53 protein-coding genes, 1 tRNA gene, 1 rRNA gene and 1 riboswitch (1 of these 56 running past the window's edge) are annotated in these 57,671 nt (G+C 71.3%); of the genes, 35 read left to right on the plus strand and 20 right to left on the minus strand.

From position 1 onward, the window contains the following. The first annotated feature begins 158 nt into the window (after window positions 1-158). The 13 genes from rrf to ACFWPA_RS00065 all read left to right on the plus strand — a co-directional run bounded on the left by rrf (window position 159) and on the right by ACFWPA_RS00065 (window position 12,473). Window positions 159-275, plus strand: a 5S ribosomal RNA gene (gene rrf / locus ACFWPA_RS00005). 84 nt (window positions 276-359) lie between these two features. Beyond that, window positions 360-1,484 carry a tetratricopeptide repeat protein gene (locus ACFWPA_RS00010; protein ID WP_378569313.1) on the plus strand — a complete coding sequence of 375 codons (1,125 nt, stop codon included), beginning with the start codon at window positions 360-362 and terminating at the stop codon, window positions 1,482-1,484. Next, window positions 1,481-2,446, plus strand: a complete 966-nt coding sequence (locus ACFWPA_RS00015; protein WP_378569315.1) for an HAD-IIA family hydrolase — start codon at window positions 1,481-1,483, stop codon at window positions 2,444-2,446. Before ACFWPA_RS00010 ends, ACFWPA_RS00015 begins: the two co-directional genes overlap by 4 nt. Before the next feature lie 91 nt (window positions 2,447-2,537). After that, window positions 2,538-2,759, plus strand: a complete 222-nt coding sequence (locus ACFWPA_RS00020) for a hypothetical protein (protein ID WP_378569317.1) — start codon at window positions 2,538-2,540, stop codon at window positions 2,757-2,759. Window position 2,760: 1 nt separating this feature from the next. Further along, the gene (locus ACFWPA_RS00025; protein ID WP_378569319.1) at window positions 2,761-3,576 is read left to right on the plus strand and encodes a TlyA family RNA methyltransferase; all 816 of its coding nucleotides are present in this window, start codon (window positions 2,761-2,763) and stop codon (window positions 3,574-3,576) included. Beyond that, window positions 3,573-4,544: an NAD kinase gene (locus tag ACFWPA_RS00030; RefSeq protein WP_378507266.1), complete on the plus strand. Its 972-nt coding sequence runs from the start codon at window positions 3,573-3,575 to the stop codon at window positions 4,542-4,544. Before ACFWPA_RS00025 ends, ACFWPA_RS00030 begins: the two co-directional genes overlap by 4 nt. Continuing rightward, entirely contained in the window at window positions 4,534-6,309 is a 1,776-nt protein-coding gene (gene recN, locus ACFWPA_RS00035; protein ID WP_378569321.1) for a DNA repair protein RecN, read from the plus strand. Before ACFWPA_RS00030 ends, recN begins: the two co-directional genes overlap by 11 nt. 126 nt (window positions 6,310-6,435) lie before the next feature. After that, the gene (steA, locus tag ACFWPA_RS00040; protein WP_378507264.1) at window positions 6,436-7,620 is read left to right on the plus strand and encodes a putative cytokinetic ring protein SteA; all 1,185 of its coding nucleotides are present in this window, start codon (window positions 6,436-6,438) and stop codon (window positions 7,618-7,620) included. Beyond that, window positions 7,617-8,561, plus strand: a complete 945-nt coding sequence (locus tag ACFWPA_RS00045) for a copper transporter (protein WP_378507263.1) — start codon at window positions 7,617-7,619, stop codon at window positions 8,559-8,561. The genes steA and ACFWPA_RS00045 overlap by 4 nt, the downstream gene beginning before the upstream one ends. A gap of 140 nt (window positions 8,562-8,701) precedes the next feature. Continuing rightward, entirely contained in the window at window positions 8,702-10,441 is a 1,740-nt protein-coding gene (locus tag ACFWPA_RS00050; protein ID WP_378507262.1) for a CTP synthase, read from the plus strand. A 7-nt stretch (window positions 10,442-10,448) separates the two neighbouring features. Further along, window positions 10,449-11,084, plus strand: a complete 636-nt coding sequence (locus ACFWPA_RS00055) for an NUDIX domain-containing protein (protein ID WP_378569323.1) — start codon at window positions 10,449-10,451, stop codon at window positions 11,082-11,084. A 1-nt stretch (window position 11,085) separates the two neighbouring features. Beyond that, window positions 11,086-12,006, plus strand: coding sequence for a site-specific tyrosine recombinase XerD (gene xerD / locus ACFWPA_RS00060; RefSeq protein WP_378569326.1), 921 nt, complete (start codon window positions 11,086-11,088; stop codon window positions 12,004-12,006). A gap of 89 nt (window positions 12,007-12,095) precedes the next feature. Continuing rightward, a complete protein-coding gene (locus tag ACFWPA_RS00065) occupies window positions 12,096-12,473 on the plus strand; it encodes a hypothetical protein (RefSeq protein WP_378569328.1) in 378 nt (125 codons plus the stop codon). A 10-nt stretch (window positions 12,474-12,483) separates the two neighbouring features. Here the strand turns inward: ACFWPA_RS00065 and ACFWPA_RS00070 are convergent, their stop codons facing one another. After that, window positions 12,484-13,446 (minus strand): helix-turn-helix transcriptional regulator, encoded by a 963-nt coding sequence (locus ACFWPA_RS00070; protein ID WP_378507258.1) that lies wholly within the window; start codon window positions 13,444-13,446, stop codon window positions 12,484-12,486. A 170-nt stretch (window positions 13,447-13,616) separates the two neighbouring features. On the opposite strand from ACFWPA_RS00070, the gene ACFWPA_RS00075 reads away from it, so the two are divergent. Further along, window positions 13,617-15,857, plus strand: coding sequence for an ATP-binding cassette domain-containing protein (locus ACFWPA_RS00075; RefSeq protein ID WP_378569330.1), 2,241 nt, complete (start codon window positions 13,617-13,619; stop codon window positions 15,855-15,857). 96 nt (window positions 15,858-15,953) lie between these two features. Here the strand turns inward: ACFWPA_RS00075 and ACFWPA_RS00080 are convergent, their stop codons facing one another. The 4 genes from ACFWPA_RS00080 to ACFWPA_RS00095 are packed head-to-tail and all read right to left on the minus strand — an operon-like array spanning window position 15,954 to window position 19,511. Then, complete coding sequence (locus ACFWPA_RS00080) at window positions 15,954-16,583, minus strand: response regulator (protein WP_378569332.1); 630 nt, start codon at window positions 16,581-16,583, stop codon at window positions 15,954-15,956. Further along, window positions 16,580-17,848, minus strand: a complete 1,269-nt coding sequence (locus ACFWPA_RS00085; RefSeq protein WP_378569334.1) for a sensor histidine kinase — start codon at window positions 17,846-17,848, stop codon at window positions 16,580-16,582. Before ACFWPA_RS00085 ends, ACFWPA_RS00080 begins: the two co-directional genes overlap by 4 nt. 3 nt (window positions 17,849-17,851) lie before the next feature. Next, window positions 17,852-18,592 (minus strand): ABC transporter permease, encoded by a 741-nt coding sequence (locus ACFWPA_RS00090; RefSeq protein WP_378507254.1) that lies wholly within the window; start codon window positions 18,590-18,592, stop codon window positions 17,852-17,854. Window positions 18,593-18,602: 10 nt separating this feature from the next. Then, window positions 18,603-19,511 (minus strand): ABC transporter ATP-binding protein, encoded by a 909-nt coding sequence (locus tag ACFWPA_RS00095; protein WP_378507253.1) that lies wholly within the window; start codon window positions 19,509-19,511, stop codon window positions 18,603-18,605. A gap of 265 nt (window positions 19,512-19,776) precedes the next feature. On the opposite strand from ACFWPA_RS00095, the gene ACFWPA_RS00100 reads away from it, so the two are divergent. The 9 genes from ACFWPA_RS00100 to thiD all read left to right on the plus strand — a co-directional run bounded on the left by ACFWPA_RS00100 (window position 19,777) and on the right by thiD (window position 27,521). After that, window positions 19,777-20,535: an SDR family NAD(P)-dependent oxidoreductase gene (locus tag ACFWPA_RS00100; protein ID WP_378507252.1), complete on the plus strand. Its 759-nt coding sequence runs from the start codon at window positions 19,777-19,779 to the stop codon at window positions 20,533-20,535. A 183-nt stretch (window positions 20,536-20,718) separates the two neighbouring features. Then, a complete protein-coding gene (locus ACFWPA_RS00105) occupies window positions 20,719-21,603 on the plus strand; it encodes a ParA family protein (RefSeq protein WP_378507288.1) in 885 nt (294 codons plus the stop codon). Further along, a complete protein-coding gene (locus ACFWPA_RS00110) occupies window positions 21,604-22,440 on the plus strand; it encodes a segregation and condensation protein A (protein ID WP_378569337.1) in 837 nt (278 codons plus the stop codon). Next, window positions 22,437-23,174 (plus strand): SMC-Scp complex subunit ScpB, encoded by a 738-nt coding sequence (gene scpB, locus ACFWPA_RS00115; RefSeq protein WP_378569339.1) that lies wholly within the window; start codon window positions 22,437-22,439, stop codon window positions 23,172-23,174. The genes ACFWPA_RS00110 and scpB overlap by 4 nt, the downstream gene beginning before the upstream one ends. Before the next feature lie 88 nt (window positions 23,175-23,262). Then, a complete protein-coding gene (locus ACFWPA_RS00120) occupies window positions 23,263-24,315 on the plus strand; it encodes a pseudouridine synthase (protein WP_378569341.1) in 1,053 nt (350 codons plus the stop codon). Window positions 24,316-24,347: 32 nt separating this feature from the next. After that, a complete protein-coding gene (gene cmk / locus ACFWPA_RS00125; RefSeq protein ID WP_378507287.1) occupies window positions 24,348-25,010 on the plus strand; it encodes a (d)CMP kinase in 663 nt (220 codons plus the stop codon). Next, a complete protein-coding gene (gene der, locus ACFWPA_RS00130) occupies window positions 25,007-26,443 on the plus strand; it encodes a ribosome biogenesis GTPase Der (protein WP_378507248.1) in 1,437 nt (478 codons plus the stop codon). Before cmk ends, der begins: the two co-directional genes overlap by 4 nt. Before the next feature lie 87 nt (window positions 26,444-26,530). After that, window positions 26,531-26,604, plus strand: a tRNA-Pro gene (locus ACFWPA_RS00135). Between the two features lie 107 nt (window positions 26,605-26,711). After that, window positions 26,712-27,521 carry a bifunctional hydroxymethylpyrimidine kinase/phosphomethylpyrimidine kinase gene (gene thiD, locus ACFWPA_RS00140; RefSeq protein ID WP_378569343.1) on the plus strand — a complete coding sequence of 270 codons (810 nt, stop codon included), beginning with the start codon at window positions 26,712-26,714 and terminating at the stop codon, window positions 27,519-27,521. A gap of 10 nt (window positions 27,522-27,531) precedes the next feature. On the opposite strand, the gene ACFWPA_RS00145 is transcribed toward thiD, so the two are convergent. Beyond that, window positions 27,532-28,383: an SGNH/GDSL hydrolase family protein gene (locus ACFWPA_RS00145; protein WP_378507246.1), complete on the minus strand. Its 852-nt coding sequence runs from the start codon at window positions 28,381-28,383 to the stop codon at window positions 27,532-27,534. A 105-nt stretch (window positions 28,384-28,488) separates the two neighbouring features. Here ACFWPA_RS00145 and ACFWPA_RS00150 point away from each other — a divergent pair, with 105 nt between their 5' ends. The 11 genes from ACFWPA_RS00150 (at window position 28,489) to gcvP (ending at window position 38,421) form a co-directional block, all read left to right on the plus strand. Then, a complete protein-coding gene (locus ACFWPA_RS00150; protein ID WP_378507245.1) occupies window positions 28,489-29,133 on the plus strand; it encodes an NUDIX hydrolase in 645 nt (214 codons plus the stop codon). A 102-nt stretch (window positions 29,134-29,235) separates the two neighbouring features. Then, complete coding sequence (locus tag ACFWPA_RS00155) at window positions 29,236-29,883, plus strand: CDP-alcohol phosphatidyltransferase family protein (RefSeq protein ID WP_378569345.1); 648 nt, start codon at window positions 29,236-29,238, stop codon at window positions 29,881-29,883. Continuing rightward, the gene (locus ACFWPA_RS00160) at window positions 29,880-30,764 is read left to right on the plus strand and encodes a DUF881 domain-containing protein (protein ID WP_378569347.1); all 885 of its coding nucleotides are present in this window, start codon (window positions 29,880-29,882) and stop codon (window positions 30,762-30,764) included. The genes ACFWPA_RS00155 and ACFWPA_RS00160 overlap by 4 nt, the downstream gene beginning before the upstream one ends. Then, window positions 30,761-31,138 carry a small basic family protein gene (locus ACFWPA_RS00165; protein ID WP_378507242.1) on the plus strand — a complete coding sequence of 126 codons (378 nt, stop codon included), beginning with the start codon at window positions 30,761-30,763 and terminating at the stop codon, window positions 31,136-31,138. Before ACFWPA_RS00160 ends, ACFWPA_RS00165 begins: the two co-directional genes overlap by 4 nt. 3 nt (window positions 31,139-31,141) lie before the next feature. Next, window positions 31,142-31,888, plus strand: a complete 747-nt coding sequence (locus ACFWPA_RS00170) for a DUF881 domain-containing protein (RefSeq protein WP_378507241.1) — start codon at window positions 31,142-31,144, stop codon at window positions 31,886-31,888. Between the two features lie 62 nt (window positions 31,889-31,950). Next, window positions 31,951-32,355, plus strand: coding sequence for a glycine cleavage system protein GcvH (gcvH, locus tag ACFWPA_RS00175; RefSeq protein ID WP_378569349.1), 405 nt, complete (start codon window positions 31,951-31,953; stop codon window positions 32,353-32,355). A gap of 166 nt (window positions 32,356-32,521) precedes the next feature. Next, window positions 32,522-33,001, plus strand: coding sequence for a glycogen accumulation regulator GarA (garA, locus tag ACFWPA_RS00180; protein ID WP_378507239.1), 480 nt, complete (start codon window positions 32,522-32,524; stop codon window positions 32,999-33,001). After that, on the plus strand, window positions 33,001-33,744 hold the full coding sequence (locus tag ACFWPA_RS00185; RefSeq protein ID WP_378507238.1) for a MerR family transcriptional regulator: 744 nt from the start codon (window positions 33,001-33,003) through the stop codon (window positions 33,742-33,744). Before garA ends, ACFWPA_RS00185 begins: the two co-directional genes overlap by 1 nt. An 84-nt stretch (window positions 33,745-33,828) precedes the next feature. Continuing rightward, on the plus strand, window positions 33,829-34,302 hold the full coding sequence (locus ACFWPA_RS00190) for a bifunctional nuclease family protein (protein WP_378507237.1): 474 nt from the start codon (window positions 33,829-33,831) through the stop codon (window positions 34,300-34,302). 236 nt (window positions 34,303-34,538) lie between these two features. Further along, entirely contained in the window at window positions 34,539-35,162 is a 624-nt protein-coding gene (locus tag ACFWPA_RS00195; RefSeq protein WP_378507236.1) for a MerR family transcriptional regulator, read from the plus strand. A gap of 93 nt (window positions 35,163-35,255) precedes the next feature. Then, window positions 35,256-35,362: riboswitch (glycine riboswitch) on the plus strand. Window positions 35,363-35,547: 185 nt separating this feature from the next. Then, window positions 35,548-38,421, plus strand: coding sequence for an aminomethyl-transferring glycine dehydrogenase (gene gcvP / locus ACFWPA_RS00200; RefSeq protein WP_378569351.1), 2,874 nt, complete (start codon window positions 35,548-35,550; stop codon window positions 38,419-38,421). 68 nt (window positions 38,422-38,489) lie between these two features. On the opposite strand, the gene ACFWPA_RS00205 is transcribed toward gcvP, so the two are convergent. The 11 genes from ACFWPA_RS00205 to ACFWPA_RS00255 form a co-directional block, all read right to left on the minus strand. Further along, on the minus strand, window positions 38,490-39,677 hold the full coding sequence (locus tag ACFWPA_RS00205; RefSeq protein WP_378507234.1) for a metallophosphoesterase: 1,188 nt from the start codon (window positions 39,675-39,677) through the stop codon (window positions 38,490-38,492). 3 nt (window positions 39,678-39,680) lie between these two features. Further along, on the minus strand, window positions 39,681-41,468 hold the full coding sequence (locus ACFWPA_RS00210; protein WP_378507233.1) for a substrate-binding domain-containing protein: 1,788 nt from the start codon (window positions 41,466-41,468) through the stop codon (window positions 39,681-39,683). A gap of 96 nt (window positions 41,469-41,564) precedes the next feature. Continuing rightward, window positions 41,565-43,760, minus strand: a complete 2,196-nt coding sequence (locus ACFWPA_RS00215) for a malate synthase G (protein WP_378507232.1) — start codon at window positions 43,758-43,760, stop codon at window positions 41,565-41,567. 66 nt (window positions 43,761-43,826) lie between these two features. After that, the gene (locus ACFWPA_RS00220; RefSeq protein WP_378507231.1) at window positions 43,827-44,471 is read right to left on the minus strand and encodes a PaaI family thioesterase; all 645 of its coding nucleotides are present in this window, start codon (window positions 44,469-44,471) and stop codon (window positions 43,827-43,829) included. 43 nt (window positions 44,472-44,514) lie between these two features. Next, window positions 44,515-45,147: an FMN-binding negative transcriptional regulator gene (locus ACFWPA_RS00225; protein WP_378507230.1), complete on the minus strand. Its 633-nt coding sequence runs from the start codon at window positions 45,145-45,147 to the stop codon at window positions 44,515-44,517. A gap of 10 nt (window positions 45,148-45,157) precedes the next feature. Next, the gene (locus ACFWPA_RS00230) at window positions 45,158-46,051 is read right to left on the minus strand and encodes a 3-methyladenine DNA glycosylase (RefSeq protein ID WP_378507229.1); all 894 of its coding nucleotides are present in this window, start codon (window positions 46,049-46,051) and stop codon (window positions 45,158-45,160) included. After that, the gene (locus ACFWPA_RS00235; RefSeq protein ID WP_378507228.1) at window positions 46,048-47,136 is read right to left on the minus strand and encodes a hemolysin family protein; all 1,089 of its coding nucleotides are present in this window, start codon (window positions 47,134-47,136) and stop codon (window positions 46,048-46,050) included. Before ACFWPA_RS00235 ends, ACFWPA_RS00230 begins: the two co-directional genes overlap by 4 nt. After that, a complete protein-coding gene (locus ACFWPA_RS00240; protein WP_378507227.1) occupies window positions 47,129-48,535 on the minus strand; it encodes a hemolysin family protein in 1,407 nt (468 codons plus the stop codon). The genes ACFWPA_RS00235 and ACFWPA_RS00240 overlap by 8 nt, the downstream gene beginning before the upstream one ends. Before the next feature lie 241 nt (window positions 48,536-48,776). After that, a complete protein-coding gene (locus tag ACFWPA_RS00245) occupies window positions 48,777-50,216 on the minus strand; it encodes a GuaB1 family IMP dehydrogenase-related protein (protein ID WP_378507226.1) in 1,440 nt (479 codons plus the stop codon). Window positions 50,217-50,226: 10 nt separating this feature from the next. Next, complete coding sequence (locus ACFWPA_RS00250; protein WP_378507225.1) at window positions 50,227-51,129, minus strand: DMT family transporter; 903 nt, start codon at window positions 51,127-51,129, stop codon at window positions 50,227-50,229. Window positions 51,130-51,134: 5 nt separating this feature from the next. Next, complete coding sequence (locus ACFWPA_RS00255) at window positions 51,135-52,481, minus strand: DEAD/DEAH box helicase (RefSeq protein WP_378507224.1); 1,347 nt, start codon at window positions 52,479-52,481, stop codon at window positions 51,135-51,137. A 155-nt stretch (window positions 52,482-52,636) separates the two neighbouring features. Here ACFWPA_RS00255 and ACFWPA_RS00260 point away from each other — a divergent pair, with 155 nt between their 5' ends. After that, on the plus strand, window positions 52,637-53,140 hold the full coding sequence (locus tag ACFWPA_RS00260) for a DUF4262 domain-containing protein (RefSeq protein ID WP_378507223.1): 504 nt from the start codon (window positions 52,637-52,639) through the stop codon (window positions 53,138-53,140). A 29-nt stretch (window positions 53,141-53,169) separates the two neighbouring features. Here the strand turns inward: ACFWPA_RS00260 and ACFWPA_RS00265 are convergent, their stop codons facing one another. The 3 genes from ACFWPA_RS00265 to ACFWPA_RS00275 form a co-directional block, all read right to left on the minus strand. Continuing rightward, window positions 53,170-54,663 carry an FAD-dependent oxidoreductase gene (locus tag ACFWPA_RS00265; protein WP_378569353.1) on the minus strand — a complete coding sequence of 498 codons (1,494 nt, stop codon included), beginning with the start codon at window positions 54,661-54,663 and terminating at the stop codon, window positions 53,170-53,172. 159 nt (window positions 54,664-54,822) lie between these two features. Then, complete coding sequence (gndA, locus tag ACFWPA_RS00270) at window positions 54,823-56,274, minus strand: NADP-dependent phosphogluconate dehydrogenase (protein WP_378507221.1); 1,452 nt, start codon at window positions 56,272-56,274, stop codon at window positions 54,823-54,825. Between the two features lie 132 nt (window positions 56,275-56,406). Beyond that, window positions 56,407-57,671, minus strand: the 3' portion of a protein-coding gene (locus tag ACFWPA_RS00275) for a DEAD/DEAH box helicase (RefSeq protein WP_378569355.1). Its footprint extends 895 nt past the window's final position; only the last 1,265 of its 2,160 coding nucleotides appear in the window; its start codon lies off the right edge, out of view; the stop codon is at window positions 56,407-56,409.

The raw sequence follows: 57,671 nt of genomic DNA on the forward strand, positions 1-57,671 counted from the left end.
GGTAACTGATGTAGGTGACTGGTACTAATAGGCCGAGGACTTACCACAAAGAAGCTACGCGTCCACTGTGCGGTATCTGAAACAACACACATGTTGTATCGGATCGAAGGGGTTTGTTCCCTTGGGTGATCGATTCGTGTGTGACAGTTTCACAGTGTTACGGCGGCCATAGCGGAGGGGAAACGCCCGGTCCCATTCCGAACCCGGAAGCTAAGCCCTCCAGCGCCGATGGTACTGCACTCGACAGGGTGTGGGAGAGTAGGACACCGCCGTACATAACATCCGAAAGGGGACCCAGTCACTGGGTCCCCTTTCGTGTTTTCATGGACAGTGCCAGTGTTGTCTTCGAAGGAGAAGTCGTGGCGGACAACAACGAAGACCGTCGTTCGTATGGAAGCGACGATCGGGATCGGCGTCGCGGTGGCGGCTCGCAGGGCGGGAACGCTCGCGGCGGCCACGCTCAGGACGGGCACCGGCGAGACAGGAACACCGGCGAGAGCCGGGACGGCGGCGGCGGCCACCGCGGCCAGGAACGCCGATCCGAGGGCGGGTTCCGCGGCGGCGACCGCAGGCCGGACCGGCGCGCAGGTGACGACCGCCGTTCCGGCGGTGACCGATCGACCGGGCGCGGTGACACCCGCGGTGAGCGCCGGTCCGACGGCGGCTACCGCGCTGCAGGCGGCGACAACCGATCGGATCGCCGATCCGGTGGTGACCGGCGCGGTGGCGGGCCCCAGCGGCGCGGCGGCGAAGGCGCCTTCGCGCCCCGGCCCCGCGACGGCGGCGTCTACCCCGAGCGGCGGGCGGCGCGTCCGGACGAGCCGGAACTACCCGAGGACATTCAGGCGGGCGAGCTCGACCCCGCGGTCCGTCGTGACCTGCTCAGCCTCGACAAGTCGAATGCGAATACCGTCGCCCGTCATCTGGTGATGGCGAGCAAGCTGCTCGAGGACGACCCGCAGCAGGCTCTCGCCCATGTTCGCGCCGCCCGGCAGCGCGCAGGCCGGGTCGCGGTGGTCCGGGAGACCGCGGGCATCGTGGCCTACCACGCCGGCGAATGGGCGGAGGCGTTGTCGGAGTTGCGGGCGGCGCGGCGCATGGCCGGTGGGCCCGGCCTGCTCGCCGTCATGGCCGACTGCGAGCGCGGTCTCGGCCGCCCGGAACGCGCGATCGAACTCGGCCGCAGCGAGGAGGCCCGCGCACTCACGGGTGACGAGGCCACCGAGCTGCGGATCGTCGTTGCCGGGGCGCGGATGGACCTGGGACAGGCCGACCAGGCCGTGGTGACCCTCCAGACCCCGGAACTCGACGCGTCGAAGACCGGCCCGACCGCGGCCCGGCTCTTCTACGCGTACGCGGATGCGCTCGTCGCGGCTGGTCGGGTCGAGGACGGGTTGAAGTGGTTCCTCAACTCGGCCGCGGCGGACCTCGACGGCGACACCGATGCCGAGGAGCGGGTGGCCGACCTATCCGGCGACCAGTGAGCCGATCGGCACTCCGGGAGCACCATGACGTGCTGCTCCTCGATCTGGACGGAACCGTGTACGCGGGGCCCCATGCGATTCCTGGCGCCAGGGAGGCGCTGGTGGTCGACGGCGGGCCGAGGCTGTATTACGTCACCAACAACGCCAGTCGCAGTCCCGGCGAGGTCTCCGGACACCTGAACGAACTCGGTTTTCCCGCAACGGAATCCGAGGTCGTCACCAGCTCCCAGTCGGCAGCCCGGTTGTTGGCGCTGCGGGTTCCGCCCGGCTCCCCGGTGCTCGTCGTCGGGACCGAGGCGTTGGCCGAGGAGGTCCGCGTCGTCGGGCTGCGCCCGGTGCGCAGCTTCGACGACCACCCGGTCGCGGTGGTGCAGGGGCACTCACCCGACACGGCGTGGCGGATCCTCGCGGAGGCAACCCTCGCCATCAGGGCCGGGGCGTACTGGGTGGCGACCAACATCGACACCACGCTGCCGACCGAGCGCGGACTGTGCCTGGGCAACGGCTCGATGGTGGCGGCACTGCGGACCGCGTCGGGTCGTGACCCGGAAGTCGCGGGGAAGCCTGCGCGTCCACTGATGGACGACGCCGTGCGACGCAGCGGCGCACAACGGCCACTGGTGGTCGGGGACCGCATTGACACCGACATCGCGGGGGCGAACGAGGCGGGCCTCGAGTCGCTGCTCGTGCTGACCGGCGTCAGCACCCCGGCCGACCTGCTGGCCGCGCCCCCCGCGCAGCGCCCGACCTACCTCGCGACGGCCCTCGCGGCGCTGGCCGAGGCTCCGGATGCGCTGCGCATCGCGCCGCACCCGCAGGTGAGCACCGCCGTCGCAGGCACGGTGCTCACCGTGGACGCCGCTCGCACCGTCGATGCGGTATCCGTGCTGCGCGCCGCCCTCGCCGCCGCCTGGGCCGCCCCCGAGGTGACCGAGGTGCGCGGCGTCGATCAGCTCCGCTGACCGTGCGTGATTTTCACCCCGACCCGGGTGAAAATCACGCACGGGCGCCGCAGGCGCGCGGGGCCGGGGCGATCGGCTAGCGTTGACCGCGATGAGTACGCCGACACCGAAGCCAGGACAGCACCTGCCGGGCCCGCCGCGGACGGTCGACCCCGCGGAGATCCACGCGGAGGTCGACGGCCTTCTCGCGGAGCTGACCACGGCCTCCCTCGACAGCCCCGACGGACACCGAGCCATACCGCCGCACGCCCACGTGCTTGAGCGTGCCCACGACGTCCTGGTGCAGGCCCTCGAGACAGTGGACAAGGTCTGAGGTGGCCAGGCGCGCACGAGTCGACGCCGAACTCGTTCGGCGAGGTCTGGCTCGCTCCAGGGAACACGCCGCACAGCTGATCGCGGACGGCCGGGTACTGATCAACGGGGCGGTCGCCGTCAAACCCGCGACCGGTGTGGAAACGGGAACCCCGCTGCTCGTCACCGAGGAAACCGACGAGGTGTCGTGGGCGTCGCGTGGCGCCCACAAACTCCTCGGCGCGCTCGAGGCATTCGAGCCGCACGGGCTGTCCGTCGCGGGCAAGCGCTGCCTCGACGCGGGCGCGTCCACCGGCGGATTCACCGACGTGCTGCTGAGCCGGGGCGCATCCCGCGTGGTGGCCGTCGACGTCGGATACGGGCAGTTGGTCTGGCGGCTGCAGTCCGACGACCGGGTCACCGTCGTCGACCGGACCAACGTGCGGTCCCTCGAACCGGACCAGATCGGTGGTCAGGTCGACGTGGTCGTCGCGGACCTGTCGTTCATTTCGCTGAAGCTGGTGCTCGGTGCGTTCGTCGCCTGCGCGGCCGACGGCGCCGACCTGGTCCCTATGGTCAAGCCGCAGTTCGAGGTCGGCAAGGAGCGTGTCGGATCCGGTGGCGTGGTGCGGGATCCGGCGCTGCGCGCCGAGGCCGTGCTCGATGTTGCCCAGGCCGCCGACGCCCTGGGACTGCGCACACTCGGCGTCGTGGCCAGTCCGTTGCCGGGGCCCTCCGGCAACGTCGAATTCTTCCTGTGGCTCCGCAAGCAGGCCGAGCCCGGTGCCGACGACGTCGCGGAGCTCGTGCGGCGCGCGGTAGAGGACGGCCCGCAGTGACCCCGCAGCGGGGCGACCGCGAGATCCTCGTCGTCGCCCACACCGGCCGCGCCGAGATCACCGACATCACCTGCCGGATCGCCCGGGTCTTCGCCGACGCCGGTATCGGCCTGCGGGTCCTCGCGTCCGAAGCCGACCACACCAGCCCGCAGCCCGCGGACCGCCCCGACCTCGGGGGGCCGGACGGCCGCCCGCCGACCGTCGTCGAGCCCGGGCCCGCCGCCGCGGTGGGATGCGAGCTGGTTCTGGTCCTCGGCGGCGACGGCACCTTCCTCCGCGGCGCGGAACTGGCGCGGGCCGCAGACATTCCGGTGCTCGGCATTAACCTGGGCCGGATCGGGTTCCTCGCCGAGACCGAGGCCGAACACCTCGAGGAGGCGCTCGGACTTCTCGTTCGCCAGGACTACCGGGTCGAACGCCGGATGACGATCGACATCGTGATCCGGGTGGACGACGTGATCGTCGACCGCGGCTGGGCGTTGAACGAGGCCAGCATCGAGAACGTCTCCCGGCTGGGGGTGCTCGAGGTGGTGCTCGAGGTCGACGGCCGGCCGGTGTCGTCGTTCGGCTGCGACGGTGTCCTCGTGGCGACCCCGACCGGCTCCACCGCGTACGCGTTCTCCGCAGGAGGCCCCATCGTCTGGCCGGAACTTGAAGCGCTGCTGGTGATTCCGAGCAACGCGCATGCGCTGTTCGCGAGGCCCCTCGTCACCAGCCCGGAATCGCTGATCGCGATCGAGACCTTCGCGGGCGGCCACGACGGGGTGGTCTTCTGCGACGGCAGTCGCACCCTGGCCGTCCCTGCGGGCGGGCGCGTCGAGGTGGTCCGTGGCGCGGACCCGGTCAAGTGGATTCGACTGGACTCGGCACCGTTCGCGGACCGGATGGTGCGCAAGTTCGACCTGCCGGTGCGGGGGTGGCGCGGCCGAGGCGGTCGCGGGGAAGGAGACAGCAGGGGTGCTCACTGAAATCCGGATCGACTCCCTCGGCGCGATCGCCAGCGCAGGCGCCCGGTTCCACGAGGGGCTGACGGTCCTGACCGGTGAGACCGGCGCGGGCAAGACGATGGTGGTCACCAGCCTGCACCTGCTCAGCGGTGCGCGCGCGGATGCGGGCCGGGTCCGGGTCGGGGCCGAGCGCGCGGTCGTGGAGGGCCGGTTCTCCACCGCGAACGTCGCTCCCGCCGCCGCCGCGGAGGTGGACCGCCTGCTCGACTCCACCGGCGCCGAACGCGACGAGGACGGAACCCTTATCGCGGTGCGCACCGTCGGCGCCGACGGCAGGTCCCGCGCGCACCTCGGTGGGCGCAGTGTGCCCGCCGGGGCGCTCGCCGAGCTGACCACCCCGCTGCTCACCGTGCACGGGCAGAACGACCAGTTAAGGCTGCAGCGCCCCGATCAGCAGCGCGCGGCCCTTGACGAGTTCGGGGGCGCCGCAGTCGGTTCCCTCCTCGACAAGTACCGGGGCCTGCGGGCTCGGTGGCTCGAGGCGCGCGCCGAACTCGACGACCGCACCCGCAGCAGCCGGGAACTCGCGCAGGAGGTGGATCGGCTCGAGTTCGCGTTGAACGAGATCGACGCGGTCGACCCGGCCCCCGGCGAGGATGCCGCGATCGTCGCGGAGGTGCGTCGTCTCGGCGACCTGGACTCGCTGCGCTCGACCGCGGCGGACGCACAGGCCGCGCTGGTCGGCGCGGCCGACCTCGGCTCGGACGTCGGCCCCGACGCGTCCGGCGCGTTGGACCTGCTCGGCGACGCCCGCGCCCGTCTCGACTCGTCCGACGATCCGGCGCTGACCGCGCTCGCGCCGCGGCTGGCCGAGGCGATCACCGTCCTCACCGACGTGTCATCGGACCTGACCGGATACCTTGAGGACCTGCCCGCCGATCCGGGTGCCCTCGACACCCTGCTCGGGCGGCAGGCGGAACTGAAGTCGCTGACCCGCAAGTACGCGGCGGACGTCGACGGCGTCCTGGACTGGGCCGCGCAGGCGAGGGAGCGGCTCGGCCGGATCGACGTGTCCGCGGACGCACTCGCCGCGCTCGCGGCCCGCGTCGACGAGGCGGCAGGCGCGGTCGCTGCTGCCGCTGCGGCGCTGTCCAAGGCGCGGGCGAAGGCAGCGGTGAAGCTGGGCAAGGCGGTGTCCGCGGAACTCGCCGGTCTCGCGATGGGCAAGGCGACGCTCGAGATCACGGTGCGTCCGATCCCCGCGACCGCCGAGGACGCGGCACCGCTCGACGTGGCCGGGGTGCGGCTGCACGCGGGCGGCGCAGGCGTCGACGAGGTGGAGTTCCGGCTCGCCGCGCACTCCGGAGCTCCGGCGTTGGCGCTCGGGAAGAGCGCATCCGGCGGCGAACTGTCCCGGGTGATGCTGGCGCTGGAGGTCGTGCTCGCCGGTGCGCAGTCCGGCTCGACGATGGTCTTCGACGAGGTCGACGCCGGGGTCGGTGGCCGCGCCGCGGTCGAGATCGGGCGTCGTCTCGCCCGCCTGGCCCGGACCCATCAGGTCATCGTCGTCACCCACCTCCCGCAGGTCGCGGCCTTCGCGGACACCCACCTCGTCGTCGACAAGGTGGACGGAGCCCGCAGCGCGGATTCCGGTGTGCGGACGCTGACGGACAGCGAACGGGTGGGGGAGCTGGCCCGGATGCTCGCCGGCCTCGGCGACACCGAAACCGGCCGGGCGCATGCCGAGGAGCTGCTCGCGACGGCGAACGCCGAGCGCACCGCGTAGCCGGTGCTCGGGTCACCCGTTCGGGTCGCCGCCAGCGTGTCGCTGATGGTGATTGTGGGACGCGTGGGGTAGGAGATTCGGCGCGCCTCCCCGGCCGGAGACCTCGTCGGCGTCATCATCGTTGGCATGAAGATGCCCGCTCTGTTGTCACGAAACACCGAATCGCTGCCGGGCGTCACCGGCATCGCCAGGGTTGACCGCAACACGGCGAAGCTGCTTCGCCGCGTCGGCCCCGGCGACATCGTCGTCCTCGACGAGCTCGACCTGGACCGGCTGACCGCCGACGCGCTGGTCGAGGCGGGCGTCACCGCCGTCGTCAACGCGTCCCCGTCGATCTCCGGCCGCTACCCCAACCTCGGTCCCGAGGTGCTCGTCGCGAACGGGATCGTCCTCGTCGACTCGGTCGGGGAGGAGGCGTTCAAGAAGGTCAAGGACGGCGCGAAGATCCGCCTCCACGACGGCGACGTCTACACCGGTGAACGGCGCCTGGTCGGCGGTGTCGAACAGTCCGAGGCGGAGATCTCGGACCTGATGATCGAGGCCAAGACCGGTCTCGTCGACCACCTCGAGGCGTTCTCCGGCAACACGATCGAGTTCATCCGCACCGAGAGTCCGCTGCTGATCGACGGTGTCGGCGTCCCCGACGTCGCCGTCGACCTGCGGGACCGGCATGTCGTGGTGGTCGCGGACGGGCCGGACCACGCGGCGGACCTGAAGAACCTCAAGCCGTTCATCAAGGAGTACGCGCCGATCCTGATCGGTGTCGGTGCGGGCGCGGACACGCTGCGCGCCGCCGGGTACCGGCCCGACCTGATCGTCGGCGACCCGGACCACGTCAGCGCGGCCACCCTCAAGTCCGGCGCCGAGGTGGTGCTCCCCGCGGACCCGGACGGGCACGCCCCCGGCCTCGAACGCATCCAGGACCTGGGCATCGGTGCGATGACCTTTCCCGCCGCCTGCGCGCCAGCCGACCTGGCGTTGCTGCTCGCGGACCATCACGGTGCCTCGCTCATCGTCACCGTCGGCAGCACCGTCTCGCTCGACGAGTTCTTCGACCGGGGACGGCGCGACGCCAATCCGGCGGCGTTCATGACCCGGCTGAAGGTGGGGCCGAAACTGGTCGACGCCAAGGCGGTCGCCACCCTCTACCGCAGTCGGGTGTCCGGCGCCGCGATCGCGCTGCTCGTGCTGGCGGCGCTGACCGCGGTGATCGTCGCGCTGGTCGTGTCGAACATCGGCGGCGAGGCCCTGGACTGGGCGGTGAACACCTGGAACAGCTTCGCGCTGTGGATCCAGGGATTCTTCAAGTGATTTCTGCGCGTCAACACGCGATCTCCATCGCGGCGATCTTCCTGGCACTGGCGATCGGCGTCGTGCTCGGGTCGGGCACCCTGTCCGATTCGCTGCTGTCCGGGCTGCGCGACGACAAGTCGCAGATGCAGGACCAGATCAACGACCTGCATCAGTCGAACAATCAACTGGGGGAGCAACTCTCGGCCGCCAACGGGTTCGATGCCGCGGTCGGATCCCGGGTGGTCCGGGATGCGCTTGCCGGGCGCACGGTGGTCGTGGTGACCACCCCCGACGCGGACCCGGGCGACCTCGACGGGCTGACCCGGCTGATCGGGGCCGCTGGCGGCAGCGTCACCGGACGGGTCGCGGTGACGGAGGCCTTCGTCGACGCAGCCAACGGCGACCAGCTGCGCACCATCGTGACCAACGTGATCCCGGCGGGCATCCAGCTGCGCACCGGCGCCGTCGACCAGGGCAGCCTCGCGGGCGACCTGCTCGGGTCGGTGCTGCTGCTGAACGCGCAGTCGGCGCAACCGCAGAGCACCCCCGAGGAACTGGCGCTGGCCCTCGACGCGCTGCGCGCGGGCGGGTTCATCGCCTACGACAACGGCGCGGTGGCGCCAGCGCAACTCGCGGTGGTGCTGACCGGTTCCGGTGCCGATGCGGACGGCGGCAATCGGGGCTCGATCGTCGCGCGGTTTGCCGGGGCACTCGACAGTCGGGGAGCGGGTGCCGTCCTCGCGGGCCGCCCCGGCTCCGCGGCGGGCAACGGACCCGTCGCCGTGGTGCGATCGGACACCGCGCTGTCGGCAGGCGTGTCCACCGTCGACGATGTGGATCGCGAGTCGGGACGGATCACCACGGTGCTCGCGGTGCAGGAGCAACTCGGCGGCGGATCCGGACGGTACGGGACCGGTCCCAATGCGATGGCGGTCACGGTCGGGGCGCCGATCGGCTGAGCATCACACGGGCCCGCGGCCCGGTAACGGGTGCGGCGTGCAGAGGTTCGGCCGCACAGGTGTTACCGTGAAGTCCCGTGGGTCGGCAGGCCCCAGCTATACCCTTGGTCAAGTCCTGCAAGTCGTCACGGGAGTCCTTCTTGCCACTGTCACGCAGTCACACGCGTACCGCCACCAAGCACATCTTCGTCAGCGGGGGCGTCGCGTCCTCGCTCGGCAAGGGCCTGACGGCGTCCAGCCTCGGGCAGCTGCTCACCGCCCGTGGCCTGCGGGTGACGATGCAGAAACTCGACCCCTACCTCAACGTCGACCCGGGCACCATGAACCCGTTCCAGCACGGTGAGGTGTTCGTCACCGAGGACGGCGCGGAGACCGACCTCGACGTCGGCCACTACGAGCGGTTCCTCGACCGCGACCTCAACGCGTTCGCGAACGTGACCACCGGGCAGGTGTACTCCTCGGTGATCGCGAAGGAGCGGCGCGGCGAGTACCTCGGCGACACCGTCCAGGTCATCCCGCACATCACCGACGAGATCAAGTCCCGCATCCTCGCGATGGCTGGCGCGGACGCCGACGGCCAGGTGCCGGACGTCGTGATCACCGAGATCGGCGGCACCGTCGGCGATATCGAGTCGCAGCCCTTCCTCGAGGCGGCCCGCCAGGTGCGGCACGACGTCGGTCGCGACAACTGCTTCTTCCTGCACGTGTCGCTGGTGCCGTACCTCGGTCCGTCCGGGGAGCTCAAGACCAAGCCGACGCAGCATTCGGTGGCGGCGCTGCGCAACATCGGTATCCAGCCCGACGCGCTGATCCTGCGCTGCGACCGGGACGTGCCGCAGGCGCTGAAGGCGAAGATCGCGCTGATGTGCGACGTCGACGTCGATGCCTGCATCTCCACCCCCGACGCCCCGTCGATCTACGACATCCCGAAGGTGCTGCACAGCGAGGGCCTCGACGCCTACGTGGTGCGTCAGCTCGGCCTGCCGTTCCGGGATGTCGACTGGACCGTGTGGGGCGACCTGCTCGAGCGGGTGCACAACCCGCGCGAGACGCTGCGCGTCGCCCTCGTCGGCAAGTACGTGGACCTGCCCGACGCCTACCTGTCCGTCACCGAGGCGCTGCGGGCCGGCGGCTTCGCGCACCGCGCGAAGGTCGAGATCGACTGGGTGCCGTCCGACGTGTGCGAGACCGAGGCGGGCGCGCAGCAGGCGCTCGGCGAGGCGGACGCGATTCTGATCCCCGGTGGGTTCGGCATCCGCGGCATTGAGGGCAAGCTCGGCGCCATCCGCTACGCCCGCACCCGCAAGCTTCCGCTGCTGGGCCTGTGCCTCGGCCTGCAGGCGGTCGTCATCGAGGCCGCGCGGTCGGTCGGCCTCGACGACGCCAACTCCGCCGAGTTCGAGCCCGACACCACCCATCCCGTCATCTCCACGATGGCCGACCAGGAGGACATCGTCGCGGGCGAGGCCGACCTCGGTGGCACCATGCGGCTCGGCGCCTACCCGGCGGTGCTGGCGAAGGGGTCCGTCGTCGCGAAGGCGTACGGCAGCGAGACCGTCTCCGAGCGGCACCGGCACCGCTACGAGGTGAACAACGCCTACCGGGACCGGATCGCGAAGTCCGGCCTCAAGTTCAGCGGCACCTCCCCGGACGGGCACCTCGTCGAGTTCGTCGAGCTGCCCGCCGACAAGCACCCGTTCTTCGTTGCCACGCAGGCGCATCCGGAGCTCAAGAGCCGGCCGACCCGCCCGCACCCGCTGTTCGCCGCGTTCGTCGGGGCGGCCCTGAAGTACAAGGCGGCCGAGCGGCTCGAGGTCGACGTGCATCCCGAGGACTCGGCGGCGCAGGCCGACGGCGTCGACGCGCCGACCGCGGGCTGACCGTGCGATGAGCCGTCCGGGAGAGCACGACTTCGCCACCGTCGGCAGCCGCACCGTGTACGAGGGCGCGATCGTCGCGTTGCGGGTCGACGAGGTGGCGATGCCGGGCGGCACGACCGCGCACCGCGAGGTGGTCGAGCACCACGGCGCGGTCGCGGTGGTCGCGGTCGACGAGCGGGACCGCCTGGTGCTGATCAACCAGTACCGGCACCCGCTCGGGCGGCGGCTGTGGGAACTGCCCGCCGGGCTCCTCGACGCGGCAGGCGAGGACCCGGTGGACGCCGCCCGCCGGGAACTCGTCGAGGAGACGGGTCTGACCGCCGACCGGTGGTCGGTGCTCGTCGACGTCGCCGCGTCGCCCGGCTTCACCGATGAGGTGATCCGGGTGTACCTGGCGACCGGACTCACCGAGGTGGACCGGCCGGACCCCGAACACGAGGAGGCCGACCTCGAGATCGTGCGGCTCCCGGTCGCCGAGGCCGTCGACCGGGCGCTGGCGGGGGACATCGTGAACGCGACCGCGCTGTCCGGGATCCTGGCGTTGGCCGCGTCCCGTGCCCGCGGGGACGGCCGCGGCCGGCCGGTCGACGCAGACTGGATCGACCGGCCCACCGCGTTCGACCGGCGAGGGCACGGCGCCTGAGGTGCTCGGGACGCAGGTGTCGAGTTACCTGGCGCACCTCGCCGTCGAGCGGGGCGTCGCCGCGAACACGCTGTCGTCCTATCGCCGGGACCTGGAGCGGTACAGCGAGTACCTCACCTCGCGGGGGATCGACGACCTCGACCGGGTCGCGGAACGACACATCACCGACTTCGTGGTCGTGCTGCGCCGCGGTGACACCGGCAACGGGGTGCGTCCGCTGGCGCCCGCGTCGGCGGCCCGTGCCCTGATCGCGGTCCGTGGGCTGCACAAGTTCGCGACCGCGGAGGGTTTCACCCGCGCCGACGTCGCGCACGCCGTGAAGCCACCTGCGCCGAGCCGACGGCTCCCGAAGGCGCTACCGGTCGACCAGGTGATCGCCCTGATCGAGTCGACTGGCGGCGAGGATGCGGCCGATCAGCCGCGGGCACTGCGGGATCGGGCGCTGCTCGAGGTGCTGTACACGACCGGCGCCCGGATCTCCGAGGCCGTCGGGCTGGACCTCGACGACGTCGACGTCGTCGACCGCGCGGTGCTGCTGAGAGGCAAGGGCGGCAAGGATCGCGTCGTCCCGATCGGCCGCCCCGCCCTCGCCGCGCTTGAGGCGTACCTGGTGCGCGGCAGGCCCGCGCTCGTGGTCCGCGGAGGCCCCGCCGTCTTCCTCAACTCCCGCGGCGGCAGGCTGACCCGGCAGAGTGCCTGGCAGGTGCTGCGCTCGGCGGCCGACCGGGTCGGACTCGCCGACGGGGTGTCCCCGCACACCCTGCGGCACTCGTTCGCCACCCACCTACTCGACGGCGGCGCCGACGTGCGCGTCGTGCAGGAACTGCTCGGCCACGCCTCGGTCACCACCACACAGATCTACACCCTGGTCACGATCGGCTCGCTGCGGGAAGTGTGGGCGGGCGCACACCCCCGCGCGTAATCACAGGCCGCGCTGGCGATCCCGCGCAGCAGTAACGTCGCATCGCACCCGAACGACAGGTGGGGTAGCTGCTACTGGAGGGGAACTCAATGGGAAGCACACTTCTCGCGGCTGCCCGCGCGACGGCCGTTGCCGTGTCAGGGTTGGCGTTCGTGGGTGTCGTCGGCTCCGGCACCGCCCAGGCCGACCCCGCCCCGTGTGTCGTGCAATGGGACGCATTCACCGCGGCGGCCACCTGCCATGACACCGGTGCCCCGCCCGGCAGGGAGTATGCCCTGGTCGTCGACTGCTGGGGTCTGCACGGGATCCCCAACGCCTTTCCGCTCTATGCGATCGGCCCCTACAGCCAGTCCAGTCCCTCCTTCGCGCCGACAGGCCAGGCGACGGGGGCATGCGGCACGAACTGGGGCGCCCCTTCGATGAACCTCGGTGTGATCACCGGCGCCCACGTGGCGACCTATCGCTGATCGTTGGCCGCTACCGGTCCACGACCGCCGCGAGGAGTCGGTGCCCGGCGTCCGCGATGTAGGCCGCGAACTCGTCCGATTCCTCGATGGTGAAGCCGAGGCCGGAGAGGACTAGCACGGTGGCGAGCCACTCGCAGGAATCGACGTGGGCGGTGTACCGACAGCGCGAACCGTCGATCGGTTCGAGAGACCCGTCGATGCGGTGGAGACGTGTCGCGGCATCGCGCGCGTCCGTGTGCAGGGTCAGCACGACCCGCAGGGACGCCGGCCCGCGGTACCGATCGCCGACGTGACCCGCGACATCGTCGGTCGGTAGCGGCCGGGGGCGGAACGTGGCGTTCGCCGGAATCGGCGACGAGATCCGGTCGAGTCGGAAGCTTCGCCAGTCGGCACGGGTGGTGTCCCAACCGAACAGGTACCAGCGTCCCCTGACGCGCACGATCCGATAGGGCTCGACGGTCCGGCTGCTGCTTCGTCCGCCGCGCGCGTGGTCGAAGGTGACGCAGGTGTGCGTCGTGATGCTGTCGGCGAGCCGGCGCACGGTGTCCGAGCTGGGCTGCGGGTGGCGGGTGGCCTCGATGTCGATGGCGGCGAGCAGGTGGTCCGTTCTCAGCCGCAGGGCCCTGGGCAGGAGGCGGCGAAGCTTCGTGATCGCGCGGTCGGCGGCGTCGGACTCAAGGTCGACGCCTGCCCCGCCCGCCGTGACGAGCCTGAGCCCGAGCACCACGGCGACGGCCTCGTCGTCGTCGAGCATGAGGGGCGGGAGCGCCGCTCCGGCGACGAGCCGGTAGTGGCCACCCGGTCCGCGGGTGCTCACCACCGGATAGCCCTGTTCCCGCACGTGCTCGATGTCGCGGCGCAGGGTGCGCGGGGTTGTCTCCATCGCGGCGGCCAGGTCGGCGGCGGACCAGTGGCGGCCCGACTGCAGTAGGGACAGCAAGCGCAGCATCCGTTCCCGCGTGGTCCCCATCATCGGCCTCCTGATCTGACAGCCCCCGTAATTGTGGTCAGAATGCGACCACAATGGATTGTAGCGTCGAGAGCATGAATCGGGATGCGGGTGATGGTCCGGGCCGTGATCGAGGATTGTGGATCACGGCCCTGGGTGCGCGGACGAACAACCTTCGTGACCTGTCGGTGCGCGTGCCCAAGCACGTCCTGACGGTGTTCACTGGCGTGTCCGGGTCGGGGAAGTCGTCCCTCGCGTTTGACACGATCGCGGCAGAAGCGCAACGGTTGGCCGCCGAGAGCTACCCGGTGTTCGTGCGCAACCGGCTCCCACAGCATCCGCCGGCCGATGTCGACCTCGTGGACGGGTTGACGTTCACCACGATTGTCGACCAGCGCCGCTTCACCGGTAACGCCCGTTCGACCATCGGCACCGCCAGCGACATCGCACCCCTGCTGCGTCTGCTGTTCTCCCGGCTCGGGGAGCCCTCGGCAGGATTCTCGCCCTCGTACTCGTTCAACGATCCGAGCGGAATGTGCCGGACCTGCGAGGGCATCGGCACTGTGGACGACATCGATCTGACGCGACTGCTCGACACCTCGCGGAGTCTGCGGGAGGGTGCGGTGCGGTTCCCGTCCTTTGCGCCGGGCACCTATCGGTGGAAGCGATTGGTCCATGCCGGCCTCGTTGACCCGGACGTCCCGCTCACCTCTCTGCCGTCGGCGGAGCTGGACAGCCTGCTGAACGCGCAGGGACTGCGCCTGACGAATCCGCATCCCGAGTACCCGGAATCGCGGATCTTCGACGGAATCCTGCCGAGGCTACGGAACTCGTATCTCCGCAAGCGGCCAGCGCGGCTCACCGACGAGGAGAAGGTCGCACTGGACCACATCGTCACCCGGCGTACCTGCCTCGACTGCGGCGGCACGCGACTGAACGCCCGCGCCCGCGCGAGCCTGATCGACGGTCGTTCGATCAGTGACTGGTCGGCTCTGCCGGTCAGCGACCTGCGTGAGGTAGCCGCGGGGGTGCGGTCGACCGCGGTCGCCCCGCTGCTCCGGGCCGTCGGAGACCGGCTCGCCGCCCTCGACACGGTCGGCCTCGGCTACCTCAGCCTTGACCGGGACTCGAGTTCACTCTCTGGCGGTGAGGCGCAGCGCGTGAAGATCGTGCGTCACCTCGGCAGCGCGCTCAGCGACGTGACCTACGTCTTCGACGAGCCAAGCACCGGTCTGCACCCGCATGACGTGCACCGACTGCTCGAACTACTCGCGCGGCTCCGCGACGCGCACAACACGGTCCTGGTGGTCGAGCACCATCCCAGTGTCATCGCTGCCGCCGATCACATCATCGACCTCGGGCCGGGCGCGGGCACGAACGGCGGCACCATCCAATACGAGGGCGACCCCACCGGGCTGCTGCAGGCGGACACCGACACCGGCCGCATGCTGGTCTCGCCGATCCGCGTGCGGGACCGGATCAGAACGGTCCGTGGGTCGGTGACGATCGAGAATGCCCGCACCCACAACCTGCGTGACGTCACGGTCGAGGTTCCCCTCGGTGTGCTCACCGCCGCCTCCGGCGTTGCGGGCTCCGGGAAGAGCACGCTGTTCGCTACCGAGCTGCCCCGGCAGCATCCGGGCTTCCTGGTCGTGGACCAGGCGCCGTTGAGGGGTGGCGTTCGCTCGACGCCCATCACCGTTCTCGGTGTCGCCGAGTCCATTCGTAGCGTCTTCAGTGCTGCCACAGGTCTTCATCCATCCTGGTTCAGCGCGAATGGGCGCGGGGCCTGTCCGGTTTGCAAGGGCAAGGGCAGCATCGTCACCGACCTCGCGTTCCTCGACGACGTGCAGACCGCGTGTGACGCCTGTGGCGGGTCACGCTTCAACACCACCACGTTGGCCGCAACCTTCCGCGGCCACACGGTGGCGGACCTCCTCGCGATGAATCCGTCCCGGGCGATCGAACTGCTTGCCGAGCGCCCCGACATCGCCGACCGGCTCCGCTGGATCGAACGCGTTGGGCTCGGCTATCTCTCGATCGGCCAGAGCCTCGACACCTTCTCCGGTGGTGAGCGTCAACGGCTGTTGCTTGCCCGGCACCTCGGGGACGGCACGGACGTCAGCGAGCTGAGAATCGTGCTGGATGAGCCGACCGCCGGCCTGCACGGCACCGATGTCGACCGCCTGCTTCATCTCTTCGACGAACTCGTCGACGCCGGAGCAACGATCGTCGTCATCGAGCACAACCTGCGGGTCATCGCGCACGCCGATCACGTCATCGACATCGGCCCCGGTGCAGGCCACCACGGTGGCGTTGTCGTGTTCCACGGCAGCCCTCACGAGCTGATCCGCTCCACCGCATCGGTCACCGGCCGCTACCTCAGGCAAGCCACAACTCGATCCTCCCGGGCATCCGAACGGATCGGGTCGTGAAACACCTTCGTGCCCAGCACCATCCGGCGCTCGCGTGCACGGCGAACGCATCGTCTCCGCGAGCCGCCCCGACACGACCGACCGATCACCGCTCCGTCAGTGTCGCGGAGTCAGGTAGCCGCGGGAGAACGCCGTGGCAACGGCGGCCGCACGGTCATTGACACCGAGCTTCGCGTAGACGTGCAGCAGGTGTGTCTTGACCGTCGCCTCGCTGATGAACAGTTGCCTCGCCGTGTCCCGGTTCGTCGAGCCGCCGGCGATCAGCTCGAGCACCTCGAGTTCACGCTGCGACAGCGGCTCCCGTGCCGGTTGCCGCAGCTGGCCGACGAGCCGGGTCGCGACGGCTGGAGAGAGCATCGCCTGGCCCCGGGCCGTCGCCTGCACCGCCCGGAACAGTTCTTCCCTCGGCGCGTCCTTCAGCAGGTAGCCCGTTGCGCCGGCCTCGATTGCGGGCAGCACGTCGCTGTCGGTGTCATACGTGGTGAGCACCAACACCCTGGCGGGCACCCCCCGCTCGGCGAGCTCCCTGATGGCGGTGACGCCGTCGGTCCCGGCCATCCGCAGATCCATCAGAATCACGTCCGGTTGGATCCTGGTCGCGGCGGCGACGGCCTCCGCTCCGTCGGCGGCTTCGCCGAGAACCTCGAATCGGGGGTCCGCGCTGAACATGCTCCGCAGCCCGTCCCGCACGACCGGGTGATCGTCGACGATCAGCAGGGAGATCACTGCCCGCCGCCAGCCGGGATCGCCGGTACGGAGGCCGAGATCGCGGTGCCCGCGCCAGGCTCGGACTCGATGTCGAGTCGGCCGGTGAGGCGCTGCACGCGTTGCCGCATGCCTGCGAGCCCGAATCCGCCGTTCGCGGCGCCGTTCACGCGGGCGGCGCGGGGATCGAAACCGACACCGTCGTCACGCACGTCGAGGGTCACCAGGTCCTCCATGTAGGACAGGGTCAGGCCGACCCTGGCGGCGTCGGCGTGCTTGGCGACGTTGGCGAGGGCCTCCTGCGCGGCCCGCAGCAGTGTCACCTCCACATCGGTGTGCAGGGGTCTGGGGTCACCGGTGACCGTCAGGACCGCGCGGATGTCGTTGGTCTCCGACCAGCCCCGGGCCACGTCGCCGATCGCGTCCGGGAGCCGGGAGTCCGCGAGCACCTGCGGTTCCACCGCGTGGACCGTCCGACGCGCGTCGATCATTCCACCTCGCGCCAGGTCCATCGCTTTCGCAACATGTCGACGCGACGCCGACGGGCCGTCCATCGTCTGCTCGGCAGCCTGGAGTTGGGTGACGATGCCCGCGAGGCTTTGGGCCAGCGTGTCGTGGATCTCGCGCGCCATCCGCTGCCGCTCGTCCAGGACGCCTGCCTCGCGTGCCTGCGTCACCAACCGGGCGTGCAGCGCGGCGTTCTCGTCCAGTGCCGCCTCCAGCCTGGCGTTGGCGTCATGCAGGTCGGCGAGTGCCCGCGCCTGCCGGTGACCGTGCTGCTCGGTCGTGTCGGCGAAGTAGAAGAAGGTTCCGGCCAGCACGATGCTGACCACGCTGATCGCGACCCACACCCCCAGGTCGTCGGGGGTGATCCTGGACAGTCCGCCCAGGTAGGTCACCGTCATGATCAGGGACGTGGCGACAACACCGACGTACCGCCACGGGCCGGTCAGGAACAGGAACGCATGGACGTATCCGATGAAGGCGAAGATGCCGTACCAGGGCGCGAGTGCCACCAGGCAGGCGCACAGCACCATGAGCCCGGCGTAGTACACGCCGATCACCGGCCCGGCGGAGCGCGATCGGTTTAGGAGGCGAGGCCAGAGCAGCCAGACGGCGGCCACGAACGTGAGACCCAGAGCGGCCGACAGGTGCACCGAACCCGTGTGCAGCACAGTGATTGCGGTGCTCGATGCCAGGAGAAGGTACGGAAGAACCACGATGACCACGGTCTCCCGGCGCTCCGCCCGCTCGCGCCCTGCCCGCGGCGCCACCTCGTTGCTCATGATCTACTCCCACCGGAAGTACCGCGCGGCCAGTCCGCCGGCCACGATCGTCCATCCCACCATGACCGCGAGATGGAGCGGTTGCGGCCAGTGCCCGGCGGTGGCGTCCTGAAGGGACTGTACGCCCGAGCCCAACGGGGTGAAGTCGCTGATCGTGCGGAGGACGTCGTTCATCGCCTCGCGCGGTATCCACAGGCCGGCGAAGAATATCAGCGGGAAGAACAGCACCAGCCCGATCGCGCCTGCGCTCGTGGCACTGGGCGCCAGCGACGCGACGAGGAGCCCGATCGTCAGCATCGCCGATGCCGTCAGCGCGAACGCGACCGGATAGGCCAGCAGGTTCCGTGGCAGGGTCACGGCGAACACCAGTCGGCCGATGACGAGCACGAGCATCGTTGTCGCAGTTGCCATGATCGTGGACATCAGTAGTTGCGCGGCAAGCATGACGGTGGGCTTGACCGGCGTGATCCGCATCCGCCGCAGGACGCCCTTCTCCCGGTAGGCGGCGAACTGTTGGGGCAGGCTGCTGGTCGCCAGCGTCGTGACGGCCAAGGCGACGACGATGGGCGAGTACAGGTCGATGATCCGTAGGCCGCCGAGGACCGGGTCGGGCTCCCGGAATGACGGGATCGCACCGAGGACGACGAGCAGGAGTGGTGGGAGCACGAGCGCGAAGATCACGCTGATCGGCTCGCGGAAGAAGAGCCTGGTTTCGGTGGCGGTGAGCCGCAGCAGGGCTGGCATGTCGGCCTCCTCAGTTCTCGACGCGGTGGCCGGTCAGCGCGACGAACGCATCGTCCAGGGAGGTCTGCTCGACCCGCAGGTCGGCTGCGGTGATGTGATGGCCGGCGAGCGCGGTGACCACGGCCGACAGGACATTTCCGGTGCCCGTCACCACGACCTGATGTCCGGCCAGCCCCACCGAGACGACCTCGGGCAGTGTGGTCAGCACCGCGGGGTCCAGTGGTTCGGACGGCCGGAACCGGATCCGCTGACGGTCCTCGACCTTCGCGACCAACCCGGCCGGGGTGTCGAGCGCGACGAGCCGGCCGGCATCGATCACGGCGATCCGGTCGCAGAGCCGCTCGGCCTCCTCCATGAAGTGGGTGACCAGCAGAACGGTGACGCCTCGGTCACGGATGCGCTCGACGAGCTCCCACGCGTCGCGACGGGCCTGCGGGTCCAGGCCGGTCGTGAGTTCGTCGAGCACAGCCACCCGTGGGTTGCCGATGAGCGCGAGCGCGATCGACAGCCGTTGCTGCTGTCCGCCGGACAGTCGCCGGTGCTGCGTGTTCAGTTTGTCGGTGAGCTTCAGTGCCCCTGCCAGCTCCCGCCAGTCGGCGGGTTCACGGTAGAAGGAGCTGTACAGATCCATCGCCTCACCGACGGTCAGCTTGCCGGGCAGCCCGCTCTGCTGCAGTTGCGCGCCGAGCAGTTGCCGCAGCTCGTCGGAGTCGTCCCGCGGGTCGATACCGCAGACGCGAATGGTTCCGCCGTCCGGGGTGCGTAGCCCCTCGATGCACTCGACGGTGGTGGTCTTGCCTGCCCCGTTGGGGCCCAGGATGCCGAAGATCTCGCCGCGCTCGACGGCGAAGCCGACACCGTTCACGACGGTGTGGTCACCGTAACGCTTGACGAGGTCGTCTACCTCGATGATTGCCATGACTCGAGCCTGCCCGTCCGCGCACCGTCGCCGAATCGACTGTGCAGCCAGCGTTGGCGCGCGATCCGGTTGATACCGCAGTCAACCGATCGGTTGATGCCGGGTGCGCCGACACCCTCGCCATGTAGCCCCGGTTCGGTGTCCATCCGAGCCGCCCCGGCCGGGGCACTCCGACGCGACGTCCGATTCCCGCCAGCGCGCACTGCCGTCAGGCAGCAGCCTGATGGAGGCGCCGATCCCGTACCCACCCCGAAAGGACTCAACGATGTCTGCACGACTGGAATCCAAGGTCTTCGTCGTCACCGGCGGATCGTCCGGAATCGGCCTCGCGGTGGCTCGTCGCCTCACCGCCGACGGCGCCAGCGTCGTCATCGGCAGCCGACGCAAGGATGTCGGTGAGCAGGCGGTCGAGAGTCTGCGGGACGCAGGCGGCACGGCGATCTTCGTCCCCGCCGACGTGTCCGTCGAGGACGATGCCGCGCTGCTCGTCACGACCGCCATCGCCGAATTCGGTCGCCTGGACGGCGCTTTCAACAATGCAGGCGGGGTGAACGCGTCGGGCCCGGTCTCGACGATCGAGGCGGACGCCTGGAACGCCGAACTGGCGCAGAACGTGACGAGTGTCTTCAACTGCCTCAAGCACCAGATTCCGGCGGTACTCGAGGCCGGTGGCGCGATCGTCAACAACGCGTCCAACCTGGGTGTTGTTGCGCTGCCGGAGGTCGCACCCTACGTCGCCGCCAAGCACGCGGTCGTCGGGCTGACCCGCTCGGTGGCGCTCGAGGTGGCCGCACGGGGTGTGCGGGTCAACGCCATCACGACGGGCGGCGTGGACACCCCGCTGCAGCGGAGTTCGATGTCCACCACCGACGAGGCGCTCGCCTACGTCGAGTCGCTGCACCCGGTGAACCGCATCGCGCAGCCCGCCGAGATCGCGCCGCTCGTCGCCTTCCTCCTCAGCGACGAGGCGTCGTTCATCACGGGTGCCGCGCTCGCCATCGACGGCGGATTCACCGCCCGTTGACCCTGGTTCGACGATCGCGGCCGGGCGGGGTCCGCCGCGGTGCCCGCGAGGGCCGCGTCCGGGATCCCACCGGTCCGCGGCCGGTACGCGGGTGGCGCCGCGCGTGTCCGTGGCGGCTTCGCGCGGCCAGACGGTAGCGTCTTGGTCGAGCAGCGCGAGCGAGAAAGGGGCCGTCGGATCGTGATGACACCTCAGCCACCCATCGGCGTGGTGGCCGCCGACACCGACCGGCCACTCGGCCCGACCGGGCGTCCCCTGCGCGAGATCCCCGATCCGTTGCCCGTCGCAGCGCACGGGCCCGCGAAGGTCATCGCGATGTGCAATCAGAAGGGCGGCGTCGGCAAGACCACCTCGACGATCAACCTCGGCGCCTCGCTTGCCGAGTACGGCCGCCGGGTGCTGCTCGTCGACCTCGACCCGCAGGGCGCGCTGTCCGCGGGTCTCGGCGTCGCGCACCACGACCTGGACCTGACCGTGCACAACCTGCTGGTGGACCGGAAGGTCTCCATCGACGACGTGCTGATGCGCACCCGCGTCGAGGGCATGGACCTGCTGCCGAGCAACATCGACCTGTCCGCCGCCGAGATCCAGTTGGTCACCGAGGTCGGCCGCGAGCAGACCCTCGGCCGGACGCTGTACCCGGTGCTCGACCGCTACGACTACATTCTGATCGACTGCCAGCCGTCGCTCGGGTTGCTCACCGTCAACGCGCTCGCCTGCGCGGAGGGGGTGATCATCCCGATGGAATGCGAGTACTTCAGCCTGCGCGGGCTGGCGCTGCTGAACGACACCGTCGAGAAGGTTCGGGACCGGCTCAACCCGCGGCTGCAGATGTCGGGCATCGTGGTCACCATGTTCGACGCCCGAACCCTGCACGCCCGTGAGGTGATGACCCGGGTCGTTGAGGTGTTCGGGGACCTCGTCTACGACACCGTCGTCAACCGGACGGTGCGGTTCCCGGAGACCAGCGTCGCCGGGGAGCCGATCACCACCTGGGCGCCGAAATCCGGTGGCGCGCAATCGTATCGGTCACTGGCCCGCGAGGTCATTGCGAGGTCCGGCAGGTAGATGGACGCGGAGCACACCGTCCGGACCGAGCCAGAGGAGGACGCAGGCGCCGGCGGATTCCGGGTTCGGCTGCGCAACTTCGAGGGACCGTTCGACCTGCTGCTGACCCTGATCAGCCAGCGCCGACTCGACGTCACCGAGGTGGCCCTGCATCAGGTCACCGACGACTTCATTGCGTACACGCGCGAGTTGGGCGCCGAGATGGAACTCGACCAGACCACCGAGTTCCTTGTCGTCGCGGCGACCCTGCTCGACCTCAAGGCCGCTCGGCTGCTGCCCTCCGGTGAGGTCGACGACCCGGAGGACCTGGCGTTGCTCGAGGCCCGCGACCTGCTGTTCGCGCGCCTGCTCCAGTACCGCGCCTACAAGCAGATCGCGCAGCTGTTCGCCGAACTCGAATCGGTCGCCCTGCGCCGGTATCCGCGGTCGGTGGCGCTCGAGGACCGCTACCTCGGTCTGCTTCCTGAAGTCACCCTCGGCGTCGACGCCGCCGCGTTCGCGGACATCGCGGCCGCCGCGTTCGCGCCGCGCCCGGTGCCCACCGTCGGGCTCGGTCACCTACACGCCCCGGTGGTGTCGGTGCCCGAGCAGGCCGCGCTGCTGCTCGACCTGCTGCGGGACCGCGGGCAGGGGGAGTGGGCCGGATTCGCCGACCTGATCACCGACTGCGAGATGACCGTGCAGATCGTGGCACGATTCCTGGCGCTGCTGGAGCTGTACCGGCAGCGCGCGGTCGCGTTCGACCAGCCCGAACCGCTCGGCATGCTGCGGGTCAGCTGGACCGGGGAGGGCGGAGTCGACGGACACGCCATGGCGAGTGCGGAGGATTACGGGTGAGCGACGTCGACACCACAGACTGCGACCTCAGCGAGAACGGGGACCTACCCGTCGACGACAGGGCCGACGACCGGCTCGACGACACGGCCGACGACCGGCTCGACGACGACGAGCTCGCCTCCGCGCTGGAGGCGATGCTGCTGGTCACCGACGCCCCGGCGCAGGCGGCGTCGCTGGCATCCGCGGTCGGGGAGCCGCCGAAACGGGTGGAGGGGATGCTGCGCCGGATGTCGGCGGCCCTGACCGCGCGTCGCAGCGGATTCGACCTCCGCTACGCGGGCGACGGGTGGCGGATGTACACCCGCAACGAGTACGCGCCGTACGTCGAGCGACTGCTCCTCGACGGGGTCCGGTCGAAGCTCACACGTGCCGCGTTGGAAACCTTGGCGGTTGTTGCGTACCGTCAACCTTTGACCCGTGCACGGGTGAGCGCGGTGCGCGGTGTGAACGTCGACGGCGTCATGCGCACCCTGCTCGCCCGGGGTCTGATCGCGGAGGCCGGGCCCGACCCCGACACCAACGCGACCACCTATGCGACGACCGAGCTGTTCCTGGAGCGGCTCGGGCTGGCCTCGCTGGCGGACCTGCCCGCGCTGGCCCCGTTGCTGCCCGATGTCGACGTGATCGACGACATCAGCGACGACATGGAGTCCGATCCGCGGTTCGCGAAGCTGCGCAGGCGGGTGGACACCGGTCCCGTCGTCGACACCCGAGTCGACGACGAGGACACCTGACCGAGCGACTGAACGGAACCGTTCAGTCGATCAGATCGACTGAACGGTTCCGTTCAGTCGGACGAGATGAAGTGACAAGGGAAGAAAAGTGAACAGATCCGCTCGCCGTGATGGCACACCGGACCGGGGCAGGGGCAAGCCCGCCCGCAGCACGACAGGCAGGACCGCAGGCAAGAAGCAGGACGGCCCGCGCGCAGGCGCGAGCGGTGCCCCGAAGAAGCCGCACCGCGGGCAGGCCGCGGGTGCCACCAGGGGCTCGGCCGCGGCGGGCGCCACCAACAAGCGCGGCAAGCCGAAGCAGGCGAAGCCGCAGCGCCAGCAGGTGGAGGCGAACCCGACGATCAGCAACGCCAAGCCGGCGCGGCACCAGTACGTCCAGAGCGCCGGGCCGGTCAAGCTCGCCGCTGGCGAGGGCATGCGACTGCAGAAGGTGCTCGCGCAGGCCGGCGTCGCCTCCCGACGGGCCGCCGAGGAGCTCATCGAGCAGGGCCGGGTCGAGGTCGACGGCCACATCGTGGTGGAGCAGGGCCTGCGCGTCGACCCCGAGAACGCGGTGGTCCGCGTCGACGGCGTCCGCGTCGTCGTGAAGAAGGACCTGGTGCACATCGCGCTGAATAAGCCGCGCGGCTGGCAGTCCACGATGTCCGACGACCTGGGCCGCCCGTGCATCGGTGACATCGTCTCCGAGCGGGTGTCCGCCGGGCAGCGCCTGTTCCACGTCGGCCGCCTCGACGCCGACACCGAGGGCCTGATCCTGCTGACCAACGACGGCGACCTGGCACACCGGCTGATGCACCCCTCCTTCGAGGTGCCCAAGACGTACCTCGCGACGGTCAACGGGGTCGTCGAGCGCGGCCTCGGCAAGACCCTCAAGGCTGGTGTCGAACTCGAGGACGGACCCGCGAAGGTCGACGCGTTCACGTTGCTCGACGTCAACGGCAAGCAGTCCCTAGTCAAGGTCGTGCTGCACGAGGGTCGCAAGCACATCGTGCGCCGACTGCTCGAGGCCGTCGGGCATCCGGTGAAGCGGCTGGTCCGCACCGACATCGGGCCGGTGGCGCTCGGTGACGGGCGTCCCGGCACGCTTCGCGTGATCGGCCCGGGCGAGGTCGGCGCGCTGTACAAGGCGGTCGGCCTGTGACCGACACCGTGGCCGTGCCGCTGGTCGTCGCGATGGACGGCCCGTCCGGCACCGGCAAGTCCAGCGTGTCCCGGCGCCTGGCCGATGCCCTCGCCGCCCGCTACCTCGACACCGGTGCCATGTACCGGATCGCGACGCTGCACGTGCTGCGGTCCGCGGTCGACGTCGCCGACGTGGACGCCGTCGCCGCGGCAACCGAGGCGCTCGACCTGTCGATCGGCACCGACCCGGCGTCCGACCGGGTGCTGCTGGCCGGGGAGGACGTCACCGACGAAATCCGTGGCGCCGCCGTCACCGGGGCGGTGTCCGCGGTGTCTGCGGTGCCGCGGGTGCGGGAACTTCTCGTCGACAAGCAGCGGGCGTTCATCGCGCAGCACCCGCGGATCGTGGTCGAGGGCCGCGACATCGGCACCGTCGTGCTTCCCGACGCGGACGTGAAGATCTATCTCACCGCGTCCGCGGAGGCCCGCGCGCAGCGGCGCAACGCGCAGAACGTCGCGGAGGGCCGCGGCGACGACTACAGGGCGGTGCTCGCCGACGTGCAGCGCCGCGACCACCTCGACTCGACCCGCGCGGTGTCCCCGCTGCGGCCCGCCGAGGACGCGGTGATCGTGGACACCAGTGAGATCGGAATCGACGACGTGATCGGCCGGCTGCTGCTGGTGGTCCGCGACAGGACTGGAGTAGTGCAGTGAGCGACGCATTCGAATTCGGCGGCGACGCCTACGCCGGTGACGGCACCTGGAATGAGGAAACCGACTGGGAGCTCGCCGAATTCGCCGGGGAGGAGGGCGACGAGGAGCAGCTCGCCGTCCCGACGCTGGCGATCGTCGGCAGGCCCAATGTCGGCAAGTCGACGCTGGTGAACCGGATCATCGGCCGCCGCGAGGCCGTCGTCGAGGACATTCCCGGCGTCACCCGTGACCGTGTCTCCTACGACGCGACGTGGGCCGGCCGCCGGTTCCTGGTGCAGGACACCGGCGGCTGGGAACCGGACGCCAAGGGACTGCAGCAGTCCGTGGCCCGGCAGGCCGAGCTGGCGATGCGCACCGCGGACGCCATCATCCTCGTCGTCGACACGGTGGTCGGCGCGACCGCAACCGACGAGGCCGTCGCGAAGGTGCTGCGCCGCTCCAAGACCCCCGTCCTGCTGGTGGCCAACAAGGTCGACGGCGAACGGCTCGAGGCGGAGGCGGCCGCGTTGTGGTCACTCGGGCTCGGGCAGCCGTACCCGGTCTCCGCCATCCACGGCCGCGGCACCGGCGACCTGCTCGACGAGGTGCTCGCGGTGCTGCCGGAGACCCCGCGGGAGGGTACCGGCGGACAGGGGCCGCGTCGCGTCGCCCTGGTCGGCAAGCCGAACGTCGGCAAGTCCAGCCTGATCAACAAGCTCTCCGGCGACGAGCGGTCGGTCGTGCACGACGTCGCCGGCACCACCGTCGACCCGGTCGACTCGCTGGTCGAGCTCGGCGGCAAGGTGTGGAAGTTCGTCGACACCGCGGGCCTGCGGAAGAAGGTGAGCCACGCCAGCGGTCACGAGTTCTACGCGTCGCTGCGCACCAAGTCGGCGATCGAGGCCGCCGAGGTCGCGATCCTGCTGATCGACGCGTCCCTGCCGATCACCGAGCAGGACCTGCGGGTGCTGTCGATGGTCGCCGAGACCGGGCGGGCGCTGGTGCTGGCGTTCAACAAGTGGGACCTCGTCGACGAGGACCGCCGGTTGATGCTGGAGAAGGAGATCGACCGCGAACTGGTGCGGGTGCCGTGGGCGCAGCGGGTCAACATTTCCGCGCACACCGGCCGCGCGGTGCAGAAGCTGGTGCCCGCGCTGGAGACCGCGCTGGAGTCGTGGGACAAGCGGATCCCCACCGGCCGGCTCAACAACTGGCTCAAGGAGGTTGTCGCCGCGACCCCGCCGCCGATGCGGGGTGGCCGGCTGCCGCGCGTCATGTTCGCGACGCAGGCCGGGACGCGGCCGCCGACGTTCGTGCTGTTCACCACCGGCTTCCTCGAGGCGGGCTACCGCCGGTTCCTCGAGCGCAGGCTGCGCGAGGAGTTCGGTTTCGATGGCAGCCCGGTCCGGATCTCGGTGCGGGTGCGGGAGAAGCGGGACCGCAAGAAGCGCTGATCACCTCCCCGTCGGGTGCCTGACCAGCCGATTCGCGGTAGCGAGTGCCACTGATGTAATCTCATCGAGCACTCGAAAGAGCGCGGGCGGGCTGTGGCGCAGCTTGGTAGCGCACCTGACTGGGGGTCAGGTGGTCGCAGGTTCAAATCCTGTCAGCCCGACAGTGGTCGAAGAAAAGGTGGTTCCTCGCTCGCGAGGAGCCACCTTTTCTCGTTTCACACCCCTGTCCCCGGGTACATCCGGGTATCCGATCCGCAAAGGAGTCACCGTGGTCGACCTCGCCTATGTCATCGCCGGTTCGGAAGCGACCGGCGGCGCCGGCCTGCAGGTGGACCTGAAGACCTTCCAGGAACTCGGCGTCTACGGCGTCGGCACCGTCACCTGCATCGTCTCGTTCGACCCCGCCGCGGGCTGGGGGCACCGCTTCGTCCCGATCGCGCCCGAGGTGATCGCCGACCAGATCGAGGCAGCGACCGCCGCCCACGACCTCGACGTCGTCAAGATCGGCATGCTCGGCACCCCGGCCACGATCGACGTCGTCGCCGCGGGCCTGCGCCGCCAGCCGTGGCGGCACGTCGTGCTCGACCCGGTCCTGATCTGCAAGGGGCAGGAGCCGGGCGCCGCGCTCGACACCGACACCGCGCTGCGTGCGCAGATCCTGCCGTTGGCCACCGTCGTGACCCCGAACCTGTTCGAGGCCCGGACCCTGTCCGGGATGGACGCGATCGACTCCGTCGACGACCTCGTCGAGGCGGCCCGCCGCATCCACGACCTCGGACCGCGGTACGTGATCGCCAAGGGGGGAGTCGAACTCGCCGGCGACGATGCCGTCGACGTGCTCTTCGACGGCACCGACGTGACCATCCTTCGGGCACCGAAGGTCGGCAGCGAACGGGTCTCCGGTGCGGGCTGCACCCTCGCCGCGGCGATCACCGCCGAACTGGCCAAGGGCGTCGACGTCGCGTCGGCGGCGGAGTTCGCGAAGGAGTTCGTCACCGCGGGCATCGCGGGCCGCGTCGCCGCGCACACCCCGTTCGACACCGTGTGGCAGGGCGCCTACGTCGACGCGCTCGGCTGACCGCGCCGGATCACCGGGTGACGGCGGCGATGACCTGGGTTGCCGCGTTGGCATGGCCCGCGGCGTTCGGGTGCAACGGAATCGGTGCCGTCAGCGAGGTCGGGACCGCCCCAACGATCCACCGGTCCGCAGGCGCCGCGCACGCGTCGTGGCCGCGGGTCGACGGCTCCAGGTCGACGAAGGTCGCGCCCGCGGTGCTCGCCGCGGTCGCGGCAACCGTGTTCAGTCGGGTGATCAAGCCCTGGACATGGTCCGCGTCGACCGGCCAGATCGGTTGCACGCCGGGGCATCCGCCGGGCCGGATCGCGTCCGGGTAGCCGACAAGGACGATGCGTGCATCCGGTGCCCGCCGCCGGATCTCCTCGACGATCCCCACGTAGGTCGGGGCGAGACCGTCGATCCGCTCGGCGTAGGCGGCGGTGTCGGTGGTGGCGGCACAGGACCGGCCCAGCGGCGGCGGCGCCACGTTCAGGCACTCGGTGGTCAGTGACACCAGCCCGATGTCGTTGGCGCCGATGCCGACGGTCACCAGCGTGGTATCCGGGCTCAACGCGTCGAACTGCGGTGCGGTCTGGGGGAGTTGGCGGTCGGACAGGTTCGCGGTCGTGGCTCCGCTGCACGTCACGTCCCGGAAGGTGGTGGCGCGCACGGCCGCCGCGACGAGGTGCGGATAGTTCACCTCAGACCGGAGGCAGTCCCCGAGCGACCCGTTCGGTGCGATCCCGGCCCCGGAGGAAAACGAATCGCCCAGTGCGACGTACCCGACCGGCGGCGGGGACTCGGCCTGGGCGGCGGTCGACGCCCCCAGCGGGGCCGGGGCGGTGAGAACGAGTGCGGCAGCGACGGCCGCAACCGGTGACATGCGGTGCTCGGTTTCGTCGGGGTCGGGCGTGCATCAGCCAAACTACCCCCGATTCCCGGCCCGCGGAACGGGTGGATCGCGTGGGCAGGCGGCTACCCTCGAGCGATGGCGGCGGACACGGCGAGACCGACGACGGGGCAGGCCAGCCCGGAACTGACCCGGCAGCGCTGTGCGGCCGCGTTGACGGGATTCGCGGTCGAGGCGGCGCCGGAGGCGGGTGGCCGCCGCGCCGCGGTGGCGCTCGCGCTCGTCGAACGGGACGACGGGCCGGTGCTGCTGCTGACCCTGCGGCCCGGCCGAATGCGCGCCCACCCCGGGCAGTTCGCGTTGCCGGGAGGCGGCATCGACCCCGGCGAGACGCCCGCGCAGGCCGCGCTCCGGGAACTCGACGAGGAGGTCGGGGTGACGGCGCCCGACGACGCGGTGCTCGGGGTCCTCGACGACTTCGTCACCCGGTCCGGGTACGTCATCACCCCGGTCGTGGTCTGGGTGGGTTCACTGGCCGCGCCGCTGCGGCCCAACCCCGGCGAGGTGGCGATGATCTTCGAGGTCACGGTGCCGGAACTCGATGTCGACCCGGTGCTGCGCCCGCTGCCGGGTGGCACCGAACCGCTGCTGCGCTGGCCGTTTCGGGGCGAGCACCTGTTCGCCCCGACCGCCGCGATCATCCACCAGTTCCGGGAGGTGGTGCTGCACGGACGGGCCACCCGGGTCGCCGATTGTCCGCAACCGGACTTCGCGGCCCGCTGACCTCGCGGCGGATGCCCGCCTCCCGGCACCGGTCCGCCGCGTGTGACAGGCTGGACGCCGATCGCCGTGAGCAGGCGAACCGGCGAGCGATGTGGGAGTGAGATGGACAGCGGAGACCTGCCGCGCGCACAGGTCGGCGCGACGGCCGATCCGGTGCCGACCGATCGGGTGCTGACGGTGCCGAACGTGCTGAGCCTGGTGCGGTTGCTCGGGGTTCCGCTGTTCGCCTACCTGTTGCTCGGCCCGCAGGCGGACGGCTGGGCGCTGCTGATCCTGATGCTCAGCGGATTCACCGACTGGGCCGACGGGAAGCTCGCCCGGCTGCTGAACCAGACGTCGCGGCTCGGTGCGCTCCTCGATCCGTTCGTCGACCGCCTCTACGTGGTCACCACGCTGGTCGCGTTCTCGCTCCGCGGGATGATCCCGTGGTGGGTGACCGCGATCCTGATCGGTCGCGATCTGCTGCTCGCCGCGACGCTCCAGGTGTACCGCCGCCGCGGGCTGCCGCCGCCGTCGGTGCTGTACCTCGGCAAGGCGGCGACGTTCGCGCTGATGATCGCGCTGCCGCTGGTGCTCGCCGCACAGCTGAACTGGGCGTACGCGAACGTCGCGCACGCGTTCGGGTACGCGCTGCTGGTGTGGGCGACCGGCCTGTACGTCTGGACCGGGCTGCTGTACCTGCTCGCTGCCCGCAACATCGCCCGCGCCGTCGCGCCCGTCGGTGCCGGTCGTGGGGCCGAATCGCCGTGAGCGCCACGGGTGTTCCCGCGTCCACCGGCGCGCCACGGGTGCGACGCAACCCGACGCCGTCGCTGCTGACCGCGCTGCTCGCGGAGGGCCTCGACCCCGGCTACGCCGCGGCAGCGGAGGATCGCGCCCGCGGACACTCCCTGCACCGACCGCTGCACGCGGGGGTGTGGTGTGCGGGGGGCGCGCTGGTGCTCGGGCTGATCTTCGGGATCGCGTTCGCGCAGGCGGCGGACCGCGCACCGGGCACCGAGCAGGTCCGTGCCGACATCCTCACCCAGGTCGACGCGGCGGAAGCGCGGGGCGCGGACCTGGCCCGCGCCCGCGACGACCTGAGCGATGGCATCGACCTCGCCCGCACCCGGGCGCTCGCCGGGGACGCGCAGGGCGCCGCGGTCCTCGACCGGATCGGCGTCCTCGAGCACGGCGCCGCGTTGGTTCCGGTGCACGGGCCCGGCATCACCGTCACCCTCACCGACCCGGCGGCCCGGCCGGACCTGTCCGATCGCTCGCGGCCCGGCGCCGCCGCCACCCCGGTGCTGATCGACCGCGACCTGCAGGCGGTGGTCAATGGCCTGTGGGGGGCCGGGGCGGAGGCCGTTGCCGTCGGGAACGTCCGGATCGGACCGGGGGTGACGATCCGGCAGGCCGGGGGTGCCATGCTGGTCGACAATCAGCCGGTCCCGTCGCCCTATGTGGTGTCGGCGATCGGCCAACCGGCCCGGCTGCAGACCGGGTTCGTCGTCAGCGACGCCTACCAGCGGATGTCCGGGGTGGCCCAGCTGTACGGCGCCGGATTCACCATCGCCGAGAACGACGACATCAGCCTCCCTGCCGCGACGGCACGGGAGATCCGCAGCGCACGAGAGGTGATGGGGCAGTGAAGTCGGTCAAGCCACTGCAGGCGGCACGGAACGGGTACGCGATCTACGGGGTGCTCGCGCTGATCGTGGGCATCGTCGCGGGTGTGGTGTTCCGCCCGGAGGTGCCGGACGCGATCCAGCCGTACCTGCCGATCGCGGTGGTCGCCGCCCTCGACGCCGTGTTCGGCGGTCTCCGCGCCTATCTCGACGAGATCTTCGACGCGAAGGTGTTCGTCGTCTCGTTCGTGTTCAACGTGCTCGTCGCCGCCCTCATCGTCTGGCTCGGCGACCAGCTCGGGGTCGGGACGCAGCTCTCGACCGCCATCGTCGTCGTCCTCGGAATCCGGATCTTCGGGAACGCGGCGGCGTTGCGCCGCAGGCTGTTCGGGGCGTGAGGAATGGCACAGGAAGGCAGGCACGAGTGGCACCGTGAGGCCCCGTCCGCGGCCCGTCGCTCGCGCGTGGTGTTCGGAGTGCTCGCGGTGCTGCTGATGGCGGCGCTCGGCGTCGCGATCGCCACCCAGGTCCGGGACACCGGGTCGGGCGACACCCTCGACTCCGCCCGTCCCGCAGACCTGTTGGTGATCCTCGACAACCTCAATCAGCGCGAGGCTGCGCTGCGCGCGGAGATCACCACCCTCCAGGACACCCTGGGGACCCTGCAGCGCAGCGGCGGCGGCTCCGACGCGGCGCTCGCGGAGGCGAACGCGCGACTGACCGCCCTGTCGATTCAGGTCGGTGCGGTTCCCGCGACCGGACCCGGCGTGCTGCTCACCGTCACCGACCCGGCCTCCGGGGTCGGTTCCGACGTGATGTTGGACATGATCCAGGAACTGCGCGCCGCCGGGGCCGAGGCGATCGAGGTCCGGGGCGGCGACGGCCAACCCGTCCGGATCGGGGTGAACTCGTGGGTGCGCGGCACCGCCGGAAAACTGCAGCTGGACGGGACGGACCTGGCCGCGCCGTACACCGTCACCGCGATCGGTGACCCGCCGACGCTGGCCGCAGCGTTGAACATTCCCGGTGGTGTCGTCGACACCGTCGCGCGCAGCGGCGGTCGGGTCACGGTCGAACAATCGGGGCAGGTCACGATCGCCGCCTTGCGAGAGGTGAAACCACGCCAATACGCTCAGCCGGGAAACTGAAATTCCGCCGCCGCACAGAAATTCCTGTGAGCGGCGTCGGAGGTCGTCGAAAGGACCACACGGTGAGCGAGACCAACATCCCGGCCGAACTGCACTACACGGCCGAGCACGAGTGGGTGCAGCGGACGGGATCGACGACCGTGCGGGTGGGCATCACCGATTTCGCACAGTCACAGCTTGGTGACGTCGTGTTCGTGCAACTGCCGTCCGTCGGCGACGAGATCGCGGCCGGTGACTCGTTCGGTGAGGTCGAGTCGACGAAGAGCGTCTCCGACATCTACGCACCGCTCACCGCGAAAGTTGTTGCGGCGAACGAGAACCTGGACGGCAGCCCGGAGCTCGTCAACTCCGCGCCCTACGGCGACGGCTGGTTGGTCGAACTCGAGATGACCGACGAGGCAGCCCTCGACACCGCGCTCGCCGGAATGCTCGACGCGGGCGCATATCGAGAGGTAGCGGGGGGATAACCCCGACGCGCCCCGTTGCGTGAGCGCCTACGCGGACCGGCATCGGCAGGGTACGGTCGTGGGGAAGGGCATTCGCCGTGTCGGGGCGCAGATCCGGATCGGTTGTGATTGTCTCTACAGATTTGTTCGGGGGTTCCCGAATCGATCGGACTGAGGAGGAGAAACGGTGAGCGACAACGACAGCGACGCGGCCTACGGGGAGACGCCCGCGGAGACCACGTCGGTCTTCCGAGCGGATTTCCTCAGCGAACTGGACGGTGCCACGGCCGCGCCGACCGAGCAGCCCGTCTCCGGTGTCGAGGGCCTGCCCGCCGGTTCCGCGCTGTTGGTCGTCAAGCGGGGGCCGAACGCGGGCTCGCGATTCCTGCTCGATCACCCGACCACGTCGGCCGGCAGGCACCCCGACAGTGACATCTTCCTCGACGACGTCACCGTCTCCCGCAGGCACGCGGAGTTCCGCCGGGAGCAGCACGAGTTCCAGGTCGTCGACGTCGGCAGCCTCAACGGCACCTACGTCAACCGGGAGCCGGTCGACTCGGCGACCCTGGCCAACGGCGACGAGGTACAGATCGGGAAGTTCCGCCTCGTGTTCCTGACGGGTCCGCGCGGCGGTGCCGGCGACTCGCCTGCGGGTGCGGGTAGCTGATGACCGCGGTCGGGCAGCGGAGCCAGGGTGCGGGCGGGATGTCGATCGGCTCCGTCCTCGATCGGCTCCGCCCCGAGTTCCCGGACGTCACGATCTCGAAGATCCGCTTCCTCGAGGCGGAGGGACTGATCCGTCCGGAACGCACCCCGTCCGGATATCGGCGGTTCTCGGTCGCGGACTGCGAGCGGCTGCGGTACGTCCTCACCGCGCAGCGTGACCAGTACCTGCCGCTGAAGGTGATCAAGGAGCAGCTCGAGGCGATCGACAGCGGCGTCGCGGTCGTCGCCGCGCCCGACACCGCCCCGCGCCGCCCCCGGATGCTCGCGGTGGCGCCGGGTGAGGTGTCCCCGGAGGAGTTTCGCCCCGACCGGGAGATCCGGATCAGCCGCAGCGACCTGCTGGCCAGGTCCGGGGTCGACGAGGGGTTCCTTGCCGAGCTGATCCGGGCCGGGCTGATCGTGCCCGGCTCCGCCGGATTCTTCGACGAGGGCGCGATCACGCTCGCGCGCACCGCGAAGGCGATGTCCGGGTTCGGCCTCGAGGTGCGGCATCTGCGGGCGTTCAAGCTGGCCGCGGACCGCGAGGCCGGCCTCGTCGCGCAGATCGCCGGACCGGTCGCGAAGGGCCGCGACGCCGGCGCCCGCGATCGGGCCGAGGAGATGGTCCGGGAACTCGCGGCGCTGTCGCTGACCCTGCACACCTGCCTGGTGAAGTCGGCCGTCCGGGGCGCACTCGATCGGTGATCCACCGGGGACGGGTCCCGGCGCGGCGCGCCTTCGGAGGCATAGAATCGGTCGAAGCAACGGTTTTCACGGGAGGCGGGCGCGATGAGTGAGATGCGTGTGATCGGGATCCGTGTCGAGCAGCCGCAAAACTCGCCCGTGCTGTTGCTCAGGGAGGCCAGCGGAGACCGGTACCTGCCGATCTGGATCGGGCAGACGGAGGCGACCGCGATCGTCCTCGAACAGCAGGGGGTCGAGCCGGCCCGGCCGCTGACCCACGACCTGATCACCACCCTGATCGGGGCCCTCGGTCATCGCCTGCTTGAGGTGCGGATCGTGGATCTGCAGGAGGGCACGTTCTACGCCGATCTGGTGTTCGACCAGAACATCACCGTGTCGGCCCGGCCGTCGGATTCGGTGGCCATCGCGTTGCGGGCGGGTGTGCCGATCCACGCGGAGGAGTCGGTGCTCGCGGAGGCCGGGCTGGTGATGCCGGACGAGCGCGAGGACGAGGTGGAGAAGTTCAAGGAGTTCCTCGAGTCGGTGTCGCCGGATGACTTTAAGGCGACCGACGGCTAGAGACTGCCCGTGGGCATCGGAGGTCTCGATCGGGTCTCGTCTGGCCGGTTCTGCCGAATCTGGGGCTAAGCTCTGGTCGTTTTGGGCGTGTTGCGTTGACCGCACGACCGTCGGCCCATAACGTCTGGCCGTCATGAATACGCACCATGTGATTCATCGGGGCGTGCACCGGGCGCTACCGGCGTACCCTTCAAGTGAATCCCTGGTCTGGATTTGCGTGCGAGAGGGAGCAGTCAGTGGTAGATCAGCCGCAGGACGCGAATGTTCGTCAACGCGTCGATGGGCAGTCGCTGGCCGGTGAGGTTGCCGACGGCGAGGGCGTGCAGCCGGGGCTGTTCCCTGACGACTCCGTCCCCGACGAGCTGGTCGGCTACCGCGTCCCGATCGCCTGCCAGATCGCCGGAATCACCTACCGGCAACTCGACTACTGGGCGCGCACCTCGCTGGTCGTTCCGTCCATACGCGGCGCGGCGGGGTCGGGCAGTCAGCGCCTGTACTCCTTCAAGGACATCCTGGTCCTCAAGATCGTCAAGCGGCTTCTCGACACCGGCATCTCGCTGCAGAACATTCGGGTCGCGGTCGATCACCTGCGCAATCGCGGGGTCGCCGACCTGGCCAGGATCACGCTGTTTTCCGACGGCGCCACCGTCTACGAGTGCACCTCCCCGGAGGAGGTCGTCGACCTGCTGCAGGGCGGCCAGGGCGTGTTCGGGATCGCGGTCAGTGGCGCGATGCGGGAACTGACCGGCACCATCGCGGACTTCCCCGCGGAGCGGGCCGACGGCGGCGAGAGCGAGCAGAGCCCCGAGGACGAGCTCGCGTCGAGGCGCCGCAGCCGGGGCAGCCGCAAGATCGGCTGACCGGCCCCGGCCCCGGTATCGGGGTGGTGCTGACCACAGTGCGGACGGCGGGCGCGGCATTGCCGGGAACGTCGCCTAGAATTCGAGGTGCGTCGTCGTCGCGCGGGAGAGTTCCGGACCGGGAGTGTTCGCCGGTCCGGGCGCCGAAGGAGCAGCACCTCCCCGTCAATCTCTCAGGCACCCGGGACCGTGCGGGCATCGGCGCCTCTGGAAAGCGGTGGGAGCACCCACCCGCCCACGGGGAAAGGGATCGGCCGAGGCGTCCACGACGCGGGGGTCACCCCGAATCTCTCAGGCGCTCCGACGAGCAGGCGACAGAGGGGGAGGAACGCACCGCGATGTGAGCGCGGTGTGACCTCGAGAACCTTCAGCCGCGGGAGTTGCCTTGACCGATCACCCCTTCACCTTCGTCGATCGCCACATCGGACCCGACGCCGCCGAACTCGAACGGATCCTGCACGTCGTCGGTGTCGACGACCTGGAGATGCTCGCCACGAAGGCGGTCCCGGCGGCCATTCTGGATGCGGCGTCGGCGCCGAGTGGTGCGGGGGGGAAGGCGACCGTCGGCGTCGGCGCCGGGCTGGAGACGCTCCCCGAACCGCTGTCCGAGCACGACACGCTCGCCGAACTGACCGCGCTCGCGCGGCGCAACACGGTCGCCACGTCGATGATCGGCCTCGGCTACTACGACACCCTCACCCCGCCGGTGCTGGTGCGCAACCTCATCGAGAACCCGGCCTGGTACACCGCGTACACGCCCTACCAGCCGGAGATCAGCCAGGGCAGGCTCGAGGCGCTGCTGAACTTCCAGACGATGGTCTCCGACCTCACCGGGATGGAGGTCGCGAACTCGTCGATGCTCGACGAGGCCACCGCCGCCGCCGAGGCGATGACCCTGCTGCGCCGCGCAGGCCGGTCCAAGTCCGCGCGTTTTGTCGTCGACATCGACCTGTTCCCGCAGACCCGCGCGGTGATCGAGACCCGCGCGACGCCGCTCGGCATCGAGGTCGTCGAGGCGGACCTGGCGCAAGGGCTGCCCGACGGCGAGTTCTTCGGCGTCCTCGCGCAGGTGCCGGGCGCGTCCGGCCGGATCGTCGACCACTCCGCGCTGATCGCCGCCGCGCACGAGCGCGGTGCCCTGGTCGCGGTCGGCGCCGACCTGCTTGCGCTGACCCTGCTCACCCCGCCCGGCGAGCTGGGTGCCGACGCCTGCTTCGGCACCACGCAGCGGTTCGGCGTCCCGATGGGCTTCGGCGGCCCGCACGCCGGCTACCTGGCGGTGCACTCGAAGCTCGCCCGGCAGCTGCCCGGCCGCCTCGTCGGCGTCTCCGTCGACGCCGACGGCAACAAGGCGTACCGGCTCGCACTGCAGACCCGCGAGCAGCACATCCGCCGGGAGAAGGCGACCTCCAACATCTGCACCGCGCAGGTGCTGCTGGCCGTGCTCGCCGCGATGTACGCGAGCTACCACGGCGCCGAGGGCCTGACCGCGATCGCGCGGCGGGTCAACGCATCGGCCCGCACCCTGGCGGCTGGCCTGCGCGCGGGCGGCGTCGAGGTGGTGCACGCGGAGTTCTTCGACACCGTCCTCGCCCGGGTGCCGGGCCGGGCCGCCGACGTCGTCGCGACCGCGAAGGGCTGGAACGTGAACCTGCGCCTCGTCGACGCCGACCACGTCGCCGTGGCCTGCGACGAGGCCACCACCGACACCCATCTGCAGTCCGTGCTCGCGGCCTTCGGTGTGGCAGCAGCCGAGGTTGTCGACGCGGCGCCGTCGCTGCCCGCATCGCAGACGCGCACCTCGGCGTTCCTCACCCACCCGGCGTTCACCAGCCACCGCACCGAGACCGCGATGATGCGCTACCTGCGCAAGCTGTCCGACAAGGACATCGCCCTGGACCGCAGCATGATCCCGCTCGGCTCGTGCACGATGAAGCTGAACGCGGCCGCCGAGATGGAGGCCATCACCTGGCCGCAGTTCAACTCGCTGCACCCGTTTGCTCCGGCCGGTGACAGCGACGGCATCCGTGCGCTGATCGCCGACCTGGAGTCGTGGCTGTCGTCGATCACCGGCTACGACCGGGTCAGCCTGCAGCCGAACGCGGGCAGCCAGGGCGAGTACGCGGGCCTGCTCGCGATCCGCAACTACCACCTTTCCCGCGGCGACGACCACCGCGACACCTGCCTGATCCCGTCCAGCGCGCATGGCACCAACGCCGCGTCGGCGGTGATGGCGGGCATGCGCGTGGAGGTCGTCGCGTGCCGCCCGAACGGTGACGTCGACGTCGACGACCTGAAGGCGAAGATCGCCGACCACGCCGAGCGGCTCGCGGCGATCATGATCACCTACCCGTCCACGCACGGTGTGTACGAGCAGGAGGTCGGCGAGATCTGCGCGGCCGTGCACGACGCGGGCGGGCAGGTGTACGTGGACGGTGCGAACCTGAACGCGCTCGTCGGCCTTGCCCGGCCGGGCCGGTTCGGCGGCGACGTCAGCCACCTGAACCTGCACAAGACGTTCTGCATCCCGCACGGCGGCGGCGGCCCCGGCGTCGGCCCGGTCGCGGTGCGTGCGCACCTGGCGGCGTTCCTGCCCGGTCATCCCCTCGCCCCGGAGCTCGGGGACGGCCCGACCGTGTCCGCCGCCCCGTACGGCAGCGCCTCGATCCTGCCGATCACCTGGGCGTACATCCGGATGATGGGTGCGGCCGGGCTGCGGGCGGCGTCGCTGACCGCGATCGCCTCGGCCAACTACATCGCCCGCAGACTCGACGAGCACTTCCCGGTCCTGTACACCGGCGAAAACGGGATGGTCGCGCACGAGTGCATCATCGACCTGCGGCAGATCACCAAGGACACCGGCGTCACCGTCGATGATGTCGCGAAGCGGTTGGCGGACTACGGTTTCCATGCCCCGACGATGAGCTTCCCGGTCGCGGGCACCCTGATGATCGAGCCGACCGAGTCGGAGAACCTCGCCGAGATCGACCGCTTCTGCGACGCGATGGTCGCCATCCGCGGCGAGATCGACCGGGTCGGGTCCGGGGAGTGGCCGGTGGACGACAACCCGCTGCGCGGCGCCCCGCACACCGCGGCCTGCTTGGTCGGGGAGTGGACCCACCCGTACTCGCGGGAACTGGCCGTCTTCCCGGCGGGCACCGCGGACAAGATCTGGCCGCCCGTGCGCCGCATCGATGGCGCGCACGGCGACCGCAACCTGGTGTGCTCGTGCCCGCCGACCGAGGCGTTCAGCGGCTGATCCCGCTGCCCCGGGTTCCCTGATGTCACACCGGATATCGTCAAGTGAGCCGGTGTGACATTGGGGAACTAGCGGGTGAGCTCGAGGATCGTGATCTCCGGTGGGGCGCCGACCCGGACCGGGGGACCCCACGCCCCCGCGCCGCGGCTGGTGTAGAGGACGGTGTCGCCGAACCGGTCGAGGCCGGTCACCGACGGCTGCTGCAGCGGGACCACGTAGCCCAGCGGCCACATCTGCCCGCCGTGCGTGTGCCCGGACAACTGCAGGTCGACGCCCCACTCGGCGGCCTCGGTCACCTGCTTCGGCTGGTGGGCGAGCAGGATCACCGCGCGGTCGCGGTCCCGGCCCGCCAGTGCGGCGGGCAAATCGGGCTCGTACGGGGCGGGCGAGCGGTAGTCGTGCACGCCGGCGAGGTCGATGACCGCATCGCCGCGACGCAACTCCACCCGGGTGTTGCGCAGCGTGTGGATGCCGAGCCGCTCCCACAGATCGAGCCAGCGGCCGCCGTCCCCGGCATAGAACTCGTGGTTGCCGCTCACCCCGAACACGCCGAGCGGGGCGTCGAGGTCGGCGAGCGGCGCCAGGTCGGCGCCGACCTTCGCGACCGTGCCGTCGACGAGATCGCCGCCGAGCAGGATCAGGTCCGGCCGTTCGGCGCCGACGGCCGCGACGACCCGCCGGGTGAACGCCGCGCCGCGGGCGGGCCCGACGTGCAGGTCCGTCACGAGCGCGATGCGGGTCCCGGCAAACTCGGCGGGAAGCCGCCGCAACGGAACCCGCACCCGCACGATCCGCGGCGCGGCCGCCTCCGCAACGCCGTATCCGACCGCACCGACCGACGCCAGCACGACCGCCGCGGCCGCCCCGCGCAGCAACCGCCGCCGGGTCGGATCCGCCGGGCCGGGCGGTAGCGGATTGCCCGGGCCGGGCGGTGCCGGTCGGTCGGTCGCCCGCCGCGGTCCGCGTCGGACCCGGCGGGCGAGGGCGGCGAGCACCGTGAGGATCCCGAGACCGAGCGTCAGGTACAGCCCGGCCGCCAGCCAGACCCAGCCGACGACGGCGGGCCCCCGCGCCCAGGCCGGGTCGAACACCTCCCCGCTGCCGACCCCGATCAGCGCGGCGGCCCCGAGCAGGCCCAACCCCCACCCGAGGACGCGGCGGCCGACCGACGACAGTTCCAGCAGCCGGGTCATCCGGCGGTACAACCACCAGCTGAGCAGCGCGAGGAGGACGGCGAACAGCAGAATGCGCAGCACCGGTCAGCGCACCAGCGGGGTGAGCGACTCGGTGAGCGCGGGCCCGTCCGAGCCGGGGACCGCGACGAACGTGCCGCCCGTCCGGTCCGCCAACGCGGTCAGCGTCGCGGCGTCGGAGTTCTCGCCGATCGTCACGACATCCACCCGGACCGGGGTGCCCTCGGCGCCTGCCGAGGCGATCGACGCCAGGAACTGGCTGCTTCCGATGCTGGTGTCGTCGTTCGGGCCGTCGGTGACCAGGAGCACCGAGTTCGGCCGGTCCGGGTCGGCGCTGCGCGCCGCACTGTTGTACGCGGCCTGCACGGACGGGTAGGTGGACGTCGCGGTCGCCGGGCTCAGCGACGCGAGTGCGGTGCCGATCGCCTCCCGGCGGGGAACTCCGCCCACCGAGTCGGTGACCGGCCCGGTCGGGACGAGGACCCGGTACGCCTTCGACCCGTCCAGGCCCCGCGAGTACACCCACAGACCGACCTCGGACTCGTCGGGGACGGCCGCGACCGCGGCGGTCAGGGCGGCGACGGTGTTCGCGAGCCGGGTGTCCCCGCCCTCCACCGTGCGCATCGACCCCGACACGTCCACCAGCAGCGTCGTACGCCCCGGCCGGGTCGGCAGTGTGACGATCCGGTGCAGCTCCGCGGACACCTCCGGGGCGGGCGGGGCCAGTTCGGTCGCGATCGGGGCGTAGGGCACCGCCGGGGACGGGGCCGGGGTTCGGTCGCCGGCCCGGAACCCGGCGGCCACGAACGCGTCCGCCTGCTCGGGTTGGCGGAGGAAGTCGGCGAACTCGGCCGCCGCGCGGCGGTGCGTCTCGTCGGTCCAGTCCGTCGCGAGCACCACGCCGGGATGGTCGGCGACCGGGGTGGCCCCGGTCGGCGTCACCCCCCGCAGCTCGGCGCCCCCGGCGATCGCGGCGGCCAGCTGCTGCTCGGTGGCGGGCGCGGCGTGCAGAGTGCCGTCGCGGGGGTCGTCCTGCGCACCGAGCGCGCGCAACGCGTCGGCGGTGGTCGCCGGGGAGTGCGGGACGGCGGCGGATCCGCGAGCGAGGGTGGTCAGGGCCGCGTCGACCGCCGGATCGGAGACCTGCTCTGCGGTCACCGGTCCCGCGCCTGCGCCGGCGGTCGCGGCCGCAACGGCCTCCGCCGCGGCGGTCGTCGCCGCCGAGTCCGGGGGCATCGCCAGCCGCAGCGTGCCCCAGTTCGGCAGCCCGCCCGCCGCCAATCCGTCCGGGTCGGTTTGCAGCCGCGGCAGGTCCTGCCATCCGACGAGGGGCCGGGACATCGCCTGCGCGACCACGGTCGGGGCGGCGATCACGATCGCCGCCGAGGCGAGGGAGCGGGGTTGCCCGTCGATCATCCCCGCGGTGGCGAGCAGGGCGGACAGCGCCCGGCTCGACTGCGGAATCCACAGGGCGGGGGCGGGTGTCGTGCCGGTCCACGCCCCGCCCGCGCTCGCGGTGAGGGCCTGGGCGGTCACCGCGGACGGCTCGTCGGTCACGGTGACGGTGATGCAGTGGTCGCGGACGACCGGCGCGGTCGCCGCGTAGCGGGCGCCGAGGTCGCGGATCACCGGCGCGATGTCGGGGTCCGCGGTCACCGCCAGCGCGGCCTCGCCCTCCACGCAGGTACGCGCCGCCTGGGTGCCCTGGTCGGAGATCCTGTCCCGCAACTGAACCCAGCCGAGCACGGCGAGGACGAGGACGATCACCGACGCGACGGCGATCACCGGGCCCTTGCTGACCCCCCGGAAACCCCCGTTGCCACTGCCGTTCGCTTCGCCGCGATGTTGACCCACGGCGGCCAGTCTACGGATCGGCCGGGACCGGCCCCGGCATGCACGACGCCGCCCTGCCTCGCGGGCCGGGCGGCGTCGTCGCGGTGTGCCTGCCGGTCAGGCGTTCGCGGCCTTGTACTCCCGGCGGCGGCGGTGCAGGATCGGCTCGGTGTAGCCGCTCGGCTGGGTGCCGCCCTCGAGGATGAGTTCCTTGGCTGCCTGCCAGGCGATGTTGGTGTCGAAGTCCGGTGCCATGTTCCGGTAGGTGGCGTCACCGGCGTTCTGCCGGTCCACGACCGGGGCCATCCGCTCCAGGCTGGCGACGACGTCGGCCTCGGTGACGACGCCGTGCCGGATCCAGTTGGCGAGCAGCTGGCTCGAGATCCGCAGGGTCGCACGGTCTTCCATCAGGGCAACGTCGTGGATGTCGGGAACCTTGGAGCAGCCGACGCCCGCGTCGATCCACCGCACCACATAGCCGAGGATGGACTGGCAGTTGTTGTCCAGTTCCTCCCGCTTCTCGGCGTCCGACCAGTCGGTCGACGGGGCGAGGGGGATGGTGAGGATGTCGTCGACGGTGGCGCGGGGCGTGCCCTTGAGCGCGTCCTGCACCGCGAACACGTCCACCTGGTGGTAGTGGGTGGCGTGCAGGGTGGCGCCGGTCGGGGACGGCACCCACGCGGTGTTCGCCCCGGCCTTCGGGTGACCGATCTTCTGCTCGAGCATGTCGGCCATCAGGTCCGTCATCGCCCACATGCCCTTGCCGATCTGCGCCCGGCCCTGCAGGCCCGCCGCGAGGCCGGTGTCAACGTTCCAGTCCTCGTACGCGGCGATCCAGCGCTGCTTCTTCATCTCGGCCTTGCGCACCATCGCGCCCGCCTCCATGGAGGTGTGGATCTCGTCGCCGGTGCGGTCGAGGAAGCCGGTGTTGATGAACACGACCCGCTCGGACGCCTCCTTAATGCAGGCGGCGAGGTTGACGGTGGTGCGGCGCTCCTCGTCCATGATGCCGACCTTGATGGTGTTCGCGGGCAGGCCGAGGACCTGCTCGACGCGGCCGAACAGTTCGGAGGTGAACGCGACCTCGTCGGGGCCGTGCTGCTTCGGCTTGACGATGTAGATCGAGCCGGTGCGGCTGTTGTCCAGCGGGCCGTTGTCGTCGCTGCGGGTCAGGCCGTGCACGGCGCACAGGCTGGTGATCAGGGCGTCGAGGATGCCCTCGGGGACCTCGTTGCCGTCGGCGTCGAGGATCGCCGGGTTGGTCATCAGGTGGCCGACGTTGCGGACGAACAGCAGCGAGCGGCCGTGCAGGGTCAGGTCGGAGCCGTCGACCGCGGTGTAGCTGCGGTCGGCGTTCAGCGTGCGGGTCAGGGTCGCGCCGCCCTTGTCGAACGACTCGGACAGGTCGCCGCGGTTCAGGCCCAGCCAGTTGCGGTAGCCGACGACCTTGTCATCGGCGTCGACGGCGGCGACCGAGTCCTCGAAGTCCATGATCGTGGTGATCGCCGATTCGAGGACGACATCCTTGACGCCCGCCGCGTCGGTGGAGCCGATCGGGGACGTCGCATCGATCTGGATTTCGGCGTGCAGGCCGTTGTTGCGCAACAGAATCGAGGTGGGGGCGTCCTGCTCGCCGAGGTAGCCGACGAACTTCTCCGGCTGCGCCAGGGTGGTGACAACCTCGGAGCCGAGTTCGACCTTGAGGTCGGTGCCGTCGATGAAGTAGCGGCTGGCGTCGGCGTGGGTGCCCTTGGCGAGCGGTGCGGCGGTGTCGAGGAAGTCGCGGGCCCAGGCGATGACCTTGTCGCCGCGGACCTTGTTGTAGCCGGGCTTTCCTCCGGGCGCCTTCTCGGCGCCACCGGCCTCGGAGATCGCATCGGTGCCGTACAGCGCGTCGTACAGCGAGCCCCAGCGGGCATTCGACGCGTTGAGCGCAAAACGGGCGTTGAGCACGGGCACCACCAGCTGCGGTCCCGCGGTGGTTGCGATCTCGGCGTCCACGTTGGCGGTGGTCACCTCGAACGGTGCCGGGGTCGGCAGCAGGTAGCCGATCTCCTGCAGGAACGCCTTGTACGCGGCGGCGTCGTGCTGCTGGCCCGCGTGCTCGCGGTGCCAGCCGTCGACCTGAGCCTGCAGTTCGTCGCGGCGGGCGAGCAGGGCCTTGTTCTTGGGGGCCAGGTCCTCGATCACCGTGACGGCGCCCGCCCAGAAAGCGTCGGCGTCGATGCCGGTGCCGGGCAGGGCCTCGGTGTTCACGAAATCGTGGAGCACCTTGGCGACCTGAAGACCACCGACCTGCACGCGTTCAGTCATGAACTGCCTCACTTCTCTGGGTTTGCGCACTTTCAGACCGCACCAATGTTACTCGCAGGTAATCAGCTAGCGGATTGTCGAGGTGGCGGGCGCGGCGGGGGAGATGAAGATGCCCTCGGCCTCGATGGTGACGCCGTCCCGGTCGGAGAGGGTGCCGCGGACCGTCGCCTTCCGGCCCTCCACGCTCACGACCCGGGCCTCCGCGTACAGCGGCCCGAGCGGCGTCCCGCGCCGATAGCGCAGCGTCAGCGTGCCGGTCAGGCGGCGCTCGGCGGCGCTGCCGGTGACGCCGAGCAGGTGGTCGAGCACCAGTGCCCCGATGCCGCCGTGCACGTGCCCGGGCGGGCCCTCGTATGCGGCGCCGAGGGTGACATGCGTCCAGTGCCTGCCCGTGTCGTCCCGCTCGATGACCAGCGGCGGCGCGACCGCGTTGCGCAGCCCGACCCCGGCGTTGCCCCAGGAGAACGTCTCCCCGGTCGTGGTCCGGCGCATCCCGAAACCGCCGTCGACCTGCCTGGCCCGCAGCTTCGCGGTCGCCGCCGCGACCTCGGCCTGCACCTCACGGATCACCTCGTCGTCGACCTCGGTGCGGATCGTCGCGTCGATCAGCTCCCGGACCGCGGCAGTGAGCGGCCCGTACAGCGCCTTGCGCCGCTCAAGCTCGTCGCGGTCGATGCCGGCGTCGGTGATGCGTTCGTGGGTGACCTTCATCGGCGCTGCCTCCACTGTCCGGGGTCTCGGGTGTCCGGCCCGATTATCGCGGACCGGGCCGCGCCGCCGCGCCCATCCGGCGTGCCAGCGCGTGATCCTCCGGGGCGGCCGAGGCGGCCAGCCGCTCGATCACCGCCCGCCGGTTCGGTTCGGGCTGATTCTGGCTGAGCTTCGCCTTGCCAACGACCCGGTCGATGGTGACCTCGACCCCGACGATCGCGCGCAGCATCGCCGCCACGCTCGCCTCGGCGACCTCGTCCGCCCGCCACGGCTGCTCGCGGCCGCCTTCGTGCTCGTCGGTCAGGGCCGTGACATGGCCGAGCAGCCAGTCGGTGTCGTCGTGGACGACGAGCCTGCCGTGCACCGTCAGCGTCTCGTAGTTCCAGGTCGGCGCCATCCGGGTGGTCGACGCGGTCGCCGGATACCAGCGCGGCGAGACGTACCCGTGCACCCCGGCGAAGATCGCGACGGACGGCGCGCCGTCCCCGGCCCGCCAGTGCGGGTTGGCCCGCGCCACGTGCCCGACCAACGAGTGCCGCTCCGGGTGGTACAGCAGCGGCAGCGAGGTGCTGTGCAGGTCGGCGTCGCCGCCGGTGACCAGGTGCGCGAACCCGCCGCGGCGCAGGGCGGCGGCGGTCTCGTCGTCGGTCAGGGCGAACGCGGCGGGAACGTACACGCGGTGAACCCTAGCGGCCGAGCAGGTCGCGGCAGCGGGCAAGGAGTTCGGCGCGCAGCGGCGCCGCACGGTCGGCGAGCGCGGACTGGGCGCGGACGTAGTCGGCCCGCCCCGCAGGCGTCTCGATCGGGACCGGGTCGTAGCCGAGTGCCCGCAGATCGTAGGGGCTGGCCCGCATGTCCAGCTCCCGTGCCGCCATCGCGGACTCGAAACAGCGCAGCAGCAGGTCCGAATCGACCAGCGGCAGCAGTTTGTAACACCACTTGTACAAGTCCATGCCCGCGTGCAGGCAGCCCGGCTGCTCGCGTCGCGGCTGCTCGTCCCGGCTCAGCGGTGTCTCGTTGCGGCCCACCGCGTCCGCGGTGAAGAACCGGAACGCGTCGTAGTGGGTGCAGCGCAGGCTCATCGACTCGACGACGGCGTCGGTGCCCGCCGGGCCGAGCCGCAGCGGGGTCCCGGCATGCCGGACCGCCTCCGCGCCGCCGCGATAAACCATCGCCCACTCGTGCAACCCGAAGCAGCCCAGCTGCGCGGGGCGTGACGCGGTGCCGGCGAGCACCGCCGCGGTGAACTCCAGCATCGACCGCCGCTTCACCAACAGCGCCGGGTCGGCGCCGACCCCGTCGCCGAGGTCCCGGTAGCCGGAGAACCGGGCGTACTCGCCGGCGCCGGGGCCGGTGAGCAGCACCCCGTAGCCGGGATGCCAGCGCCGCAGCTGCGCGGGCCGCAGGCTGTAGTAGGTGAACAGGAAGTCGACCACCGGATGCGGCACGCCGTGCGACTGCCGGTCCAGGTGCGAACCGAGCAGCGCGTCGACGCGCGCCTGGTGGGCGTCGCGGCGCGCGCCCCACTCGTCCCCGGCGAGGACGAGGGGGGCGCCGCCGGTCGCGGGTGCCGTCGTCACGGCGTGCGCTGGCCGGGGACGGCGTCGGTGATCCGGTGCGTGCCGTCGCGGACGGTGCCGACGAACTCCTCGACGAGGTCCTCGAGCGCGACGATGCCCAGGCATCGCCCGTCGTCGTCGACGACCTCGGCGAGGTGACTGCTCGCCCGCCGCAGCACCGCAAGCGCCTCGTCCAGCGGCGTCTGCACCTGCACCCGCGGCCACGGCCGCACATCGGCGCGGGGCACCACCGTGTCCGGGCCAGCGGCGTCGTCGAGCACCTCGTCGAGCACGTCCTTCAGGTGCAGGTAGCCGACCAGGGTGCCGTCCGGCAGCGCCGCCGGATACCGCGAGTACCCGGTTTCGACGACCGCCCGTTCGATCGCCCCGAGCGTGGTGCCGCGGTCCGTCAGCGGGACCGTGCGGACCTTGTCCAGGGGGATCAGCACATCCGAGACGGTCCGTCCGGTGGTGTGCAGCGCCTGCGTCAGCCTGCGATGCTCCTCGGCGTCGATCAGGCCCTCCGAACGGGACTCGCCGATCATCTCCGTCAGCTCGATCTCGGAGACGGTGGTGTCGAGCTCGTCCTTCGGTTCGACCCGCAGCATCCGCAGCACCGAGTTCGCGCACCAGTTGTAGAACGCGATCAGCGGCTTCGCCAGGGTGATGAACCGGAGGTGGATCGGCACCAGCAGCATCGCGGCCCGCTCCGGTCCGGCGATCGCGATGTTCTTCGGGACCATCTCGCCGAGCAGGATGTGCAGCACCACCACCAGTGCCAACGCGATCGTGAACGCGATCGGGTGCAGCAGCTGGTCGGGCAGGCCCACCAGGTCGAGTGGCCGCTCGATCAGGTGCGCGATGGCGGGCTCGCCGACCCGGCCGAGCAGGATCGAACAGATCGTGATCCCGAGCTGCGCGGCCGCCAGCATCAGCGACAGGTTCTCGCCGGCCCGGATCACCGTCCGTGCCCGGTCCTTGCCCTGCGCGACGAGGGCCTCGAGCCGGTCCCTGCGCGCGGAGATCAGGGCGAACTCGGCCGCGACGAAGAACGCGTTACCGGCCAGCAGGGCGACCGTGAGGACGACACCGAACAGGTCACTCATTGCCGGCCTCCTCGCGGGCGCGGTGGGCGTGTTCGGCGATCGCCGCCGCCGGGACCGGGGTCAACACGACCCGGTCGATGCGGCGGCCGTCCATCCCGGCGACCCGGGCGATCCAGCCGCCGTGCGCGCCGTCGAGCCCGGACGACCGTCGCTCATCGGCGCCGTCCGGGTCGGGAAGGACCACCTCGTCGCCCACCTCCGGGATCCGGCCGAGCCGGGCCAACACCAGCCCGCCGAGCGTGTCGTACTCGCCCTCGGGGGCCGCGTATCCGGTCGCCTGCCGCACCTCGTCGATGCGCAGCAGGCCCGCGCAGATCCAGCTGTCCCCGCTGCGCTGCACGTCGATCTCGGGGGCATCGTGTTCGTCGCGGACATCGCCGACGATCTCCTCGATCAGATCCTCCATCGTGACCAGGCCCGCGGTGCCGCCGTATTCGTCGACGACCAGCGCGACCTGCATGCCGTCGGAGCGGACCTGCTCCATCAGCGCGTCGCCGTCCAGGCTGGACGGCACAACGGGCACCCGCTGCGCGAGCACCATCAGTTGGGTGGTCGCGCGGGATGCGGCGGGCACCGTGAATGCGTGCTTGACGTGCACGACGCCGACCGTGTCGTCGAGGTCGCCATCGACGACCGGGAAGCGGGAGTACCCGGTGCGGGACGCGGCATCGATCAGGTCGGCGACCGTGGCGTGCAGGTCCAGGGTTTCGATCTTCACCCGCGGGGTCATCAGCTCCTCCGCGGTGCGCTCCCCGAACCGCAGCGAGCGGTCCACCAGCAGCGCGGTGCCCGCGTCGAGGGTGCCGCTGCGGGCGCTGATCCGGACCAGCGACCCGAGTTCCTGTGGGGAGCGCGCCGACCGCAGCTCCTCCGCGGGTTCGACGCCGAGCCGGCGCACCACCCAGTTCGCGGTCCCGTTGAGCCCGTTGATCGCCCACCGGAAGGCGGTCGAGAACCAGGCCTGCGGACCGGCCGTCGCGCGGGCCGTCGCCAGCGGGCGGGAGATCGCCAAGTTCTTCGGCACCAGCTCGCCGAACACCATCGACAGGCTCGTCGCGATGATCAGCGCGAGGGCAAGGGAGATGCCCGCGGACACCGACTCGGAGGCGCCGACGGCCCGCAGGCCGGGGGTGATCAGCTGCGCGAGCACGGGTTCGGCGATGTAGCCGGTGATCAGTGTGGTGATGGTGATGCCGAGCTGCGCGCCGGACAGCTGGAAGGAGAGGGTGCGGTGTGCGTGCTGCACCTGGCGGGCGCGTCGGTCGCCGCCGCGGGCGTGGGCGTCGACGGTGCTGCGTTCCAGTGCGGTCAGCGAGAATTCCGCCGCAACGAACACCGCGGTTCCCGCGGTCAACGCGAGGAACCCGAGCAGGCTGACGATCGTCACTGCGATCTGCATGAGCTATCGCCCCCGAACAGGGGACGGGGCGGGGGCGCCGGGTTTGTCACCCGGCTCGGTAGAGGAGCCCTCCGTAGTGGAACTGTCGTCGCCGGACTCGGCGTCGTGCGTCGCTATGGGTGCCTCGGGCACCTTGGTCCTTTCGTCGTGCCCGGACGAGACCGCCGGGCGCAGAGTGGTCGAAACAATCATTCTACCGACCGTCGCCGAAATGTCCGGTCCGAGCCGGGCGGCATCGCGGTCACCACCCGGCGGGCAGGGGCCTGCCCTCGGCGAACCCGGCCGCCGACTGCACCCCGAGCACCGCCTTCTCGTGCAGTTCCTCGATCGTGCCTGCTCCCGCGTACGTGCAGGTGCTGCGGACCCCCGAGCAGATCCGGTCGATCAGGTCCTCGACGCCCGGGTGCAGCGGGTCCAGACGCATCCGGGAACTGGAGATGCCCTCCTCGAACAGGGCCTTGCGGGCCCGGTCGAAACCGCTGTCGGTCGCGGTGCGGGCGGCGACGGCCCGCTTGCTCGCCATCCCGAAGCTCTCCTTGTACGCGTTGCCGTCCTCGTCGAATCGCAGGTCGCCCGGCGACTCGTGGGTGCCTGCGAACCAGGACCCGATCATCACGTTCGACGCACCCGCCGCCAGTGCCAGCGCGACATCGCGGGGATGCCGCACGCCGCCGTCCGCCCACACGTGCGCGCCGAGTCGCCTTGCCGTGTCGGCGCATTCGGCGACCGCGGAGAACTGCGGGCGCCCGACACCGGTCATCATCCGGGTCGTGCACATCGCGCCGGGACCGACCCCGACCTTGACGATCGTCGCGCCCGCCGCGATCAGGTCCCTGGTCCCGGCGGCGGAGACCACGTTGCCCGCCGCCAACGGCACGCCGAGGCCCTGCGCGGCGACCGCGGACAGCGCCTCGAGCATCTTCTCCTGGTGCCCGTGCGCGGTGTCCATCACCAACAGATCGGCGCCAGCGTCGGCGAGGGCGCGGGCCTTCGCGGCGACGTCCCCGTTGATGCCGACCGCGGCCGCGACCCGCAGTCGCCCGTCCGCGTCGAGCGCGGGCGTGTAGATCCCCGCCCGGATCGCGCCGGTCCGGGTCAGCACCCCGGCGAGCCTGCCGTCCGCGTCGACGACAACCGCGAGCGGGTCGTGCCGGGACTCGAGCAGCTCGAACACCTCCCGCGCCGACGCGGACACCGGCGCCGTCGCGAAGTCGGAGACCAGGACCGCGCTGAGCCGGGTGAACCGGTCCACGTCCGCGCACGCCGCCTCGGTCACCACCCCGATCGGCCTGCGCTCCCCGTCGACGACCACCACCGCGCCGTGCGCCCGCTTCGGCAGCAGCGCCAGCGCATCGGACACCGACGCATCCGGGCCGAGCGTCACCGGGGTGTCCGCGACGAGATGCCTGCTCTTGACGAACGCCACCGTCTCCGCCACCGCGGACGCGGGCACGTCCTGCGGGATGACGACGAGCCCGCCGCGGCGGGCGACCGTCTCGGCCATCCGGCGGCCCGCGACCGCGGTCATGTTCGCGACCACGATCGGGATGGTGGTGCCGGAGCCGTCCCTGGATGCCAGGTCGACGTCGAACCGGGAGGTGACGTCGGTGCGGTTCGGCACCAGGAACACGTCGTCGTAGGTCAGGTCGTAGGGCGGGGTCTGCCCGTCGAGGAAGCGCACACCGGCGACGCTACAACCCGGCCCGGCCGCTGTCCGGGTACCGCGACGTCGCGTCCGGCGTGTTCGGCCCCCGCTGCGCCTGGGCGCGGGACAGCGCGACCGTCGCCACCACCATCACGGCCACCGCCGCGGCGACGACGACCCCACCCGCCGCATCGACCCGCAGCCGCTCGCCGAGCACCGCGAACCCGAGGAACGCGGCAACCAGCGGTTCCCCGATGGTGATCGCGGGCAGCGACGCCGCGAGCGACCCGGCCTGGAACGCCCGCTGCTGCAGGTAGAAGCCGGTGCCGCCCGCCGCAACCAGCGCCACCGGCTCCCACCCGGCGAGCGCCGCGACCGGTCCGTGCGCGAATCCCTCGATCGTCGGCTTCGTCAACGCGACCGCGACGCCGTACATGGCGCCGCACCCCGCACCGAGCAGCAGCGCGCGCGGCCCGTCCGCGATCGGTGCGCGCGCGAGCGCGAGCGCGGCGCCGCACCCGCCGACCACCACCGCCAGCGGCAGTGCCCAGCGCGCGGCGGGCGCGGTCGCCGCTCCCTCGGTCGGGTTCCCGACGGTCAGGAAGACGACCAGCGACAGCGCCAACGCGGTCGCCGTCACCCACGTCCGGGGCGTCATCCGGGTACCCGTGAAGCGGGCGGACAGCGGCAACGCGAACAGCAACGTGCTCACGATCAGCGGCTGCACCACCAGGACCGACCCGACGCCGAGCGCCGCCGCCTGGAACGCGTACCCGCCGACGTCGCCGCCGACGCCGATCCACCACCGCGGGGACCGGACCAGCTCACGCATCAGGGCGTCGCCGTCGCCGACTCCGGACGCCGCGGACTGCTGCGCGACGGACCCGACCGCGAACAGCAACGCCCCGGTCATGGCGAGGGCGACGGCGAGCCACGGCAGGTCGGTCACACAGGTCAGCTTCCCCGGTTCGGCTTCCGCTGTCCGCGCGAACGCCCGCCGCCTGCGCCGGGCGAGCGTCCGTCCCGCGACCGACCCCCCGCACGCCCGTCTCGCGACCGGCCGGGGGTGCGCCTGTCCCGGGACCCGGTCGTCTCGGACGGTGTCTGTGCCCGCGGCGGATCCTGACCGGCCAGCGGGACCCCGGACGGTTGCCGGGCACCGGTCAGCGCCGACAGTTGATCGCTGCCCGGACGCACCGGGATCCCGTCGACGGCGACGCCCGCGGCCGCCAGCACCGCCGCGACCGCGTCACGCTGATCCGGGGTGACCAGCGTCACCACCCGCCCCGACGCGCCCGCGCGCGCCGTGCGGCCGGCGCGGTGCAGGTAGTCCTTGGGGTCAGCGGGCGGGTCGACGTGCACCACCAGGGACACGTTGTCGACGTGGATGCCGCGCGCCGCCACGTCCGTTGCGACCAGGACCGGCACCGCGCCGCCGGCGAACGCGGCCAGCGCGTGCGCTCGGAACGCCTGCGACTTGCCGCCGTGCAGCGTGCCCGCGCGCACCCCGACCGAGGCCAACTGCGCCACCACCCGGTCCACCCCGTGTTGGGTGCGGGCGAAGAGCAGCGTCCGGCCTCGCCGGGCCGCGATCTCGGCGACCACCGCGGGTTTGTCCGCGTGCTCGACGATCAGCACGTGGTGATCGGAGACCGCGACCGGCGCCGCCGCCGCCGCGGTCGCATGCGTGACCGGGTCGTGCAGGTAGCGCTCGACCAGGGTGTCGACGTCGGCGTCGAGGGTCGCCGAGAACAGCAGTCGCTGCCCGGCGGCGGGAGTCCGGTCGAGGATCGTCGTCACCTGCGGGAGGAACCCGATCTCCGCGAGATGATCGGCCTCGTCGATCGCGGTGACGACCACGTCGTCGAGGACGAGCGCGTGCTGGTCGAGCAGATCCGCCAGCCGACCGGGGGTCGCGACCAGCAGGTCCACCCCGCGCGCGAGCCGCTGCGCCTGCGCCTTCGTCGGGACGCCGCCGGTGGCCGCCGCGATCCGCAGCCCCAACGCCAACGCGGACTCGTCGAGCGCCGATTCGATCTGCGTCGCCAGCTCCCTGGTCGGGGCGAGCACCAGGCCGCGCGGGCGTTTCGGCGCGCTGAAGGTGCCCTTGATTCGGAGCAGCATCGGCAGCCCAAACGCGAGGGTCTTGCCGGAGCCGGTCGGCCCGCGACCGAGCACGTCTCGGCCGGCGAGGATGTCGGGGATCACCGCCTCCTGGATCGGGAACGGCGCGGTGATCTGCTCGCGCCGCAGCGACTGCACCAGCGTCGCTGGTAACCCGAGGTCGGCGAACGTGGCCATGGGACTCCTTCTGCGCCGAGGGGGGATCGACGCAGGTCGAGGCTACCGCCGCCGCCGGTGTCGGCACCGTGTCGGTGGGTCGGTGCACCATGTTCTTCGAACACAATTTCGAGATTCGTGGTGGTGGGTGCGGTACCCGAGCGAAGGGGAAGTCAATGTGTGAGACCTGTGGCGGCACGTCGGAGGAGCGGATCCGGCTAGACATGCGGCGCACGATCGAGCGGTACGGGTGGGCGCTGCAGTACGTGGAGTCGACCGTCGACCGCAGCGGCGTGCATCCCGCCTACTGCTACACGGTCGGCCTGACCGGTCACGGGCTCCCGGAGCTGGTGATCACCGGGCGGGTGTCGGACCAGTCGGCGGTCGTGCTGAGTGAGCTCGGATCGGTGCTGCTCGACGGCAGCCGGCTCGGGCCCGGCGACGAGGTGACCGTCGGTGGGCTCGACGTCTGCCTGGTCGAGGTGCGGGAGTGCGAGTCCTGGCTGCTGCGTGCCGTCGAACACCACGGGCGGATCCGGGCGCTGCAGGTGGTGTGGGCGGACTGCCAGGGCCGGTATCCGTGGGAGGGGGCGCACGGCTCAACCGAATGGACCGGCGCCGTCGCCCACCTGCAGCCGCTGCTCGGGCCGCCGCCGGGCGGGATCGTGGTGCCGTCGTGACCGGCCGTCGGGCTCGCGGGAAGGGGTTCTCACCCGCCGACCAGGGGGCCGCCGCGGACGTCGAAGCGTTCGCGGACGGTGTCGAGGGTGCGGCGGTGGTGGGCGCGGTCGCGGTGGTTCGCCGCCGCGAATCGCGCCGTCCCGAGCAGCCGCCGATGGATCGGATACCAGCGGTCGAAGTCGAGACCACAGTCGCGAAACACCGTGGCGGGGAGGGCGTCCGCCAGCATTCCGAGGTTGTACATCGCCAACGCCATTGCCGTGTACGGAAACACGTGCTTGCCGCCGCCGGCGAACAGGCCGCCCACGTCGAGTTCGTAGAGGGGGACATCCCGGATCCGGCCCGCGAACATCAGATGCGCGAGGTAGTAGCCCATGAACGAGGGCAGGTGAAGGACGGCCGAACGGGGGTGCACGACCACCACGTTCCCGGTCGGCGAGACGTACGGCTCGTAGTCGCCGTCGACCTTGATGTAGCCGGTGCAGTTCACGATCCACGTGCCCGCCGTCATCGGCTTGGTCGCCCCGCTGCGGAAGACGGCGGTGGGTCCCCCGCCGCGATCGACGGCGTCAACGAAGTGGTCCATGACGACCTCGTGCACACCGGCGGTGATCGCCGACGTCTCCGCTTCCGATTGGACGCCGAGCAGGAAGTTGCTCGCCCCCGGGGTGGGGCCGGTGCCGTGCGTCGCGCGGTACCAGCGCGCGACGGCCGCCTCGTTGGTCCCGTCGAACCGCCTGGCTGCCTCGGCGGCCACGGCGTTCGGGAGCTGCCCTCGCCACCAGCGTCGGGAATTCCCGGGGAACGCGCGGTCCCGGCTGATGAAGAACGTGCCGGATCCCGCGACCAGGGTGACCTCCCGGCGCGGGTCCGCGGTGACGAGGGCGTGCGCGGTGTCCATCGCGGTCTTGCCCCCGCCGATCACCCACACCGGTGCGTCGCTCGCCCGAATCTCGCCCGCCCGCACGTCGCACTGGTCGGGGGACACCGACCGGACCCGCGAACTCGACGCGGGGAGGGGGTCGTTGGGCGCGATTCCGAGCCCATAGGCCTTGATCAGACGCTGTGCGTGCACGACCAGCCGCCGCCCGTCGGGCCGGTGGCACTGAATCCGGACGGTCCCGTGCGCCTCGGTGGCGGACTCGAACGACCAGCCGAAATACTCGTCGACGCGCAGGTCGCGGCCGATCACGTCCAGGCAGTGCCGGAAATGGTCGAGGACCTCGGTCTTGGTCGCGAGATGGGACGGGCGCCGGTCCAGACACCACTCGATGTTGCCCGCGGTGAACAGCCCGTGCGGTTGGTGCAATCGGACGTAGGGGTAGGTGTCCACCCACATGCCACCGGCCTGCCCGCGCCGGTCGATCAGGATGACCCGCGCGTCGTGGGACAGGTATCGGCTCGCCGCGAACAGGGCGTTCATCCCGGCGATGCCCGCGCCGACGATGCAGGCGTCGCACGTCTCCGGGGCGGGATCCGTGCCGGATGCGTCCGCGCCCGGGTGTGTGCTCGTCTGCGCCATGGCGACCCCCCGACGGTGTCAGGCCGTCCGCCACCGCTCCTCGATGACGGTCGTTGTCCAGCCTATTCGGCGCGGCAAGGACCGTTACCGGAGCGAACGTCGCCGCGCCGCGGCCGTCCCTTGGGTGTCGTATCGAGTCGACACCCAAGGGACGGGACGTCAGGCCTGGATCTCGCTGCGGTCACCGCTCCAGAGGGTGTGGAACTTGCCCGGGCGATCGGTGCGCTCGTAGGTGTGCGCGCCGAAGAAGTCGCGCTGTCCCTGCGTCAACGCGGCGGGCAGGCGCTCGGCGCGCAGGCCGTCGTAGTAGGACAGCGACGACGCGAACGCGGGCACCGGGATGCCGAGGGTCGTCGCGGTCACCACGACGCGCCGCCACGAGTCGATCGCGTTCTCGATCGCGTCCTTGAAGTACGGCTCCACGATCAGCGAGGTCAGCTCCGGGTTGGTGTCGTACGCCTCCTTGATCCGGTTCAGGAACCGGGCCCGGATGATGCAGCCGCCGCGCCAGATGGTCGCCATGTCGCCGGGGGTGAGATCCCAGCCGTACTCGTCGCTGCCCGCACGGATCTGGTCGAAGCCCTGCGCGTACGCGACGATCTTCGACGCGTACAGCGCGCGGCGGATGTCCTCGGTGAACTGTGCCGCGTCCGTTGGCTTGTCGCCGAGCACGCCCGACGCCAGTCCCCGTGCGGCCGCGCGCTGCGCACGCGAACCGGACAGGGCGCGCGCGAACACGGCCTCGGCGATCCCCGTCACCGGGACACCAAGGTCGAGCGCAGACTTGACCGTCCAGCGGCCGGTGCCCTTCTGCTCGGCGGCGTCGACGATGACGTCCACCAGCGCGGCACCGGTCGCCGCGTCCTTCTGTCGCAGCACCTCCGCGGTGATCTCCACCAGGTAGGACTCGAGGTCGCCGCCATTCCACTCGGTGAACACGTCGGCGATCCGCTCGGCGTCGAACCCGAGCGCGTCCCGGAACAGGTGGTAGGCCTCACCGATCAACTGCATGTCGGCGTACTCGATGCCGTTGTGCACCATCTTCACGAAGTGGCCTGCGCCGTCCGGGCCGATGTGAGTGCAGCACGGCGTGCCGTCCACCACCGCGGCGATCGACTCCAGCAGCGGACCCAGCGACTCGTACGACTCCTTCGGGCCGCCCGGCATGATCGACGGGCCGTTCAGCGCGCCCTCCTCGCCGCCCGAGATGCCCGCGCCGACGAAGTGCAGGCCCCGCTCGCGGAGCGCGGCCTCGCGCCGGATCGTGTCCGTGTACAGGGCGTTGCCGCCGTCGATGATGATGTCGCCGGGCTCCATCGCGGCCGCGAGCTCCTCGATCACCGCGTCCGTCGCCTCGCCGGCCTTGACCATGATCAGGACCCGCCGCGGGCGCTGCAGCGCGGCGACGAACTCGTCGACGGTCTCGGTCCGGACGAAGTCGCCCTCGCTACCGTGCTCGGCGATCAGGGCGTCCGTCTTGGCGACGCTGCGGTTGTGCAGCGCCACGGTGTGCCCGTGCCGGGCGAAGTTGCGGGCGATGTTCGAACCCATCACGGCGAGCCCGGTGACGCCGATCTGGGCCCGCGCGGCCTGGGAGGTGTTGTCGGTCATGTCCTACAGCTTTCCCTGCCCCCGGAACGAGCGACACTTCAGGGTCTCGAACTCTGGGACGGTGCCGGGAATGCGGCGACGCCGCCACCCGCGATGCGGGAGGCGGCGTCGATGGGATGCCGGGGACGGACGTCAGCGGTCGCGGTGCGGGCCGTCGAACCCGTCGTACGAGCGACGCTCGGTGCGGCTACGGAAGCCGCCCGCCGTCCCGCTGCGCTCACTCCGCTGCGGGCGGTCACCGTACGCGCGATCACCGCGGGAGCGGTCGCCGCCGCGGAAGCCACCGTCCCGCTGCGGGCGGTCGCCGTACGAGGAGCGGTCACCCGTGCGCTGGTAGCCGCCGTCGCGCTGGGGCCGGTCGCCGTAGGACCGGTCGCCCCGGTCGTTGCGCTGGGGCCGGTCGCCGTAGGAGGGTCGGTCGCCGGAGCGCTGGTAGCCGCCGTCGCGCTGGGGGCGGTCGCCGTAGGAGGGTCGGTCGCCGGAGCGCTGGTAGCCGCCGTCGCGCTGGGGGCGGTCGCCGCCGCGGAAGCCGCCGTCCCGCTGGGGGCGGTCGCCATACGGACGATCGTTGCGCTGCGGGCGGTCGCCGTAGGACCGATCGCCGCGGTCGGAGCGCTGGTAGCCGCCGTCCCGCTGGGGGCGGTCGGACCGGTAGCCATCGCGCTGGGGCCGGTCGCCGTAGGACCGGTCGCCGCGGTCGTTGCGCTGGGGGCGGTCGCCGTAGGACCGGTCGCCGCGGTCGTTGCGCTGCGGGCGGTCGCCGTAGGAGGGTCGGTCGCCGGAGCGCTGGTAGCCGCCGTCCCGCTGGGGGCGGTCGGACCGGTAGCCGTCGCGCTGCGGGCGGTCGCCGTAGGAGGGGCGGTCACCCGTGCGCTGGTAGCCGCCGTCGCGCTGGGGGCGGTCGCCGCGGTATCCCCGCTCGCCACCGTCGCGGCGCGGCCGGTCGACACCGTCGCGGCGCGGCCGGTCGAAGCTGTCGCGGCGCGGCCGGTCGCCGTACGACCGACCGTTCCCGCCGCGTTCGCCGCGCGGCTCCCGCACCGGCTCGCCGCTCGGAGTGCGCGCACCGGTGATGGTGGCGAGTTCCTCCGAGCCGGGGCCGACGTACACCTCGGTGGCGTCCACGCCCGCGGTGTCGGTCAGGCGGCGCACCATGCGGCGCTGGTTCGGCAGCACGATCGAGACGACGGTGCCCTTCTCGCCCGCGCGGGCGGTGCGGCCGGCCCGGTGCAGGTAGTCCTTGTGGTCGGCGGGCGGGTCCACGTGCACGACCAGGTCGATGCCGTCGACGTGGATGCCGCGGGCCGCGACATCGGTCGCGACGAGCACGGGCGTGCGGCCCGTCTTGAAGCGTTCGAGCACCCGGGTTCGCTGGTTCTGCGCCTTCCCGCCGTGCA

This window comes from Rhodococcus sp. NPDC058505, from assembly GCF_042720095.1.
Taxonomy (GTDB): Bacteria; Actinomycetota; Actinomycetes; order Mycobacteriales; family Mycobacteriaceae; genus Rhodococcus_G.

Bases quoted from the DNA above. Each gene is read 5' to 3' on its own strand.
- ACFWPA_RS00020 (WP_378569317.1), top strand. From the start codon at position 2,538: ATGAGTACGCCGACACCGAAGCCAGGACAGCACCTGCCGGGCCCGCCG.
- ACFWPA_RS00090 (WP_378507254.1), bottom strand. From the start codon at position 18,592: ATGCCAGCCCTGCTGCGGCTCACCGCCACCGAAACCAGGCTCTTCTTC.
- ACFWPA_RS00145 (WP_378507246.1), bottom strand. From the start codon at position 28,383: ATGTCACCGGTTGCGGCCGTCGCTGCCGCACTCGTTCTCACCGCCCCG.
- ACFWPA_RS00240 (WP_378507227.1), bottom strand. From the start codon at position 48,535: ATGCAGATCGCAGTGACGATCGTCAGCCTGCTCGGGTTCCTCGCGTTG.
- ACFWPA_RS00065 (WP_378569328.1), top strand. From the start codon at position 12,096: ATGGGAAGCACACTTCTCGCGGCTGCCCGCGCGACGGCCGTTGCCGTG.
- ACFWPA_RS00055 (WP_378569323.1), top strand. From the start codon at position 10,449: ATGAGCCGTCCGGGAGAGCACGACTTCGCCACCGTCGGCAGCCGCACC.
- ACFWPA_RS00235 (WP_378507228.1), bottom strand. From the start codon at position 47,136: ATGAGTGACCTGTTCGGTGTCGTCCTCACGGTCGCCCTGCTGGCCGGT.
- ACFWPA_RS00265 (WP_378569353.1), bottom strand. From the start codon at position 54,663: ATGGCGCAGACGAGCACACACCCGGGCGCGGACGCATCCGGCACGGAT.
- ACFWPA_RS00105 (WP_378507288.1), top strand. From the start codon at position 20,719: ATGACACCTCAGCCACCCATCGGCGTGGTGGCCGCCGACACCGACCGG.
- ACFWPA_RS00185 (WP_378507238.1), top strand. From the start codon at position 33,001: ATGACCGCGGTCGGGCAGCGGAGCCAGGGTGCGGGCGGGATGTCGATC.
- ACFWPA_RS00215 (WP_378507232.1), bottom strand. From the start codon at position 43,760: ATGACTGAACGCGTGCAGGTCGGTGGTCTTCAGGTCGCCAAGGTGCTC.
- ACFWPA_RS00100 (WP_378507252.1), top strand. From the start codon at position 19,777: ATGTCTGCACGACTGGAATCCAAGGTCTTCGTCGTCACCGGCGGATCG.
- ACFWPA_RS00110 (WP_378569337.1), top strand. From the start codon at position 21,604: ATGGACGCGGAGCACACCGTCCGGACCGAGCCAGAGGAGGACGCAGGC.
- ACFWPA_RS00255 (WP_378507224.1), bottom strand. From the start codon at position 52,481: ATGGCCACGTTCGCCGACCTCGGGTTACCAGCGACGCTGGTGCAGTCG.
- steA (WP_378507264.1), top strand. From the start codon at position 6,436: ATGAAGATGCCCGCTCTGTTGTCACGAAACACCGAATCGCTGCCGGGC.
- ACFWPA_RS00150 (WP_378507245.1), top strand. From the start codon at position 28,489: ATGGCGGCGGACACGGCGAGACCGACGACGGGGCAGGCCAGCCCGGAA.
- ACFWPA_RS00155 (WP_378569345.1), top strand. From the start codon at position 29,236: ATGGACAGCGGAGACCTGCCGCGCGCACAGGTCGGCGCGACGGCCGAT.
- ACFWPA_RS00260 (WP_378507223.1), top strand. From the start codon at position 52,637: ATGTGTGAGACCTGTGGCGGCACGTCGGAGGAGCGGATCCGGCTAGAC.
- ACFWPA_RS00190 (WP_378507237.1), top strand. From the start codon at position 33,829: ATGAGTGAGATGCGTGTGATCGGGATCCGTGTCGAGCAGCCGCAAAAC.
- ACFWPA_RS00085 (WP_378569334.1), bottom strand. From the start codon at position 17,848: ATGAGCAACGAGGTGGCGCCGCGGGCAGGGCGCGAGCGGGCGGAGCGC.
- cmk (WP_378507287.1), top strand. From the start codon at position 24,348: ATGGACGGCCCGTCCGGCACCGGCAAGTCCAGCGTGTCCCGGCGCCTG.
- ACFWPA_RS00170 (WP_378507241.1), top strand. From the start codon at position 31,142: ATGGCACAGGAAGGCAGGCACGAGTGGCACCGTGAGGCCCCGTCCGCG.
- ACFWPA_RS00220 (WP_378507231.1), bottom strand. From the start codon at position 44,471: ATGAAGGTCACCCACGAACGCATCACCGACGCCGGCATCGACCGCGAC.
- ACFWPA_RS00070 (WP_378507258.1), bottom strand. From the start codon at position 13,446: ATGATGGGGACCACGCGGGAACGGATGCTGCGCTTGCTGTCCCTACTG.
- ACFWPA_RS00095 (WP_378507253.1), bottom strand. From the start codon at position 19,511: ATGGCAATCATCGAGGTAGACGACCTCGTCAAGCGTTACGGTGACCAC.
- gndA (WP_378507221.1), bottom strand. From the start codon at position 56,274: ATGACCGACAACACCTCCCAGGCCGCGCGGGCCCAGATCGGCGTCACC.